Source organism: Tepidibacter sp. (assembly GCF_025210165.1).
Classification (GTDB): Bacteria; Bacillota; Clostridia; order Peptostreptococcales; family Peptostreptococcaceae; genus Tepidibacter_A.
The window spans coordinates 1-57,671 of record NZ_JAOASI010000013.1 but is presented as its reverse complement, the minus strand read 5'-3'; the positions used below and the strand labels follow the sequence as shown (position 1 = coordinate 57,671).

The following is a 57,671-nucleotide window of genomic DNA, read 5'->3' as shown; positions in this document are numbered from 1 at the left end:
AGTTGGTGGATATTTGCTTTGCTAGCTTTAATATCTATAGTTTTATTTATAAAAACTGACTATTATATTGGTTTGAATATATATATTTCTTGGATAATTATAATATCTACTATAGGTATTTCTTTTGCGATGAGAAAATTTATTAGATATAATAAATTAGATGATTATCATGAAAAATTTATTATGTATAAACATAATAAAAAAAGTAAAAAAATAAAAAATATAGAAAATATAATAATGATAATATCTCTTTTAGTTATAAAATGTTGATAAGTTATAGGAGGTAATTATGAAAAAAATAATATCGCTGATTCTATTAACTATAATTATATTTATGACAGGATGCTCAACTGAGAAAAATAAAGCTATAAAAGAAGAATTAAAAATAGAAAAAAAAGAAAAAATTGTAAATAATGAAGAAACTAAAAAAGATGAAGAAGATAATAATATATCTTATTTTAAACAACATGAAGTAGTAGACAATAAAGAAGCAAAAGCTGATTTTATTCTTGAAGCATATGATAGGGATGAAAATATTATTTGGGACAAAAAATGGAAAAATTTATATATTACAGAATTAGAGTTAGCTTCAAAACCTATAATAAAAAATGAGTTTGTATATATAGAAGTTTATGGTGATTTATATTCAATAGATTTAAAAACTGGGAAAGAAATATGGATTAGTAAAGGAATAGGGGCAAGTTCGAAATCTTATATAGATAAGGACAGAATATATATAACTGGTTATTATGGACCTTTTTTAACATGTATTGAACGTAAAACTGGTAAACAAATATGGCAATATGATAATGGTGATATGTTTTGGTCAACATCTGTGTCAAAAATTGATGATAAAATAGTTGTTGAATATGACAGTGCTGAAGGGGCTAAAAAGGCTTTATTCAGTGAAGGGGGAGTATTTATAGGGGAAGAAAAGGGATATTAAATAATAAGGATTTATGGAGATGATAATTTGATATATCTATTAAAAAATCTTATAAACAATCTAGGATATGTTGTATTAATAGCGTTTATGATATCCAAGATAAAAAGCTTTAAAAAGATAATACAAAAAGATGCGTTTACTCATATAGATCTTTTTATACTATCTGTTATATTTGGTACATTTGGTATACTTGGAACTTATATAGGTACAGATGTTAGGGGAGCTATAGCCAACACTAGGATTATTGGTGTTATGGCAGGAGGAATACTTTGTGGTCCTTTTGTTGGTATATTATCAGGTATAATAGCAGGAATGCATAGATATTTAATAGATATCGGAGGCATTACAGCGTTTCCTTGTTTTATAAGTACAGTTATTGGAGGTTTTTTATCAGGTATTATATACAACAAAGCTACTGATAAGAAGAGATGGATATATGGTATTTTAGGTGGAATACTAATTGAAAGTATAAGTATGGGATTAATACTTTTGCTTTCAAGACCATTTGCAGTAGCACTTTTGATAGTTAAGAAAATATATATACCAATGACCTTAGTCAATGGAATAGGTATAGGAATTGTAATAATAATTACAGAAAATATATTTGAGGAAAAAGAAGAGATAGCTGCAAGACAAGCAAAATTAGCTCTTGAGATAGCTAACAAAACTCTCCCTTATTTCAGAAATATAAACAATGATTCTTTAAAAAAAATATGTACAGTTATAAAAGATAGTGTTGGAGCTAGTGCTGTATCTATAACTGATAAAAAGTATATATTAGCTCATGTGGGAGATGGAGAGGACCATCATATAGATGGTGAGAAGGTATTAACTCGTGCAACTGAAAGGGTAATAGAAACTGGAGAAATAATAATATTTAAATCTCATAGGGAAATAGATTGCTCGAATGAGAATTGTCCATTAAAATCTGCTATAATAATGCCATTAAAGGATAGGGAATCTGTTGTTGGTACATTAAAAATATATTATAATAAAGAAAATTCTGTAAGTTTTAAGGATGAAACTTTAGCAATAGGACTTTCTCAGATGATATCTACTCAGCTTGAAATAGCTAAAATAGAAAGGCTTAAGGAAATGGCAAACAAGGCTGAAATAAAGGCTCTTCAAGCTCAGATAAATCCTCACTTTCTATTTAATGCATTAAATACTATAGTTTCATTTATAAGAATAAATCCAAATCGTGCAAGAGAGCTTATAATAAACTTATCTACCTATCTTAGATATAACCTAGAAATAGGTGAATCTTGTGTTGATATAAATAAAGAATTAGATCAAGTTAAGGCGTATGTAGAAATTGAAAAAGCTAGATTTGGTGATAAATTAAATGTAGTGTATGACATTGATGAGAGTATACAAATAAAGGTTCCAAGTCTTATAATACAGCCTTTGGTTGAAAATTCTATAAAGCATGGAATACTAAAGGGAACAGGTAGAGGATGTGTAAGAGTAAAGGTTCAAAAATATTATGAAGATGTAGAAATATCAATAGAAGATAATGGAATTGGAATAGATGAGGACATAATAAAAAATATATATAAAAGAAATATGAAAGAAAACAAAATTGGGCTTTCAAATGTACACAATAGATTAAGACTTATATATGGAAAAGGACTTGATATAAAAAAACTTGATAAAGGAACAAAGATAAGCTTTATAATATATCGTGAAGGAAAGAGGAAATAGAATGAAATGTATAATAGTAGATGATGAATCTCCTTCAAGAGAGGAGCTTAAATACTTTATAAATAACTTTAGTTCAATAGAGATAGTACAAGAATTTGATGATTCATTAGACGCTTTAAAATTCATAGAAAGTAATGATATAGATGTTATATTTCTTGATATAAACATGCCAAAGCTAGATGGTGTTTGTTTAGCAAGAGTTATACATAAGTTTAATAAAGATTTTAAAATAGTTTTTATAACAGCATATAAAGAACATGCTATAGAGGCTTTTGAACTAGAGGCGTTTGATTATATACTAAAGCCTTATTCTGAAGAAAGAATACTTACCACATTAAAAAAGATAGAGAGATTAGAGACTTGCGAAGAAAAAAAATGTATATATGATAGAATAACTCTTTTTAAGGGAGAAAAAATGATAGTAGTAAATATTGAAGATATATATTATTGTACATCCTCGGAACGTTATACTTTAGTGTTTACTAAGGATGAAGAATACAGTGTTAATATGAGTATATCAGAGTTTTACAATAAAATATCTAATTATAATTTTTTTAAAAGTCATAGATCCTATATAATGAATATAGACAAGATAGAAGAGATAATACCTTGGTTTAACAATACATACAATGTTAAATTAAGAGGTTTGAATGTTGAAATTCCAGTTAGCAGAAAAAATATAAAGGAGTTTAAGCACATAATGGGCATATAAATGCACTTTATGTGCTTTTTTTTGCATTTCGTGTTCATTATAAAAATTTTAACTAATTATTTATTATAATTTAGTTAATATTAATTAAATTTCAAGGAGGGGATATCATGAAAACGTTTTTTTCAGCAATCATGCTTTTGATTTTAGGATATTTTGTATATGGTAAACTTGTAGAAAATATACTTGGAATTGATGATTCACAAGCTACACCAGCTATTGAAATGGAAGATGGTGTGGATTACATACCTATGAGTTGGCCTAGAATCTTTCTTATTCAGTTTCTAAATATTGCAGGACTTGGACCTATATTTGGAGCAGTAGCAGGAGCATTATGGGGACCAGTAGCATTTTTATGGATTGTATTTGGATGTATATTCGCAGGAGCAACACATGATTTCTTATCAGGATATTTATCTATGAAGCACAAGGGTACTAGTGCATCAGAAATAGTAGGTATCTACTTAGGGGAAACTATTAAGCAAATAATGAGAGTATTTACAGTAGTACTATTAATATTAGTTGGAGTAGTATTTGTTACAGGACCAGCTGGACTTTTAGCTAATCTAACTTCATTTGACAAAGGATTTTGGGTTATAGCAATAATAGCATATTATATATTAGCAACTGTACTTCCGGTTGATAAATTAATAGGAAAAATATATCCAATATTTGGAGCATCTCTTCTTACGATGGCTGTAGGTATAGCTGGAGGGTTAGTTGTAAAAGGATATAATATACCAGAAATAACTGTTGCAAATTTACACCCTAAGGGAACTTCTATATTCCCATTTTTATTTATAACTATAGCATGCGGTGCTATTTCAGGATTCCATGCTACACAATCTCCTCTTATGGCTAGATGTGTTAGAAAACAAAGCGAAGCTAGAAGAATCTTCTATGGATCAATGATAGCAGAAGGAATAATAGCTTTAATATGGGCAGCTGCTGCTATGACTTTCTTCGGAGGAACTCAAGGACTTGCAGCTGTGCTTGCTAATGGAGGACCGGCAGTTGCAGTTAATGAGATATCAACTTCTTTACTTGGAAAATTTGGAGGATTACTGGCACTATTAGGAGTTGTTGCATGTCCTATAACATCGGGAGATACTGCGTTTAGAAGTGCAAGGCTTACTATAGCTGATTCAATGAAATATAAGCAAGATAGTTTAGTTAAGAGATTTTCAATAGCATTACCGTTATTTGCTGTAGGTATAGCACTTACATTTATGGACTTCAATAAAATCTGGAGATACTTCTCTTGGGCTAATCAAACTTTAGCTATGATGATGTTATGGGCAGGGGCTGCTTACTTAGCTAAAGAAGATAAAAATCACTGGATTGCAAGTATACCAGCTACATTTATGACTTTTGTAACAACAGCATATATAATACAAGCACCAGAAGGATTAAAGCAACCTGCAAGTATTGCAAATCCTATAGGAATAATATTGGGGGTTATAATATTTGGATTATTTATCGCTAAGAAGAATAAGAATAAAGATAAAATAGTTGCTTAATAAATGTATTAAAATGAAACATGTGTATTGTTTTAATACATAAAGAAAAAGCTATCGAGATGATAATTGTATCAATATGATGCAAAAAGGTATGATTGAATTCAATCATACCTTTTTTATAACGAATAGGAAATTATATTCATATTTAAATTGTGGATAAGTATAATTTACGTTACGAATTTCAAAAAAGTCTACATTAAAAAATTTTCAATAGGAAACTATAGCATTTTTGTTTTGTAGATAACTGATTGAAAAAGCTACACTTGAGATTATTTTTGAGCAACGGAGCCTGTAAGGATCGTTGGCAATATGAGTAACCGAGTTAGCGAGTAGACGAATTTTTTTATTATAAATGTTTAATATTAATAAATAAAGGGTATTAAATATGAGAATAAATGGCAAAAGAACGAAAAAATAGATTCTAATAAACTTAATTGGTATAGATATTGCTTTAAAAAATAATATTAATTAAGAGAGGGGGGGATTTATATGGAGCATTCATCTATTTCATATATATCTTTGTTGATAATAATTTTACTTGCTACATTTGTACCTATATTGATAACAAAAATTAAATTTATACCAATACCTATAGTGGTTGGAGAAATAGTATCTGGAATGATTATAGGTAAGAGTGGCTTTAACCTAATTCAAGAAAGTTCACAGCTCGAGTTCTTATATACATTTGGATTTGCATTTTTAATGTTTTTATCAGGTCTTGAGATTGATTTCAATTTAATGAAGCCTACTAATAAAAGCTCAGAGTCTAAATGGTATAAAAAACCGTTATTAGTATCTATGATTCTATTTTTTATAACCTTGATTTTATCATTTGGTATAGCTTATATGTTTAAAATATTTGGACTTGTATCTAATGTAGCTCTTATGAGCTTAATACTTAGTACTACGTCTTTGGGTATAGTAGTACCTATATTAAAAGAAAAAAATATAATAAATTCAGAATATGGTCAAACAATACTTCTTACTGCTTTAATATCTGACTTTGTAACTATGGTTCTAATAACATTCTTTGTAACGTTCTATACATCAAAGGCAACTTATGAGGTTTTGTTAATATTATTGTTATTTGTTGCATTCTTTGTTTTTTATAGAATGGGTCTTAAATTTGTAGTAGATAACAAGATAGTAAAAGAATTAGCTAATACTACATCTCAAATAAAGGTTAGAGGAGCATTTGCTTTAATACTTATATTTATAGCTCTAGCTCAAAGCCTTGGTACAGAAATTATTTTAGGTACATTTTTAGCAGGACTTATAGTTGCACTACTAGATGAAAAGGATAAATCAGATTTATATGTTAAGCTTGATGCTATAGGATATGGATTTTTTGTACCTATATTTTTTATAATGGTAGGAGTTAATTTTGATATTAAGTCAGTTATTAATAATTCAAAGGCAATGTACCTTGTACCAGCTTTATTAGTAGCTGTTTATGCAGTGAAAATAATACCATCTTTACTGTTGAAGTTTAATTTTTCTATGAAAAAGAGTATGGCAGCTGGATTTTTATTATCATCAAGATTAAGCCTAATTATAGCTGCAAGTGCTATTGGGTTAAAGCTTGGACTTATAAAAGAGGAGACTAACGGAGCGATTATCTTAGTTGCTATAATAACATGCACATTCTCTCCCCTTGTATTTAATCAAATGATGCCTAAAGTAGATATAAAAAACAAAAAAAATATATTTATAATAGGTATTAATGATAAAAGTATGTTACTTGCTAGAAGACTTAAGAAATTTGATATGAATTTAACCTTTATAACATATAATAAATCTCAGTTTGATAAAATAAGTGTTACTGGAGAAAAGGTATATTTGGGAGATGCAACCGATATTAAGTGGCTTGAGGAAATAGGAATGAGAGATGCTGATACTGTTGTTGTTGCAAAGAGTATAGAAGATATCAATACTAAGATATGTGAAATATGTAAGGTGAAATTTGGAATAGAACATATAATACTTTTAACTAATAGTCAATCAACACCTAAAGGAGAGTCTTTATATGGAGCTATGAGTGTATCGCCAGAATTTGCAACTGCTTTTATGGCTGAACATTTTATAATACATCCAAAGGCATTCTCCTTATTATTTGAGGAAGATGACTTTATGATAGAAGAAGTATATCTTCAGAATCAAGAATATTTCTTAAAACCATTAAACAAGGTAGTTTTGCCAGGGGATTGCTTGATTTTATCTATAATGAGGGGATCTGAAAAAATAATACCACACGGATATAATATACTTCAGCCAGGAGACCTTATAATGGTTGTTGGAGAAAGTCATAATGTAAAAAAGGCAAAAAATATGCTTGGAAGTATTAAAGAAAACAGTTATTTATAATAAATAATTGTTTTCTTTCTTCTATAGGAACTATAACATTTTGTTTTGTAAATAATTAATATATTTACTTTTAAAATTTATAGTGATATAATAAATAGAGGGATTTTAACTCTAAACATTTCGTAATTAGAATTTACAAATCTTTATGAAATTCTTGTCTAGATATAGTATCTAAATTCAATTAATCAAAATAAATATACATAACTGAGATGTATAGTCTATGTGGCAGTATTTACACGTATATATAGCACTTTAAATTTGGAATATTAATAATATATTTATAAATAAATTATTTAAACTAAAAATCATCAGAATAGAAACAACTTCTGCTTCTATGTAAAAATGTTACAATATTGTCATTTTTAATATTTAAAAATAAACAAAGTAATACAAGGAGGTTTTAAATGGAAAATAATAAAAGAGAGATTTCATTAAAAAGAGCTGAAGAGTTAAAAGGTAGAATAGAGGATTATTTAGAAGCTAAAAAAAGTATATCTAAAGGATTAGAAAATGAAGAAAAGCTAATTGAGAGAAAGAATAAAATTCGATCTGTTCTTGGAGGAACTGAGGAAGATTGGAATAACTATAAATGGCAATTATCTAATAGAATCGGGGATGTAGATACTTTATCTAAAATATTAGATTTAACAGATGAAGAAATAAATAAAATACAAGAGGTTGGAAAGCAATTTAGATGGGCTGTATCTCCATATTATTTAAGCTTAATAGATCCTAAGGATAAATTCGATCCTGTAAAACTTATGTCTATACCTGAATTTATAGAAATTCAAGATAATGTAGATGATTTAGATCCTATGGGAGAAGAATTTACAAATCCTGCTGGAAGTATAACTAGAAGATATCCTGATAGACTTATAATAAATGTAACTAATGAATGTGCTATGTATTGTAGACACTGTCAAAGAAGAAGAAATATAGGTCAATGTGACGAAGCTAAGTCTAAAAAAGTTATACAAGAATCAATAGATTATATAAGAAAAAATGAAGAAATAAGAGATGTATTAATAACAGGAGGAGATCCTCTTACGTTAAATGATGATTATCTAGAGTGGATAATAAGTAGCTTAAGATCTATTCCTCATGTTGATTATATAAGACTTGGAAGCAGAACATTAGTTACTATGCCTCAAAGAATCACAGATGAATTTTGTAATATGGTTAAAAAGTACCATCCTATATTTATAAATACACATTTTAATCATCCTATGGAAATTACACAAGAGAGTAAAGCTGCATGTGAAAAGCTTGCAAATTCAGGAGTACCTCTTGGAAATCAGGCTGTATTATTAAATGGTATAAATAACGATAAATTTGTTATGAGATGCTTAAATCATGAATTGTTAAAGTGTAGAGTAAGACCATATTATATATTCCATGCAAAGCATGTTAAAGGAACTACACATTTTAATACTTCTATAGATGATGGAATTGAAATCATGGAGTATTTAAGAGGATATACATCTGGATTAGCTGTTCCAACTTATATAGTTAATGCTCCAAAAGGAAAAGGTAAAACTCCTATACTTCCTCAATATTTAATTTCAAGAGGAAAAGATTTTGTAATGATAAGAACTTGGGAAGGTGAAATTGTTAAGTATGAAAATCATCCTTCTGTAGATATAAAAGAAGTAATAAAATAGTTTTTGACAATAATATTTTATTATGATATTATATGACTTGTCGAAAAATTAAATAATGAGTAAGTCGGATAGTTGCGTGTGTAAACACGAGGAAAGTCCGAGCTCCGTAGAGCAGGGTGCTGGGTAATACCCAGTGAAGGTGACTTTAAGGACAGTGCAACAGAAATAAACCGCCATAATTTATTATGGTAAGGATGGAAAGGTGAGGTAAGAGCTCACCAGCAACTAGGTGACTAGTTGGCTATGTAAACCCCACCTGGAGCAAGACCAAGTAGGAACTTAAAAAGGGGGCTGCTCGTTCCCGTTCCGTAGGTAGGTCGCTTGAGCTTATTGGTAACAATAAGCCTAGATAGATAACTATTCAATACAGAACTCGGCTTATAGATTTGCTCATTTTAAATAAAGACTCAGCTTTGGTTGGGTCTTTTTTAGTGCTTAAGCGAAAAATGGCACTCATTTTAATACCGCTGATTAGTCAACATTTTAATAAAACTAAGACTTATACTTATTGAATATACTAAAACTTCATCAACTCCCTACGGTCAGACAATGAAGTTTCTTAACGTATATTCAAACGTCTAAATCTAAGTTTTATAGTAAAATGTTAACAAAAAATCAGCTAACATTAAAATGAGCGCCATTTTTAGTTTGGTTATATAAAAAAAGCAAAAATGAATATCATTTGAGTACCTGTTTTTGTAAAATTTATTTGTAGTTTGGAATAATTTGTAGTTATAATATAGATATCAAGGTAAAAAGGAGGAGAACTATGTGTATTGTCATAATTGTGGAAAAAAAATAGTTCCTGAAGTTTACAAATTTTGTCCAAATTGTGGTGTGAACTTGGGTAAAGATAGTTCTAAAAGTCAATCTATCAAAAGTGGTCACAATAGTGTAAATATTGGAGGAAATGGGGATAACCATAGGTATCACATTGACAGTATAAATTATAATGTAGATAATCAGCAAAAACATATTAAATATAATATGGATAAGATTAAAAAAATACCGCTAGATATTAAAAAAGCATCTATGTTTAGTGGTTTTGTAGGACTAATAGGTTTTATTGGGAGTATAGTATCTATTGTAAGTTTCTTTAAAGGCGGAATCTTATTAAGAAGTAATACATGGATACAATATGTGATACCATTGTCTATGCTATTAGGATTTGGATTATTATATATACTGGGAACTCTTAAAAACCAAGGGTTTAAGGGAGTGAATACTTTTTTAGGTGATTTTTTACTTTTATTAGATGAAGAAAGAAAGTTTTTTTTAATAAAAGCTTATTCCGACTGTCCTATATGCAATGGAAGAGTTAATGTAATGAAACTAAAAAATAATGAAAGATATATTGGGGTTTGTAACAAAAACTCTGATCATGCATTTAGTTTTGATTACACAAATTTTACAGGTAGACCAATTGCTGTAGAAGAATTTGAATTCGACATTTCTTAAAATTCAAGATATATAATAAAAAATTTAAATATAGGGTGAGAATGTGGAAAGATGGATTACAATACTGATTATCGTATGTATTTGTGTTATTGGTGTTATAAAAATACTATTTAGATACAGAAATATATCAATAAACAAAGACTTTACAATTGACTATATTAACAAATATAGAGAACTTGGAAATGGACTATTTAAAGGACAAATGAATGAAGAAGTTTATGAATGGCTAAGCTTGAAATCTTCAAAAATGCAAAATATAATGGGAAGCTATGGGATAGCTAGTTTATTTCAACCACCATTTTCTAAGATAGCATATAAAAATTATCATATTGTCTATAATGGGCTATCTGAAATAAGAAAACAATTTTCTCTGTCACAACCTATGGTTGGCTTTGGTGGGAGTCTTACTTATCAAAACTTATATGATAAGAATGATAGATGATTGCCTTATTGCTTATATGGGAGCATTAGAAGATAAAGAGCAGGTTATTATTTCTCAACTTAAGAATCCGACAGTATGGTTGAGGGAGGGGATTAGATTTTTTGTAGTGTTTCCTATATCTTTTATTTATTGGTCTGGGCTAATAAAATATCATACATATAATAGACTTGCTGATAATTTCTTTGTAAAAATAATTACCATGCTAGTAGCATTAATTGGATTGATTAGTTCTATAATTACCATTATATTAGGCTATGAACCTTTGATAGGAATGTATACGAAAATTAAGAGTGTATTTTAAAGTATTTTTATACTGCTTTTGCATAAAGATTAAACATTGATGCAAATGTATTACTTGAATTATATTGTATGGAAAGAGATACTAAGATATTCAAGTAATAATAACGGAGATATATTATTTATAACAAATGATGAAAAACCTGATTGGTGGGAAATGGAGAATGACAAATTAATTGGACCTAGAAAAGAATTGATTGAGGAATTTAAAAGGTATAATAGCAATAAAAGTATTCATTTCTTAACATTAAGGGATTTTTACTCCGTAACCTCAAAATACTATAATGTGCTTTCGTATATAACAGAATTAGAATTAAATGCTGAAAGATATGTTGAGGAACAACTTATAAAGGAGATAGACGAAGAGATTACAGATACTATAACTCATCATGAGTATGATTATGAAAATTATATAGATTATCCATGCAATGATTATGATGTGTCGTATGTAGATTATGAAGTTAAGGACATAGATTTTGAAGTTATTGAAAAAGAGGCAGTGTATTATGACTATTTAAAAGGATAAACTTGTATTTGTATAAACGCTAGATAAAAATTTTGATCGTATTGGATGATATTTTTAAGTAGAGAAAAGGACTCTTTGTTTAGAGTCCTTTTGATACTAGAGAATCTATTGAAAAGGACTCTAAATGTTACGTAAGGAGTGATAAATTGAAGTGGATTGGGACAAATGCAGATATTTATAAAATTGATAGTGGTAAAATCATTAAAATAGAAAATAACAACGACTTAGGTATTTTATTGAAGTTATATGCTGAGAAATTTCAATTATCGGCATATAAACTTACTGAGTATTTACTTAAATCAGCTAGTATAAGTAAATTGGATAATTACTTTTTCGCTGTTGCTTATTTGTTTAGACACAGTATCGAGTTGATTTTAAAAGCAATTGCATTTAAGTATATTAGCAATATAGAAGACAGAAGTGAGTTTCTTAAAAGAACAAAGCATAATTTACACAATTTATTACTTGAAATAAGGCCATATATTGAATCAGATATTAGAGTAGATGAAGATTCATTTTGCTGGTTATTAGAGCTATTCCGTGATATTAATGATATTGATAGAGAATCGGACTCATTTAGGTATCCATTTGGAATTTCAACTAAAAAGGATTGGCTTGGCAATAAAATATATTCAATACATCCCGTTTTTACAGAACAAACACATATAGATTTGGTTAAGTTTGGAAATAAGATGCTTATAGCATACAAAATATTGGATTCGCTATATAAGGATACTTATGGTGAATATAAGAGGGATGAAGAACTAAAACCAATTTTTCTTGAAGAAGGCGGAAGTTATTATGGGCAAAGTGTTGTTGGATATAAGTATAATTTTAAAGAGTATTATCCATATGTCAAAGCATACACTAATTCAGCAAAATATCTTTACGAATTAATTAGCAATGATGATACCTTAAAAGACTTTTTATTTATTCCAATGTGTTATTTATATCGTAATGCGGTTGAAATATCATTAAAGGAAACTTTATTTGAAGAATGTTCGTTTGAATTACAAGAAGCATTAAAACTAATGAATAAGAAAAAACATAAAGTTTTAGGGCTATGGAATTTAATCAAGGATGAAATTGAAGAACATGCTAATCCACCCAAAGGAGATAAGACTGCAGAAAATGCATTTAAGTATATTCATCAACTTAATAGTATTGATGGAGGTGCAGATTTATTTCGCTATCCATTTAGCAAAAATTTGAATGTATATTTTAAGAAGAAACATAAGTTTGATGTTGATAATGTGAATGATTTTTTCGAAGAATTACTTTCCTTTTTAAGTGGAATTAATGGAATGATGTCAGCACACAATGAGATAATGGCTGAGATTAAAGCAGAATGGGAAGGAGAGATGAGAGCAGAAATGAGTAGTAATTATTATGATTACTATTAGATCATTATATACACTTTGTATATATTTTTCTATATAGTATATTATAACTACTATAACACAAAAAATGTTTACAAAAATATTACATTTATATATTCCTGTGTGTATAGCTTATATGGAAAAACTAGAACTTCATAAATGCCTAAAAATTAAGAATTGATATAAAAATCAGCTATCTAGGATATAAGATAGCTGATTACTATATCAATTTACAATTAATTTACTTTTCTGTTTAACATATATTCTAAAGCAAATATCCTCAATTAAAGAATATACACTACTAGTTATAAAATATATACCAATAGCTACTGGAGTCTTAGCTGTTAATATAAAACTCATTATAACTGTAGAGATAGCCATTTGCTTACTAAATGCAATTTGAGAACTTACTTTAAAATATGGAATAAAGCTTATTAAACTTGGAGCTAACATAGTTAAAGTATAGATACAAGGTATTATAAATAAATTATCTGATACATTTAAACTACTAATCCATGGAATCAATATACTTGCTGAACTTTGTGGCATATTTAAAAATGTATTATATAGTGAATAAATTACAGGCATCTGTATTAAAAGTGTTGAACATCCTAACATACTTTTCATACTTTCGGCTAAATGTTTTTGTAGTTGTTCCTCAAGCTCTTTAGTATTGTCTTTATACTTTTCTTTTATATGATTAATCTTTTCTGCTAAATCTTGTTGTTTTCTCATAGCAAACCTTTGCTTTAAAGATAGTGGCATTAAAACCAGTTTCACCACTAAGGTTATAAATACTATTGCAATTCCTAAATCTCCTGTAAAACTGAATAATATATTTAATAAATCTTGTAATATACTTGAAATGAAATCCATTTTATTTTCTCCTTTAACTTTTAAATTTAGATTTATAAAAAGGCTCATTTCAAATTAGAACAAACTACAATATCTCCAAATATCATATTTTTGAAAACTAAAATACTGTCTTAGTTCTAATATTTCAGAATACTTAAATCTATTTAAAAATATATTTTTTGTTAAAATATATTCGATTTGGTAAGATGCACGTTTTTCACAAAAGTAAACTAGACATCCAATTGTTGATAATAAGAAGGCTATATAGATTAATATATATAGTATATTATTTAAATCTAACTTCATTACTTCACCTCGTTGAGAATTTTATATAATTATTAATATAATTATAGTATACTAAGTTCTATATGTAAAGAACTGTAAATTGAAATCTATACTTTTATTTTTTCTCTAAATTTATTAAAGTGACCTAACCTCACCACATCCCCCCTTAAATCATACCTTAATACTAAGATGATTTAGAGGGGGGATTTTTATGTCTAAGAAAAAGTATAGGATAATGACCTTTGACGGGGGAGGTATAAGAGGAGTGCTTAGTGCTAATATACTTAAAAGACTTGAAAAAGAAAATAAACAACTAATCAAAAATACAGATTTATTTGCTGGTACATCAACTGGTGCTTTTATAGCCTTAGGTCTTGCCTATGGATTATCTGTAAAAGAAATATTGAACTTATACTCTATGACTAACTGTAAATATATATTTTCTCCCAAATACAACGAATTTTTTAGACCAAAGTACAATAATAAGCATTTGAAGGAAGTTCTTATGAGAGTATTTCCTAAAAAACTTAAGCTAAAAGATTTAAAAAAGAAAGTGTTAATACCAAGTTTTCAAGTTATAACTAAGGATAACGGTAGCTGGAGACCTAAGTTTTATACTAACTTTGAAGCTATGGGAACAGATAATGAGTATGTAATAGATGTAGCCTTATATAGTAGTTCAGCCCCTATATATTTTCCATCTTATAAAAAACATATAGATGGAGGTGTTATTGCAAACAATCCAAGTTTAGCTTCGATTTGTGTTGCTAAGGATATAGATGGAGCAAATAAAAAGCTTGAAGATATGAGACTTTTGTCTATTGGAACGGGATTTACTCCAGAAAATATAAAAGTAGATACAAGAAAGTGGGGAGCTATTGAATGGGGACTTGGACAAAATCCTCCATATCCACTACTTAGTATATTGTTTGATGGGAATATGGAGGCTGATAATTATTATAGCAGTGGATTGTTAATGGATAATTTTTTAAGAGTAAATCCTGAACTTTCAAAATCTATTGCTTTAGATAGTTGTAAACAAATACCTTATCTTGTTAATGTGGCAGATACTTATGATATAAAATTTGCAAATGATTGGATTAAGGATAGCTGGTTGTAGTATAATTTATTTAAACAAATTATACTAAGGAGTGCTGTATGGACAAAAAATCAAGCTTTACTAAAGAAAAATTAGTATTTAAATTTAAAAAGATGCATAAACAATTAACTCAGGTATATATAAGAATTTTAAATACTAAATATAAAAGTTGTGATAAATCTTTGGCGTTTAGACAGGCTTATATTTTTATTAATAAGGTTTTTTTAATTAGAATATTTCAAAATAATGGTTTTAAACTTGAAGAAAATTATAATGAAAATAAATTTATTATAGGTAATAGACTTAATGAAATATTAAAAATTTATCTTAAAAATACAGAAAACTATGAAGATTTAAATTTATTTTGTGAAGAGATAAATTTAAGTGAAGCTCAATTGAGTGAAGATGAAATATATATTATGTACAATACAATAGATAAAATAAAATCTAATGTAGACTATTTGCAGAGAATAGATAATACCATACTTGGAGATTTATATGAAGTTTTTATGGATGAGGAGATTAGAAAGTCTCTTGGTCAGTTTTATACCCCAAGTTTTATAATAGATTATATTCTAAATAAGACTATTGCAGATGAAGATATAGTGAAAAAACCCTTTATAAAAATTTTAGATCCTGCATGTGGGAGTGGGCATTTTGTTATAAAGGCATATGATATGTTAAAAAAGAAGTTTATTGAAAATTTAAGTATTCTTAAAGAGGTATATAAGGATGAGATATATATTATAAAAAACGGTGAAAAAGATATAAAGCTTAGGGGTATAGATTATTGGAAAAAGGAAAATATTCATTATCATTTGTTAAGAAATTGTATATATGGGTCTGATGTTGATAAGTTTGCTATAGACATTACTATTGTAAATTTAATTATAAAAGATACAAAAAACTTCAGTTGTAATATTAATATTATAAATTCAGATAGTTTGGTAAAGTGGGAATATGATAAGTACATTAAAGAAAGAGAATTTTGGAGTAATAAATACGATTATGTTATAGGAAATCCTCCATATGTTGGTAGTAAGAAGTTAGATAGTCATTATAAAAAATGGCTAATTGATGAGTACAGAGATGTATTCAAGGATAAATCTGATTTGTATTATTGCTTTTATAAGAGGATATTAGATGTTTTAGATGTTGATGGAAAGGCTTGTATAATAACTCCTAGATACTTTATAGAAAGTCCAAGTGGTAAATTACTTAGAGGGTATCTTAAAAGAAATTCGAGTATAATAGAAATAGTAGATTTTTACGGAAATCAAGTATTTAAGGGTGTAGGGGTGGCTAGTGCAATATTTACATTTAAGAAAAAGTTGGATACGGATAATATAAATGTGTATAAGCTTAAAAATGATAATTTAAATTTAGGTAATAATATAAGCCTTGAGATTATGTTAAATGATAAATGTTTTGAAAAATTCAATTTGAAAAAGTGTGATCTTGATGATGAAAGATGGATTATTATATCTGATAATAAATTAGATATTTATAATAAAATAAACGAAAATTTAGAGTATAAATTAAAAGATATAGCTCAAAGCTTTCAAGGCATAATAACTGGATGTGACAAGGCTTTTGTTTTAAGTGGAAAGGATGTTGAAGATAATAATATAGAAAAGCGTATACTTAGAAAATGGATTAAAAATAAAAATATAAGTAGATACTTTATTGAAGATAATGATTTGTTTATAATATATTCGGATTTTATTGAAGATGAATCTAAATATAAAAATGCTTTAAATTATATAGCAAAATATAAGGAAAAGTTAATGAATAGAAGAGAGTGTAGAAAAAATATAAGAAAATGGTACGAACTTCAATGGGGTAGAGATTATAAGTACTTTGAAAAAGATAAGATAATGTATCCTTACAAGGCTTCGCATAATAAATTTTCAATTGATAGAAATGGATATTATTGTAGTGCGGATGTATATTCTTTTTATATAAAAGATATGTATGAGGAAATCTTCTCTTTAGAATATATAGTGACTTTACTTAATTCAAGGGTATATGAATTTTATTTCAAAATGTTTGCAAAAAAAATAAGTACTCATATATATGATTATTATCCTAATTCTATAATGGATTTGGGTATATTTAAGAATTCAAAATATAAAGAAATAGAAGATATAGGTAAAAAGATAATGTCTTTAAAATTAGATATAGATATAATAAAGAACAACAAAAGCTATGACAAAAAAGATACAGATATAATAGAGTTAAAACAAGAAATATATAGATTAGAGTTAGAGGTAGATTATATTATAATAGACTCATTTAACTTAACTAAAGAGAATTTAGGTATAATATATGATGATTTAAATTTAAAAAATATATGAAATAGTATTAATATATAATAGTCTCCTTCATAAATATATATAGAAGGAGGGATTTCATGTTTAAAATAAATGTTAGTGAAGAAGATAAGATGCTGTTAATAAATGTGGGTGGTAATATATCTAAGGAAGAAATAAATGAATTTTTTATAGAGTATAAAGAGAATATAAAAGAAATAAAAGCATCAAGATACAATCTAGTTGTACAGCCACATGAGATTGAAACAAGCGAAGAAAATAGTATAAAAAGTATATTTAAAAAATTTATGAAAAGTGGATTTAAAAGAATATATATATTGGATAAAATAGGAATAAAAGAAAGTTTGAGATTGAGTAAACTAGAAAAAAAGTTTTTTTATAGTAAGGTTACTATAGTAAATTCTATGAGTGATATAAAATAAGTTGAAAACGTAATGTTTTCAACTTATTTTTTTTGATTTCCATGAATATTTTTAATACCGTTTTTATCTATAACTATTTCTTGATTATAAGCGGCTTTTGAGAATATTTTTTCTGCCTGTGCAATAGGAATACCCTTTAATATCATATTTTCAGGCTTGGCTTCTCCAACCTTATCTATATATAGTTTGTATAAGTAATTAATTGCTTGAGGTAAAAATCCTAACATTCTAGCTGCTACAGTATCACAAGCAACGGGGTCTGTTCCTGCTATTGTAAGACCATCTGTACCCACTGCTTTTCCTTCGCTTGGGCCATTTCCTATCATAGTCTTATCAAGACTGATGATACTTAAATCTATAGGTATTTTCTTAGACATTGCAACTATAAATCCATGCAAATCTTCATGTATACCTAATTTTTTCTTTGGAAATCCATGAACACCAGCTGGAGGCCAACTAAGCATTATGTTTTTTATACTAGCACTCATGGTAGCTTCCTCATGTTGCTTAAGCTGGGTAAATGATATTAATACATCAACTTCGTCTATCAGCTCGTTTATTTTAGTATTTGGAATTATATTATGGTCTAAATCTATTGTTGTATATGGTCCATAGTTTAGATCTACAAACTCTACATTTTCATCTTTAATTACTTTATCGTAACCTACGAATTTCATTACATCTAAGGTTTCATCTCCTCCAGAACCTGTTGCTATGTATATTTTTGAAGGATTATAACCTTTTACATACTGAATTAATGATTTTAAAGTATCTGGACCTATTACTGTACCTGTTGATGGTTGTTTAGATTTAACCCAGTTAGGAGTTATAACCACTGTATCATCATTTTTTATCATATCTCCTATAGGAAGCATATCCAGTGCATCTTTTAATGAGTCCTTTTCACTCTTTGACTGAGTTATAGCAACTATACTATCTTTTATTTTTCTATTAATTCTCATAAAAAACCTCCTTATAAAATTAGAATATCCAAGAAATTTATATAAATACATATGGATATACAAGTAATGCCAATATAGTCCTAAAAATGAGGATTATATAGTGATTAAAAATAATTAAATAAATACATAATAAAGAAGTAGAAATAAGTAATATAGAAAGGCGTTGTTAAATTTATGAATGAAAAAGTGGTGTTGACGGGAAATCAGGCTATAGCTAGAGGATTTTATGAGGCAGGTGGATTAGTAGCATCTAGTTATCCAGGATCTCCTACGGTTGGGATTATAGAGAATATAAAAAACTACAAAGAAGTGTACAGTGAATTTTCAACTAATGAAAAAGTTGCATTAGAAGTAGCTATGGGAGCATCTTTTGGAGGAGTTAGATCTCTTTGTAGTATGAAGCATGTAGGTGTTAATATTGCAGCAGACCCTTTAATGACATTTACACAAACTACAATAAATGGAGGTTTCATATTGATTACCGGTGATGATCCTGGAATGCATTCTTCTCAAAATGAACAGGATAATAGAGTTTTCGGTAAATTTGCAAATATGGCAATATTAGATCCTAGTGATTCGCAAGAGGCTAAAGACTTCACTAAAATAGGACTTGAGCTAAGTGAAAATTATAATATACCTTTTATGCTTAGAATAACAAGTAGATTATGTCATAACAGGAGTATAGTAAATTTAGGGGAAAGAGAAGAAATTGATAATAAGTCTTTTGAAAAAGATGCCTATAAATATTGTATGCTTCCACCGTATACAGATAAAGCTCAATATTTTATGAAGGAAAGACTTCAAAAACTAGAGGATCTTGCTTATAATACAGATTTAAATAAATTAGAAGAAAAAGAAGGAACAGATACAATTATAATAACCTCAGGTCTTGTATATCAACATCTAAAAGAAATAGATTTGAATGCTTCTATATATAAATTAGGTATGGTTTATCCAATATCTATTAAAAAAATAAAAGAATTAAGTCAAAAATATAAAAACATAATAATTTTAGAAGAAATGATGCCTTTTATAGAGAACGAATTGAAAATAAATGGTATTGATTGTAAAGGAAAACAGTATTTTTCATTTACTGGAGAAATTCAAATTGAAGATGTAGAAAAAGGACTTGCAAAAGCAGGATTAATAGAAAAAAGAAAATTTAATGAACAACAAAGATTAGAAGTTCCATCAAGAAGTCCTCAATTTTGTTCAGGTTGTCCTCACAGACCTATTTATGACATACTAAAAAAAGCAAAAGTGAATGTTATTGGGGATATAGGTTGTTATTCTATGGGTGTTTTATATCCTTTTGAAGTTCACGATATAAATATAAGTATGGGATCTGGTGTAAGTATATTAAAAGGAATGAGGAAAGCATGGGATTTATCAGGAAATAAAAAGCCATTAGTTGCAATGATTGGAGATGGAACGTTTTTTCACTCAGGTGTCAATGGATTTATCAATTTAATGCATAAATTAGATGAAAATGCAAATATGACGATCATAGTTTTGGATAATAAGACTACTGCTATGACAGGTGGACAGCCCAATGCAAGCTCTGACAATGAAATGGATATAAGTATAGAAGAACTTCTCAAAACTATAGGATTTGAAAGAATCAAAGTATTAAATCAGTACAACTATAAAAAAGCAAAAGATGTTATTGATGAAGAAATAAAGCATGAAGGATTATCCATAATAGTTGCTACGGGACCATGTGCGCTTCAATATAGAATGAGACATCCTCATTTTTATGTAGATCCTGATATATGTATTAGCTGTAGAAATTGTATCAAAACCAATTGTCCGCCGTTATTAATGAAGAAGTATGAGGGACACGAAAAGTTAAAATCATCTATAGATCCGGATATGTGTGTTGGATGTTCTATTTGTGCTCAAGTATGTCCTGTTAATGCGATTAAAAGCTCTAGAACAGATAATGATTTAAAGAATAAAGAGTAAAGGATGATGGATATGGATAGAAAAAATATATTAATAACAGGTGTTGGGGGTCAGGGCTTAGTTATAGCAACCAAAATAATAAGTGAAGCTGCTTTAGAAGCAGGATATGATGTAAAAACTAATGATGTTATAGGTTTATCTCAAAGAGGTGGTAAGGTGTATGGAAGTGTTAAAATAGATAGTAAAGTATATTCGCCTAATATTCCTCATGGAGAGTGCGATATATTGCTTGCTATGGAACCTATGGAGGGATATAGATATTCTCACATGATAAAAGATGATGGATTAGCTATTGTAAACACATATAGAATACCATCAACTAGTATTCAGCAAGAGGTAGAGGAATATCCGGAAGGAATATTAGATAATTTAAAACAAAAGTATAATGTAGTTGATATAGATGTAATAAAAGTAGGAAAAGAAGTTGGAAATACTAAAGTGGGAAATACTGTTTTAATAGGAATTATGGCAAAAAAATTAGATATAAAAAAAGAAACTTGGGAGAAAGTAATTCAAAGAAATGTTCCTAAAAAATTTATAGAACATAACATAAAAGCTTTTAATATTGGATATGATTATAAATAAAAAATTCCCTAGAAAAATTTCTAGGGGATTTTTAATTATATATATTCTTTGCTATAATCAATTTAAGGGGGAGATTAACTTGAATAGAATAAAAAAATTATTACCAGGTTTATTGTTTGTATTTTTAATATCAATAATATCTATATTTATAAATAATAAAATAAAACACATAATGAACTTAGAGTCACTGACAATAGGAATTATAATCGGAATTATATATAATAATACTTTTAAGACTAGAGAAGTATTGAAGCCTGGAATTAACTTCTCGCTTAAAACTTTACTAAAGTTGGGTATAGTTATACTTGGATTTAAGCTTAATTTTAGATCGCTTATAGAACTGGGTCCGAAGGTTGTAATGATGATTATATTATATGTTCCCTTTGTTTTAATATTATCCTACTTACTGGGTAAAGTGTTTAAAATTAATAATAAGGTAGCTGTTTTGCTTGGGGTAGGATCTAGCATTTGTGGAGCTTCAGCAGTTGTTGCAATGAGTAGTTGTATAAATGCTGAAGAAGATGATTCAATTGTAGCGGTATCTATAATAAACTTTCTGGGGGCAATAGGTGTACTTGTATATTCTACTATATCAATAACTTCTAGTATGAGTAATTTAGAATATGGTATTTGGTCTGGTATATCTCTTCAAGGAGTAGCACATGCTATTGCAGCAGCTTTTGCAAGGGGAAATCAATCTGGAGAAATAGGTACATTGGTAAAAATGGGAAGAGTAGTTATGCTAGTTCCAATTTCATTAGTTCTTAGCTATATATTTAATAAAGAAGATAAAGAGAGTAAGGTCAAATTTCCAATGTATATACTATATTTTGTATTAGCTGGAATAATAAGCTCTTTGAATATACTACCTTTAGAGTGGATAAAAGTATTATCTAAATTAAGTTCTGTGTTTATACTAATGGCAATGATTGGTATGGGTCTTAATGTAGATATTAAGAGTATAAAAGATAAAGGAATGAAGGCACTTATAGTGGGAATATTATTATTTTCAGTAATATCTATGACTATGTATTTTGTATCTATATATTGTATAGTATAATAAGATTATAACTTATCTGAATAAAGAGAAATTTAATTCAGCGGGAGTATTTACTCTAACTGAATCTTCATAAAATACAGTAGTAAAAAGGCGGGAGATATAAAAACATGAAAAGGCAGATTGTTGTAAACGTAGATGAATTAAAAATAGGTATGATTCTTGAAAAGGATATTATAAGTAGCAATGGAATATGTTTATTATCAGAAGGATTTGAATTTGATGATATAGAGAAAATAAAAAATATGCTTTTTATTCATGATGTACATAAAGTGAATGTTCTTGTTGAAGAAGGAATGGACGATACTTATACAAAAGAATATTTTGAAGTCTATGATTTTAAACAAGATATGAGGGAACTACTCTATAACTTAAAAATGGGTTTTTCTTCTATAGAATATGGTGAGGGTATAAAGAAAGATGATTTTGAAAAAACAATAGAAAATGCAATCAAAGCATGTGATCGAAAACTTAATTTATTTAAGTTGATAAATAAATTAAAAGATATGGATGACTATATATATATGCATTCTATGACTGTTACTTTAACAAGTTATCAAATAGGAAAATGGATTGGTCTAAGTGAGTATGAATTAAAAGAACTTACTCTTGCTGCAATACTGAGTGATTTAGGAAAAATAAAAATATCTAAGGATATAATTGGTAAATCAGAAAAACTAACAAAAGAAGAATATGAAGAAATAAAAAAACACTGTACTTTAGGATACAAGATGGTTAAAGAAATTCCTGACATAAGTGATAAAATTAAAAAAGCTGTATTTGAGCACCATGAAAAAATAGATGGGAGTGGATATCCGATTGGAAAAAAAGGAGAACAAATATGCACATATGCTAAGATAATAGCAATAGCTGATGTTTATAGTGCTCTTACATCTAACAGACCTTATAGAGATAAGCATACTCCTTTTGATGCTATAAAAATACTTGAAGAAAAGTTTTTATCTAAATTAGATACAGAAATTTTATATTTGTTCTTGAAAAAAATAGCTGGAGAATATTTAGGAAATAAGGTTGTTTTAGATAATGGGAAAATTGGAAAAATAATATTTATACCAAATCAGAATATATGTAGGCCTTTAGTTGAAATAGAAGACACTGATGAAATAATAGATTTGAGTAACAGTAAAAATTCTAAAGTATATATAAAGGAATTCATATAATATAACTAGGGAAAACGTCCTTATATAAGAATTTAGTGGTTATGCAGGCATTAACCAAAGTGTTTTATGGATATGTACGTACAATTTTGTTAAGAATATTCATAATCGCTTGTTGATGTCTTTTTATGCTTAAGGAATTATATCATTTTTTGTTTTGTGGATAACATATTAAAAAAGCTATACTTGCAACTATTTTTGAGCAACGGAGTCCGTAGGGATCGTTGGCGACATGAGTCACCGCGATAGCGAGTAGACGAATTTTTTATGTGAAGGAGAGGTTAAAATGATTAAAGGAATGAATGCATCACCTGGTATTGCTTTGGGGAAAGCGTTAGTATTAGAGCATAATGAAATAATTATAGAAAAGAAAACTATAGAGAATATAGAGTTAGAACAGAAAAAACTAATGGATGCAATAGACAAATCAAAAGAAGAATTGATTAAGATTAAGGAAAGGGCTTTAGTTGAGTTAGGAGCAGAAAAAGCTGAAATATTTGAAGCACATCTATTAGTTCTTCAAGATCCAGAACTTGTAGATTCTACTTTAAGTAAAATAAAAGATGAAAAAGTAAATGCTGATTATGCATTGAATGAAATAAAGAGTATGTTTGTTTCTATGTTTGAATCTATGGATAATGAATATATGAAAGAAAGAGCAGCGGATATAAAGGATGTAGCTAATAGAGTTTTACGACATATATTAAATATAAAATTCATAGATTTATCAGCTCTTGAAGATGAAGTTGTATTAATTGCTAATGACTTAACACCATCTGATACTGCAACTATGAATAAGAAAAATATTATAGGATTTTTAACTAATATAGGCGGAAGGACTTCTCATACAGCTATAATGGCTAGAACATTAGAAATACCAGCGGTTGTAGGACTTAAAAATATAACTAAGGCTGTTAAAGATGGAGATTATGTAATATTTAATGGGGAAACAGGTGAAGTTATAGTAAATCCAGATGAAAATACTATAAATGAATATAGAACTTTAAAAGAAAAGTTTGAGAAAGAAAAAAAAGAATTAGAGTCTTTAAAAGGACAAGAAAGTAAAACATTAGATTCAAGACATGTAGAGTTAGCGGGTAATATAGGAACTCCAAATGATGTACAAGGCCTTATAAACAACGGTGCAGAAGGTGTTGGACTTTATAGAACTGAATTTTTATACATGGATAGATCAGATTTTCCAACAGAAGATGAGCAATATGAATCTTATAAGGCTGTTCTTGAGAGTATGAATCCAAAACCTATAGTTATAAGAACTCTTGATATAGGTGGAGACAAAGAGCTTTCGTATCTTCAAATGGATAAGGAAATGAATCCTTTCTTGGGATATAGAGCTATAAGATTATGTCTTGATAGACAAGATATATTCAAAACTCAATTAAGAGCTCTTTTAAGAGCTAGTGTAAGTGGAAACTTAAGAATAATGTTCCCTATGATATCTAGTCTTGAAGAATTACTTTTGGCAAAAGAAATACTTGAGAGTGTTAAATGTGATTTAGATAAAGAAGGTATATCTTACAGCAAGAATATAGAAGTTGGTATGATGATAGAAGTTCCATCAGCTGCATTAATATCAGATATACTTGCAAAGCATGTTGATTTCTTTAGTATAGGAACTAATGATTTAATACAATACACTACTGCAGTAGACAGAATGAATGAAAAAATACAAAATCTATATAATCAATTTAATCCTGCTGTTTTAAGACTTATCAAAATGGTTATAGACAATGGTCATAAAGAAGGTAAATGGGTAGGTATGTGTGGAGAAGCAGCAGGAGATAAGAGAATGATTCCAATATTACTTGGAATGGGACTTGATGAATTCAGTATGAGTCCAATATCTATACTTTCAGCTAGAAAGCTTATAAATTCATTAAAATATGAAGAAATGAAAGAAGTAGCCGAAAAAGTAGTATCTATGGGTACTTCTAAAGAAATAGAAGAATATATGGAAAATAATTTTGCTTAAATAACAAAAACCTTATGTCGATATAGTCATAAGGTTTTTGTATTAAGAATTTAAATAAAGACTGTGGTGGTGTTTTGATGAGTAAATATGTATACACTGGGTCATCTAATTGTGGTAAAACGACTAAGTTGATAAATATATATAAAGAATTTATAAAAAATAATATTAATGAAAATAAAATAATTGTATTTATAAACTCTAAATCTCAAAAAAGATTTTGGAAAGATATAGATACTAGTACATTTTATAAAATAATTAGAAATCATATAGTTTTATTTTGGCCTTTAGTACAAAAGAATATTAAAATAAAAAAGAATACTCCAAAGTTTTTAGATATGGAGATAAGTGAGTATCTTCTAAATAAACTTGTAGATAAATATAGAGAAGGAGGAAGGTTTTTAGATATAAATATACCTAACTCGGTTTTGTCATCCGATATACTTAATAATATATCTAAAATATCTCTAAATTGCATAGAATTTGATGAAGTAGATAAGTATTTAGTTAACTTTTTAGATATAGAAGATATACTTGTAAAAGAGAATATTTTATCTATGAAGGATATAATAAATGTATTTGTTAGAAAAAACATAAATGAAGGTGTTTTGAATTTTAGCTTAGCATCATATCTTTTCAATAAATATATAATAGATGACCCTTTATATGAGGAGTATATAAAAAATAATATAGATTATTTTATTGTGGATGATGTTCAAGAAAAGTCATTTCTTGAACTTAAATTTATAAATAAGGTAATGAATATAGTAAAGGAAACTCATATAGCTTATAATTCTGATGGAGCTATAACAAAGATACTTGGGGCTGACGAGGAAACTTTCAAACAGGTAATACTTCCTAAATGTAAAAGCATAGATATAGGTACATCGAATTTTATAAATATAGAGAATATAGAATTTAAAAATTCTAATATGAGAAGTGAGATGATACTTAAAATATCTGAAGACATTCAAAAACTATTAACAAATGGGTATAAAGAAGAGGATATAGATATAATAGGGCCATTTGTAGATTCTATATTTGAGAATAGAATAAAAAAAGAGATGGATAAAAATGGTGTTAATATAAATATTATGACTAGAAGTGGATCTCTTACTGATAATCCATATATAAATAGCTTAGTTACTATAACACTTTTAGTAAATAGTTCTTGGAAAATGAGTCCTAATAAAGATTCTATATGTAAAATGGTATCATTTATATTGGATACAGATATGATAAGGTCTAGGTACATAACTAATAACATAACTCAAAAAGAACCTTATGAACTTCCAGGAATTGAAGAGTTAATATCTATTGATATAGATAAAGAGTATATAAATAAATATGAAATTTTAAGAAATTGGATATACGAAAATACAAATAGTGAACTTGATATGGATAAGTTTTTGAAAAAAATGTTTTTGGATATACTGCTACCTCTTAATGTAAATGCAGAAAATTTAAGTACATGTAATTATTTAATAAATCTGGCTAAATCATTTATAGACTATGCTGATGAGAATGAAAAGTTTAAAAATAATAAAAATAAATTATTTATAGATATGATTTCAAAGGGTATAAGGGTTTCTGATACAAGAGATGATATAGAGTCAAATGGAATAAAGGTCTGGTCATCTTATTCGTATTTGTTAAGCTCTAAAAAAAGCAAAATACAAATATGGACAGATTCAAATTCAGATGTATGGCATCAAATAGGAATAAAAAAATATCACAATTCATTTATCTTTTTAAGAGAAAATAAAGGTGAAAAATGGAATTTTGATAATGAACAATTATATAGATATAAGCAGACTAAAAGTGTAGTTGACAGATTACTTAGAAAAGCTTCGGATAAAGTATATATATATAGTAGTGAATTTAACTCTAATGGATATGAACAAACGGGTGAGTTAAATAAATATATAAAGGCAGATTCTTAAAGGAGATAAATTATGAAGTGGAGAGAAGGTCAAATACAAGTGATGCAGTATAAAGGAGGTACGCTTGCTGTACCATCTGTTCCAGGTGCTGGAAAAACTACAGTTATAACATCAAAAACAGCAGAACTTATAGAGCAGGACTTAAATAAAGATGGTAAAATTCTTATAGTTACCTTTACTAATAGTGCTGTATCAAATTTTAAAACAAAGCTAAAGACTTTATTAGAAGATAAAGGTCTTGATAGTAAGAACGGATGGGAATGTAAGACTCTTCATTCTTTAGCTAATTCTATAATAAGAGAAAGCCCAAAGGATGCAGGACTTGACGATGATTTTGAAGTTATAGATGATATTGAGGCTAATGATATAATTAGAAAACATTCATTTGAATTTTATAAAACTTATAAGCATATATATTCTAAATATTTAAATATAAGAAATAACAGTTCTCAGGAATATATACAAAAAATCGAAAAAAAGTGGAGTGATAAATTTATATCTGTAGCTAAAAACATAATAAGTTATTTAAAGTCAAAAGGAATAACGTATAATGAAGCTCAGAATATATTAAGAAACAATCCTAAAATGGATGATCTTTTAAAGATAATAGTCAATATATATATTTTCTATGAAAAAGACTTAATAAAAAAAGGAAAATTAGATTATGATGATATAATTATTAGGGCTTTAAGGGTACTGCAAAATAAAGAAGATATATTAAATAAATTTCAACAAAAATATACATATATATTTGAAGATGAGGCACAAGATTCATCTCCTGCTCAAGAAAAAATATTAGCATTATTATCTAAAGATAACAAGAATTTAGTTAGAGTTGGAGATCCTAATCAAGCTATAATGTCAACGTTTACAAATTCTGATTATAGACTATTTAGAAGATTTTGTGAAAGAGAAGATGTAGATAAAATAGTTATACCAGTATCTAGTAGAAATACAAAAAATATATTGAACCTTGCAAATTACTTAGTAAAATGGAGCAATGAAAATGGGATGGAGCTAAATAAAGATGAAGTTTTAGTAAAGCAGTATATAAAGCCTGTTGATGAGGATGATCCATTTCAGAATCCAGTTGTAGATGATATCGGTATATATACAAAAACTTGCCAAAATGAAGATATAGAGATGAAGGATGTTGTTTGTAATATAAAAAATATTGTAAAAAAATATCCAGATAAAACAATAGCACTGCTTCTTAGATATAATTATAAGATAGATAAATATATCAATTTGTTTGAAAAAGAAGATATACCATATCAAGTTATAGATAAATATAGAGGAGAGGCAGCTCTTGTGATTGAGAAAATAGGAAAAATAGTAAGTTTTATATCAAATCCTGACAAAGAAAATTTATTTAAAGTTATAGATATTATTTATGATGAAGAACTTACCGAAATGCAAAAAAGTGAGATAGATAAATATAATATAGAAGATATATTTTTTCCAATAGGAAATAAGTCTATACAAAAGATGGATATAGGAACAGAGCTAGATGAACTATTTAAAGGTTTTAGAAATTTATTTGAATACTCTATACAAAAGATAGATAAGTTCTTAGTTCAAATAGGAGAAGAGTTTAAATTTAACTTACAAGAACTTGCAATACTAGATTATATATCGAGCATATGTAATAAAATGTTTTTTGAAAACAGTAATTTCACATTAGAACATTTAGCCCATGAACTTTTGAAGAATAAAAATTCATTTAATTATTTTGCATCTATGGTATTTGAAGAGCAAGGATATGAGCCACAAAAGGGAAATGTTACTATAACTACTTGTCATAAGGCTAAAGGACTTGAATGGGATATAGTGGTTATACCTCATATGACAATATCTGATTATCCTGGTAAATTCAATGATAAGTTTATAGGAGAACTGTATTATTTAAAAGAAGAATATAAAAATATAGAAACTTTATATAAATCGGAAATAGATTATTTAATAGAAAATAAAGAAACTAAAAATATCACCAGAAAGATGAAGAGTGATATACTATCTGAAACTTTAAAACTTGTTTATGTAGCCTTTACTAGAGCAAAAGAGAGGTTATATGTATATACAAATGGGAAAGAATCGAATCATTCTATATACTTTAATGTAACGCAACGTTTTATAGAAGGGAGAAGGTAAACATGAGTGATTTGAAAGATATACAATTTAGTCAATCTAGCATAGATACCTACGATACATGTAGGCTTAAATTTAAAAAAATATATATTGATAATATAAAGTGGAGTAATGATAATCCGAATTTTGGTAGCCAGTTTCATCTATTAGCCCAAAGGTATTATATAGGAATAGATGAAGAATTGGAGGAAGGAAGAGCGGATTATATACTTTTTAACAATTTAAAAAAGTTCTTAAAAAGAGAAAAAGGTATGTATCCTGAGTATAATATAAAATACAAAGACGAGGAAATATCACTAATAGCAAAAGTAGACCTTATAAAAATAGAAAAACAAAAGATAACTATATATGATTGGAAAACTAGTAAAAGTAAGTTTGATAAGTCAAAGTTGGAAAAATCATATCAAACTAAAATATATTTACATAATATAGCTGAAAAATTCGATGTGAATCCTGAAGATATAAGTCTTATATACTATAATCCAAGGTTTGATAATTCTATAAAAATAGATTATAGCCATAGTGAACATAAATACAATAAAATAGAGCTTAAAAACAAGATAGTTAGTATAATAAATGAGAAAAACTTTGATGAAAGAATAGGTAAACACTGCTCATTCTGTCAATTTAATTCTATTTGTAACCAACAGTTTATAAGTGTAGATTCTCTTTAATAGTGTCTATAAAATCTTTTATTATTCTAGCTGTTATACCCCATATAACATAGTTTTTATATTCATATATTAATGTATCGTATACACCTTCTTTAAATTTATAATTTTGACCGTTTGGGATTAAGTCGTAAGGAAAATCACTACAAGGATGTATTTGTATAGTATGCTTATAAGACTTAGGAGTTGTATTAATAAAAAAATCTAAAGGAACTAAAAAAGTATGGTCTACCTCAGAAATATTTATATTAATATTATTGTAATTGTCTATTGTACCTAAAAATGGGTGTATAAGCATGTTAAATGGAGTTACAAGTATATTTAAAGGTGTTATTATAGAAATATTATTTTTGCTTAATCCTAGTTCTTCACATGTTTCTCTTATAACTGTTCTTTCTAGAGTTATATCAGATGTATCAAACTTTCCACCTGGGAATGAAATTTCAGATGGACTGGTATTTAAATTTTTTGATCGAACTTCAAATAAAATAAAAGTATCTGAATCTTTTTGAATTAAAGGTATTAAAACAGAGGCTTTTGATAGTCTTTTATAGTTATTTATCTGAGGTTTAAATTTGAAAAAGCTACTAGTAATTTTTTCTATCATAAAATTCTCCTTTAAATATTTATTTAATGAATATATACTATAATTATAATATATATTTAATATATAATGTTAAATAAGTTATAAAAAAGTCTTTCTTGTAAAAAAATTACATACAAATAAATATTTAAAAGGATGATATATTATGAAAAAATTTAAGTATGCTTTGTCGTTTTTTAAAAGAATAGGACTTGTATCTGATTTTTTAAAGGATAGCTGTGTTTCTAAGCTTAAAAAATTAAAGCTTATTATGCTATTGGTATTTGGTTTTATATATTTTATATCTCCACTAGATTTAATTCCGGAGGTTATATTAGGTTTTGGTATTATTGATGATGGGGTAGTGATTCTTTATTTACTTACAGAAATAAATAAAGAATTGGATAAATATGAACTAAAATCAAAAAATATTAAGCATAGATATCATAGTGAATATGGTAGTGTTATAGATAATATAGAGTACGATATAAAAGATAAAAGCTAAGAATATCCTTAGCTTTTATCTTTTTTTGAAAATAAACACGAATATTTAAAAACATAAATCTAAAAAAATTCACATTTTATTAGAAGTGTGATATAATTTGATAGAATAAACAAACGGGAGTGATTAAAGTGTATAAAATTACGGACATTCTTATAAGTGAGGAAGAAATAGCAAAAAAAGTTTATGAACTTGCTAAAAATATAGAAAATGACTATAAAGGTGAAGAAGTAGTATTCGTTGGAATATTAAAAGGTGCTTGTGTATTTATATCAGATATTATAAGAAAGATAAAATTAGATGTAAAATTAGATTTTATGGCTGTATCAAGCTATGGAATGTCTACTGAAAGTTCTGGCGTTGTAAGAATTTTAAAAGATTTAGATAGTAATATAGAAGGTAAAAATGTAATTGTAGTAGAGGATATAATAGATACTGGTCTTACTCTTAGTTATTTACGTGAAAATCTAATGGCTCGAAATGTAAAATCGTTAAAAATATGTACTTTACTTGATAAGCCCGAAAGAAGAAAGTGTGATATTCCAGTTGATTATGTAGGATTTAAAATACCTGATAAATTCATAGTGGGATATGGAATAGATTGTGCAGAGAAGTTTAGAAATTTACCTTATATAGCTATTGTTGGAAAAGAAGATTAATGCAAAAGAACTCCTTCTTGTCTTAATTTGTATTTTAATTATTGACATAAAGGAGTTTTTTTAATTCTTAAGATAATTGATTGACATTATATTATCTTATGACAAGAATATATAGCCCTTTTTTTTAACAGTTTTTATATATTTTTCACTGGAATTATCTTCTATTTTTTTTCTTAGATTACTTACGTGAACCATTACAGTTCTTATATCTCCTAAACTTTTACATTTCCATACGTTCTCATATATTTCAGAGTAGCTTAATATTTTGTCAGGATTATTAATCATAAATAAGAGGATATTAAATTCTATAGGCGATAAAGAAATCTCTTTATTTTTATTAATAACAGTATATTTTTCTACATCAATAGTCAAATCTTTAATAGATAATTTTTTATTATTAAGTGTGTTTATATTTTGGTCATATATTACCCTTCTTAAATTAGATTTAACACGTGCTACTAATTCCTTCGGATTAAAGGGCTTTCTTATGTAGTCATCTCCACCCAAATTTAATGCATTAATTATATAATCTTCATCATCAATACAACTGATAAAGATAATAGGACAATATATATATTGTCTAATTTTTTGACAAAGAAAAGTTCCATCAAAGTCAGGTAGCATAATATCTAATATAATTAAATGAAAGTATTCATTATTAATCTTTTTTAATGCTTCATTACAATTACTGGCAGTATTTACATTATATCCAGAATTTCTAAGGTAAAGAGTAATGACTTCAGTTATATCAGGGTCATCATCAACGACTAGTATATTATATTCATCCATTATATTTGTTACTAAATCGTAACTTCAATCCCACCTTTCTTTTACAAAAATATGTATATAGTGTATTTTAACATTTGTGAATCTATAAAAAAAGAAAAATATACAAATAAAAGGAAAAATGTCTAATAAAAACTAAAATTGTTATTATATAATGAATATATATTGAAAATAAATTTTTGCATTAAGCAAAGTTAGTCATTGATGAAATTAAAAGGGGGGTAGAAATGAAGAAATTTTTTATGATCATTATCATAGGATTCTTAATTTTAACTAGTATATCATTCTTAATTCTAATAGGAGTTTCAATTGATAAATATAAAGATATGAAAGAAGTTTATATAAGAAATGATACAATCAATCTGAAAAAAGAAATTTTTACATACAAAGAATTAAAATGGATAGAGAAATTTAAAGACCAAAATATATATGTAGGGATAGCGGAGGATTACATTCCTGTAGAATATATTGATAACAATGGAAATCCAAAGGGTATTGGTGTGGAAATTATTAAGAGAGTCAATCAAGTAACAGGATTAAAATTTAAAATACATAAAGATAGTTTAAAAGAAACATGGGATACAATGTTAAAAAATGTTTTTGAAAAAAAGATAGACATTCTTCCTGCTGTATCATTTACAAAAGAAAGGTCTAAATATTTAGATTATTCAACTTGTTATATAGAAATGAGTCAAGTAATTCTTGGACATAAAGATAACTCAAAGTTGTTTAATGATATTAGACAACTTCAAGGAAAAACTTGCGTTGGACCTAAAGGTTATTGGTTTTTAGACATTATTTCAAAAGAAAATCCTAGTACCAAAATCATTGAAGTAGAAAGCATGGAAAAAGCTTTAGAATATATTTCAAGTAAAAAAGCGGATTATACTATAACTGACATTCCTGTATTTACTTATTATAAAGAACAAGGAGCCTATGATAATATAAAAATAATTGGTGAATTAAAACAAAAGAATCAAGTATTTATTGGTGTAAGAAAAGATTTTGGTGAATTAATCCCGATTATCAATAAAGTTATAAATAATACAAATTATAATGAGTTGTATGAAAAGGCATTTATCATGCCTAAAAATAGTCATAGAGAAAAAAAGCTTATATTTACAATAGTAATACTTAGCACAATATTATTATTGGTAATCTACTATTTATACAAAACTTTTGCAAATTTAGCTAAAGCAAAAGAAGAAGCAGAAGCAGCTAATAAGGATAAAACAAAACTTATGACTAATATATCACATGATTTAAGAACCGCTATTACAGTAATCATAGGATATACTCAGGCTATTATAGATGGAGAAGCAAGAAAAGAAGATAAAGAAAAGTACATAAAGAGGGTACATGGAAAAACGAAATATTTAAATGATATTGTCAATGATTTCTTTTTTATATCTAGATTGGAAGATTACAAAATCGTACTTAATAAAGAAGAAGTCAATATCAATAATTTCCTTAAAAATATACTAAAGGATATAGAGTTAAAAGCTGAATCTAAAAATATTCAACTTTTGTTAGAGCTAGATGAAAAAGCGAAAATTAACAAAAAAATAGATAGATTAAAACTATATAGAGCTATTGAAAATATAATAATTAATGCAATTAAATATAGTAAAGAAGAAGGTTATATAAAGATTGCTACTGAATGTATAAAAAATGAAAAAATAAAAATATCCATAAAAGATAATGGTGTTGGTATACATAAAGAAGACATATTATATATTTTTGAGAGGTATTATAAAGGGAAAAATGCAAAAAGAGAATCAATAGGATTAGGTCTATATATTACAAAGGAAATTGTTGATAAGCATAATGGTAAAGTATGGGTTGAAAGTGAATTGAATAAAGGAACTATCTTTTATATATTAATCTAGGGATGGGAGAAACTCATCCCTTTTAAAATCTTTAAGATTTCTTTAAATTGGATTGTGGTAAATTATGATAAAATCATCAATAAAGAAACAAAAACTTATTTTACATGACAAATAATGGCAAAAAAATATAGACATATTTACTATAGAAAGAACTAAAACCATAAAGAATAAGGAAGGAGAAGTTTATTGGAAAGAGAGATTATTGAAAAACAAAAACAGCAGATTCAAGCGGAGAATCAAAAACTAATGAAGTACATATCAGCTATAAGAGAAGATAAGAAGAAGAAAACAGGTTTTTTAAGTAAACTATTTAGAAAAGGAGTGGAATAGAATGAACTTAGTAGAGATTGAAAAAGAAATTATTAGAGTTAAAGAAAAAATATACAATATAAAGAAAAAAGAATTAAATGAAGAAAATGGTTTAGAATTAGTAACTTTAGATAAAGCATTAGATAGTTTAATAAAATATTATGTTCTTAGAAATATTTCATAACACTGAAATAGAGTAATCTCACTATATATTGCGAATTAGATGAATTTTCTATAGATTTTTTTTATAGTAAAAATTCACATATTAATAAATTTTATATTTACTGGTTATTGTTACAAAATAAGTTAATATATTAAGGTATGTATTAATAAAACTTATTTTTGGAGGAGATAATATGGCGGATTATACAAAAATGTGGCAAGAATTAAATATTGATATTGAAAAGCATGATGGACTTTGTGAAGTACTTCCGATGTTTTATGAAGATGTATATCTTTCTCAAGAAAATAGACCAGAAAATATGAATTATTACAACTTTGTAATATCAGAAGTTCACGGACTTAGAATAAAAGAACTTCAAGATTCAAAGAAGGAAGATAAAAAAGTTGTGGGATCATTTTGTGTGTTTGTTCCAGATGAGATAACATTAGCCCTAGATTGTGTGCCTGTAGGAATTTGTTCTGGATCTCAATTTTGGGTTCCAGATGGTGAAAAAGTAATGCCAAGAAATACATGTCCTCTTATTAAAGCTTCAATGGGTGCAAAGCTTAGTAGAACATGTCCATATTTCCAATCATGTGATATGGTAGTTGGAGAAACTACATGTGATGGAAAGAAGAAAGCGTGGGAAATACTAGGAGATTATATGGATGTACACGTTATGGACTTACCACAAATGAAAAGAGAAAAAGATAGACTTCATTGGATAGATGAAATGAATATATATAAAGATGTTTTAGAAGATAAAACTGGAAACAAGCTTAACTTTGAAAATTTAAAAGAAAAAATAGAAGTTGTAAATAAAAAGAGAGAAGTTTTAAAAAGATTATATGATCTTAGAAAATGTGATCCAGTTCCTATAAGTGGAAAAGATGCTCTTTTAGTATCTCAAATTGCTTTTTATGATGATATAGATAGATTTATAGAGCAGACTAACAATTTATGTGATGAGTTAGACGATAGAGTGAAAAAAGATGAAGGTGTATTTGAAAAGGATACTCCAAGAATTATGATTACAGGAACACCTATGTCTATTCCGAATTGGAAGATGCATCATATAATAGAGACAAGTGGTGCTGTGGTAGTTTGTGAGGAAACTTGTACTGGAACTAGATATTTTGAAAACCAAGTTAACGAGAATGCTCAAAGTATGGATGAGCAATTTGAAAATTTAGCTAATAGATATCTTGGAATAAACTGTGCATGCTTTACTCCTAATGAAGGTAGAGTAGAGGATATATTAAGATACATAGAAGAATACAAAGTAGATGCAGTTGTATATAATTCACTACAGTTTTGTTCTACTTATTCAATTGAATATAAGAGTATAGAAAAAGCATTAAAAGAAAAGGGAATACCTGTTATCATGATAGAAAGTGATTATAGTGAAGAGGATACAGGTCAAATAAAAACAAGAGTTGAAGCTTTAGTTGAAATTGTTAAAGAAAAGAAAGGTGTTACAGCTTGATAAAATATTATATTCTATTTGATTCTTATAATGACGGATTTTGTTTTGAAAAAGTTCTTAAAAAAGACAAAATAAAATACACGATAGTGCCAACACCCAGAATTATAAGTAAGTGCTGTGGAATGTCTATAATGTTAAAAGAAGAAGTTTTATCTTGTGTACACAATTTAGTTAATAAAAATAAGTTAAAGAATGAAGGCTTGTATAGAATAAATAAAGAAGTAAAAACATGTGAAAAATTATGGTGATTTAAGGAGTGCTTAAGTTGTATACAATAGGAATAGATATTGGCTCAGTTGCTACTAAAATAGTTCTTATGAATGATAAAAAGATTATTCAATATAAAGTATGTCCTAGTGGATGGAGTCCAAAAGAAACTTGTGAGAAGTTAGTTGAGGATATAATTTGTAATAATAATTTAGATAGAAAAGATATAAAAAGTATTGTAGCAACGGGTTATGGAAGAGTTGCACTAGATTTTGTTGATAAGAAAATAACTGAAATTACATGCCATGCTAAGGGAGCTAAGTTTTTAAATGAGAAAACTAGTGCAATAATAGATATAGGAGGACAAGATAGTAAGGCTATTGAATTGGATGATGATGGAAGGGTTTTAAACTTTATAATGAATGATAAGTGTGCAGCGGGTACTGGTAGGTTTTTAGAAGTTATATGTACTGCTATGGCTATAGATGTAAAAGAATTGTCTGAAATAGCTTATAATGGAACTCCTATAAAAATAAATAGTATGTGCACTGTGTTTGCTGAATCAGAAATAATAAGTTTAAAATCTAAGGGAGTTAAAAAAGAGGATATAGCAGCAGGTCTTATTCATTCTATAGTAGATAAAGTGAGTTCTCTTACATCTAAAATCAACTTGAATGAAGAAGTATTCTTTTCAGGTGGATTATGTAATAATGAATATTTAAAAGATGTACTTAAATCTAGATTAAACAAAAAAATAAATACCGATAATCGTGCTCAATTTACAGGTGCAATCGGTGCTGCTCTTTTAGGGTAATAAGATAAGGATAAGATTTAATCTTGTCCTTATTTTATTTTTCGGTTATTATTTTAAATGTAATTAAGATAAATAACTGAGGAGGAATTTTGATTGATAGATAAAAAAGTAGTAGTAATTGGTGGAGGAGCAGCTGGAATGATTGCAGCATCTATTGCTGGTAAAAGAGGTCTAGATGTTATTTTGATTGAAAAAAATAGTATCATGGGAAAGAAACTTTTAATAACGGGAAAAGGAAGATGCAATATAACTAATGATTGTGATGTGGAAGAGTTAATAGAGAATGTTCCTGTAAATGGGAAATTTTTATATAGTGCTTTTTATACATTTACGAATATGGATGTTATAGATTTATTTAATAAATTAGGTGTTAAAACTAAGGTAGAGAGAGGAAATAGAGTATTCCCAGCTTCAGATAAATCTTCAGATGTGGTTGAAGCTCTAAAAAAATATATGAAACAAAATAATGTAAAAATTTTAAAAGGAGAAGTTGACAAGGTTGAATCAAAGGATGGACTTGCAAAAGGTGTAATAATGAAAAATGGAAAAATTATAGAGTGTGATAGAGTTATAGTTGCAACTGGAGGAGCGTCTTATCCTCAAACAGGATCAACTGGAGATGGATATAAATTTGCAAGACAAAATGGACATAATATAAATAAAATAAAGCCATCTTTAGTCCCGCTTGAGACTAAAGAAAAATGGGTAAAAAATTTGCAGGGATTAACGCTTAGAAATATATCTATGAAAGTTTTAAATAAAAATAATAAAAAGGTATATGATGATTTTGGAGAACTTAATTTTAACAGTTATGGAATATCAGGACCTGTTATATTATCTGCAAGTTGTTATATAAAAGATATGGATAAAAATGATTATAAGGTAATAATAGATTTAAAACCAGCTTTATCTAACGAAAAACTTGATAATAGGATACAAAGGGATTTTAATAAGTATTCAACTAAAACTTTTGAAGAATCTTTAAAGGATCTACTACCTCAAAAGATGATTCCTACTATAATAGAATTAACAGAGATAGATTCTGAAAAAATAGTAAATCAAATATCAAAAGAAGAGCGTAAAAAATTAATTGATACTTTGAAAAACATGACTTTAAATATAAAGAAATATAGACCTGTAAAGGATGCTATAGTTACATCTGGAGGAGTAAAGATAAATGAAATCAATCCAAGCACTATGGAATCTAAATTAATTAAAGGATTGTATTTTGCGGGTGAAGTTATTGATGTAGATGCTTATACAGGTGGGTTTAATCTTCAAATAGCTTTTTCTACAGGATACCTTGCTGGACTTAATTGTTAAAATAATATAGATAAACTGAGGGGTGATTGTATGAAAGCAGAGATAATTTGTGTTGGGACAGAAATATTGTTAGGAGATATAGTTAATACTAATGCACAATTTTTAGCCAAAGAACTAGCTGATTTAGGCATTTACGTTTATTATCAAACTGTTGTGGGGGATAATACCGATAGGTTAAAAGAAGCTCTTAAAATAGCTTTTACAAGGGCAAATCTTGTTATTACTACGGGTGGGCTGGGACCTACTAAGGATGATTTGACGAAAGAAGTATGTGCTGAATTTTTTAATAAAAAACTTGAAATAAATGAAGATAGTATGGATTATATAAAAGAGTATTTTAAATCTCAAAATAAGAAAATGGTTAAATCTAATGAGAAACAGGCCTTTTTTCCTAAAGATAGCATTATATTAAAAAATGATTGTGGAACAGCACCAGGTTGTATAATTAAGGATAATGATAAAACAGTTATATTGTTTCCTGGTCCCCCAAGAGAGATGACTCATATGTTTAAAAACTATGCAAAGCCATATCTTCAGAAATATCAAAAAAATATTTTAGAATCTAAAACTTTAAGAATATGTGGAATGGGAGAAAGTAGTGTAGAGGAAAAAATAAAAGATTTAATTGAAAGTCAGATTAATCCAACAATAGCGCCTTATGCAAAGAACTCAGAGGTAACTCTTAGAATAACAGCTAGAGCTTCATCTAAAAAAGAAGCTAAAGAGTTGATTGAACCAATAAAAAATGAAATTTATTCAAGGTTATCTCCATTTATTTATGGAGAAGATGATACTTGCCTTGAATTTGAAGTTGCTAAAATGATTATAAATAAAAATTTGACGATAGCTACTGCTGAATCTTGTACAGGAGGACTTATAGCATCAAAGTTTATAAATTATCCAGGAATATCGTCTGTATTTAATGAAGGTATGGTTACTTACAGCAATGAATCAAAGATGAAAAGACTTGGAGTTAAAAAGGAAACACTTGAAAAATATGGGGCTGTAAGTGAACAAACTGCTGCTGAGATGGCTATTGGAATAGCCAAAAACACAAAATCTAATATAGGTATTTCTGTAACAGGAATAGCAGGTCCAAGTGGTGGAAGTGATCAAAAACCTGTGGGTCTTGTATATATAGGTATTTGTATAAACGGAGTTACAAAGGTCAAACAATTAAATTTAAAAGGAGATAGAAATAGAATACGAAATAGAACTTCTATTGAAGCTTTAAATTTCTTAAGATTAGAATGTTTAAATATATAATATTCTCCATAAAAAGTATGGATTTACAAAATGTACTATACATGAAATTTTAAATTCTTCACAAAATACTAATAAGCAACAAATAAAAAATAAAGTGAGGGATTTAATATGGCTAACAATAATTATAATAACAAAGCAGTTCCAGAAGCTAAACAAGCTTTAAATCAAATGAAACTTGAAACAGCTAATGAATTAGGATTATCTAATTATGAAAGTATGGATAAAGGAAACCTAACAGCTAGACAAAATGGTTATGTAGGTGGAAATATGACTAAGAAATTAGTTGAAATGGCTGAGCAACAAATGAGTGGACAACAACCTAAATAATTAGTTTGAAAAATAAAAGCGAAGAATTAATTCTTCGCTTTTACAATATAAAATCTTCTAATTTACCTAAATTTTTTATAAGTATAGTATTTCTATTAAACTCTATTAATTCTTCTTCTCTCATTTTTATAAGCTCTCTAGATAAAGATGGTCTAGTTACAGCGAATTGCTCTGACATCTCTTGTCTTGAATGAGGTATATTTATTAATAGCTTTTTTTGTTTTGAATATTCATCTAAGACATAGCTCGCAATCTTTTCCCTTATAGTTTGATAGGATAATGTTTTTACTTTTTTATTTAGCATAAGTATTTTATTAGATAATAGTGACATAAAGTTTTTTAGTATATCTGGATTTATTGTGCAAATCTTTAAAATATCTTCTTTTGACATGAACATAATTTTTGTAGAAGTTATTGGTATTAAGGTTGCAGGGTATGAATTCTTTTGAGAGAAAACTATAACTTCTCCAAATATATCACCTGATGACAATGTTGAAATTGTAAGAGTCTTACCAGAGGGGTAGATTTTTTGAATCTCCACATTACCAGATAGTAAAATACCTATACTAGTTAAAGAATCTCCTTCTATTGCTATTAACTCGTTTTTATTGAATGATTTTATTTTGTAGTTAATGTTGGATAGCATATCATTTAAATTAATATCTCCTATATTTTTGAACAATACACTAGATTTTAAAATCTTTTCTAAATCAAACATAACTTATCTCCTTAACTTTAAATTATGTATTAAATAATAATATAACTAAACTTAGAAATCAATATAGAATATTTTAAAGCATTTTAGTAAACAATAGAATTAAGGCATATTCAAAAAATAAACTAGTCATCTTACTCGTCTTTTTGATTCTTTTCGTCGTTACTCAATCACTTATATACAGTGATTATGCTCATGATTGAGTGCCTAGAAAATAATCAAAATTACTTCGTAACTTGACTTATTTATTTTTTTTCATATACCTAAAATGATTTAAGGAGTGATTTAAATGGAACAAAATGTGAATTTTGAAGCGGTTAAGGAGCAGTTTAAGAATGCTTCATTAGACGAACAAATAAGAATATACACAACTACATCAGGTCTTACAGTTGAGCAGTTTAAAGAGTTACTTAAATATTTTCCTATACAGCATTTAGAAAAATTAGAAAAAGCTATGGCTTAGAATGAAAAAAATTATATATTATTTATGTGGAGGTTTAATATTTTTTCTTATACTCTTAATAAGTATTGAATTTTATTCTTTAAATTCCTTCTTTTACTTTATCCAATATGATAAAAATCATGTTTATCAAAACATTACATATTCAAAAGAAGATGTAAGGAATATAACTTATAATTTGATAGACTATTTGAAGTATGATGTGAATTTAGATTATAAAGATGTTTTTTCAAATAAAGAAAAAAGACATATGAAGGATGTAAAGTATATATTTCAAAAAGGAATCTTGATAAAAAGGTTATTTGAAATAGTAATTTGTGGGATAATCTATATAAATAGAAAAGATATTAAGAATATGCTAAAAAGTTTTAACAAAAGCATTTTAACAACATGTATATTTTTTATCCTATTATGCTCTATAATATCTTTAAATTACTATAAGTGCTTTACATTATTTCATAAAATATTTTTTAATAACGATGACTGGTTATTAAATCCAAAAGAGAGTGTAATAATAAATCTATTGCCACTTGAATTTTTTCAAAGCATAAGTGTATATATTTTTATAACTGCCCTAACATTAACTTTTATCCTAATATATATTAATTTCTTTTTGATTAAAAGAAAAAAGCTAGAGCCAAAGCTCTAGCTTTTTTTCTTGCTTTAAGTGTGATAATATAAGATTTCAAGATAAAACAAAAAAAGCATCATGTACTTGCTGTGGATATATAGAACTATTCAGTTAAAGAGGGATAACGAGTGAGTAAAGATATTGTAAAAAAACACAAATTTACTTCTGTAACAGACTATAAATACTTAGAGTGCTATTTTGAAGAAATGTCGACTAAAGGATATATGTTAATTGAAGCTAAAAAAGGCAAGTTTACATTTGAAAAATGTGAACCTAAAGAGTTAGATTTTAATGTGAACTTATTTTATCCAGACACAGTATTTGATTATCCAGATGAAGAAAAATCAATGGATTTTAGAAAACTCTGTGAAAATAATGGGTGGACATACTGTACTAGCAACCAATTGTATCAGATATTTTATAAAAATAAGAATGATGCTGCTAAAGCAATACATAAAGACAGTAATGAAGAATACAAAATGATAAAGAATGTTTTTATGAAAACTGAATTTATATCCATGATGTTAATGATGCTTATTATATTTGTTAATATAAATCCATCTATAGGCTTTGACTATGAAAATCTCTTTAGCAATTCTGGTATGATTTCAATTATAACACCTATTTTTCTAATATTAATAAATTTATCGGTATATTTGCCTCAAGCTATATGGTTTATTAGAAATAAAACTAGAGTACATAAAGGTGAAAAACTATGGTTTGCTTCAGCAAAGGCGGTTTTTATTAATAGTATAATTACCTGGACTTTAATAGCTATATATTTTATATATATCATATATGCTTCTATTGATATATTTGATAATGGTATATTATTATCAATGATAGCATTTCTACCAGTTATAATAGGTTTGATATTAGGTGGATATTTAAAAAAGAAAATAAGAAGTAAGAAGAGAACTAGAAAAAAGAATATTATTTTATTTGTTAGTATTTTGGTATTAGCTATAGGTATTATAGTAGGTTTTACAATTTTATTTATGACCGTATCACTTTATGATTCAGATTTTAACAAGGATGTAGAAATACCAAGTAATATATCTGTTTTAAAGTTATCTGATTTTAAAGTAGCTTCAAATAAATTAGATATCTATGCAGATAAAGACTCTAGTATTTTAGTTCCAATCAGTCTTGAATATAGCGAAAATTTATATGGAAAGTACAAACCTAATCAAATAAATCATATTGAAACTCGCTATATTCAATGTAGGAATAACGATATTGCTAATTATATATTTGAGGAATATGTAAAAGATAAAGAAAAGAAATATAAAAGATATAATGAGGAATGTATGGATAATCAAATCAGTAAGATAGATAATAAAATATGGAATGTAGAAAAGGGATATTATCTTAATAATGAAAAGTCTAGTATAATAATTAAGAAAGATAATATCATATATGTTTTAGATGGAGATTTAGTTTTTTCAAGAAAAGATATTATCAGTATATGTAAAGAAAAATTAGACTTATAAATATATATAAAGGGATGTCTTTAATAAAAACATGGGCATTCCTATTATTATGCCTATAAGAACTATATTTGTTACTATTTTGAGATATAGAGTTATAAAGCTTGTTGGTATTATGGAGGTATACAAAATTAAAAAGTATAAAATTTTTATAAATGGAAAGAATAAAATAAAAAATAAGAGGTGATTTTATGCTAAATAATTTTGTAGGCTTAATATATAAAGAATTGATAAAGGGTAAAATAAAAGATTTAAAAAAAGTAAATAAATACAGTATTAATAAAAAAGAGGATATAGATATAATAAAAAAGATAGATAGTTTACTCGCTAAAATAGCTAAGTATATCTTAAACATATTTGTATTTTTGATTATGGTTAAGATAAATATATATGTAAGCACAGTGTTTTTAATAGGATTTATATTTTATAAAAAAATTATAACGCATAATTTTAAGGAGAATATGAAAAATAAAACATTTTCATTAAAGAGAGTATTTGATGAAGTGATAAAAGAAAATTCAAAATTAAAAATAAAAACAGTTATGGTTATGTTTATACTTATGCAGTTTTCAGACTACACTAAACTTTATATGGGTATAATTATCACTCTTTTAGTATTTACTATAAATGACATATATAGTAACATAAAAAATATGAACGAAAACACTTTTCAACAGAAACTTTCTAAATAGCTTTGGCATAAAGTGAAACTTAATATTAGATAGAGATTTTACTTAAGTTCTTATATCCAGACTTATAAGAGTATGGAATCTTAGAACTTTTAGCTTTCGGATAAATGGCTTGAAGTGGGGGGACAAATTATGAAAAATGATAGATATAGAGTATATAATATATTAGAAATATCCAAACTAGTTACTGCATCTATGAACTTTTTTGAAATAAAAGACGAGGTTGTATCTAAAATGTTAAATGTGATACATCCTAGAAAAGCATGTATAAATTTATTTTATAAAAATAATTACAAATATTCATACTTAGTGTGTTCTGCTACTCTAGATTATATACCTGAATTATTTTCAAATACAGATGAAGATAAAATTAAAATAGACTTCAATGAATACCCTAAATACATTCATGAAGCTATATTTGAAAAAAAAATAGTCTGGGTAAAAAATATATTTAAAGACGATAGAGCAATAATGGAAAGAGATATGGCAACAAAAGAAGGATATATAGGAAGAATAGTGTTTCCTCTTATAGCAAATAATAATGTAATTGGATTTATAACTTGTTACCTAACAGAAGATGACGATCTTTCACAAGAAGATATAAACTTTATATTTTCTGTTTCTTCGTTAATAAGTCTTTCAATAGAAATAACAAAGGAAAATTATAAAATAGATACGTTGATAAAAAAATTAAGAGAAGCTATAAACTATATAAGCAAGGCAACAAAAGAGCTGTACGCAAATAAATCGGTAGATAACTTTCTTTCTTTAATTAGTAGACAAATGTGTAAACTTACACTTAGTGAGAGTTCAATAGTAATACTTAATGACAATAACAATAAAACACAGTCGTTTAATCAATATGGAAATGAAAGTATAAATATACACAAAGCACTAGGGTGTGTTATAAGAAATGACAAAGACATAGATAATAATGGAAAATATTATAATCCTAAAAATTTAAAAAAGCATATAGATGATGATAATATAAAATCTTTAATATACTATAGATTGAAGGTTGAAAATGAAACCGTAGGATATATAGCAGCTGTAAACAGTAAAAAATATACTAATGATGATATTAAAATACTCAATATATTTTCATCTCAAACAGTGCTTGCTATTCAAATGTATAATAATTCTAAGAAGATATTTGAACATGATTTGTTGGAAAAAGAGCTGGAGATTGTATCAAAACAGCAAAAACTTATGATGAATGATACTCAGATTAAATTTTCGGATTCAAAAGAAATAGTATATTTTCATGAACCCTCAAAATATATAGGTGGAGATTTTTGTAAAATAATAAGAATAGATGAGAGTAAGATATGCATATTTATAGCAGATGTTATGGGGCATGGAATAATGTCTAATTATTTTGTAGCTATGATAAAAGGAGTGCTTCAGACTTTAGTATATGAAAAAGAATCAGCTGGAAGCATATTGACGAAGATGAATTCTATATTATATGATGATTTTGATAAGGTCAATGCATTTGCTACAGCTAGAATAGGAATATTCGATTCTAAAACTGGAAAAGCAGTAATAGCAAATGCTGGTCATCATAACTATATAGGAATCAAGAAAAACAATGGAATAATCGTAGAAGATATAGGTTTTGATAAAGGTATGCCAATTGGTGTATTAAAAGATATGGTATACAATGAATATTCTTATAATATAAATGAGTATGAACTTATATGTATGTATACTGATGGTATAATAGAAGCATCTAATCAATATAAAGAAGAATTTGGGTTAGATAGGTTGAAGAAATTAATAAAGAATAATTATACTAATACGACCTCAAATATATATGATAAACTTAAAATAGAATTAAAAAACTTTACAGAAAAAGATAGCTTAGAAGATGACCTACTAATTCTATTTGTAAAGAATAGGTTAGGTTAATAAATGGGGGGATAATGGGTGAAGTTTTTAGTTATAAATGCAAGTCCTAGAAAAGGAAAAAACTGTTTTATTATAGCGAAATATGTAACTGATATACTTTACGATAATGATATAGATTATGAAATGATAAATATATGGGATATGGATATCGAATACTGTAATGCATGTGGTTACTGTGATAAAACTGGGGTTTGTCACAAAACAGATGATATGAGTCACATGTATAAAAAGTTTGATAAATCTGATGGTACAATATTAATATCACCTGTTTATTTTGATAGTGTTCCTGCAAAGCTTAAAAGCTTAATAGATAGAACACAAGCTTTTTTTGCAAGTAAATATGTATTAAACAGACCGTCTATAGATAGAAATAAAAAAAGATTGGGAATGTTTATACATATAGGGGGAAGTAAACCTTATAAAACTCAATTTATGGGAGGTCAAATAACAGTTGATTTTTTATTCAAGAGTATAAATACAAAATTGATACACAATTATTATATATCTAATACAGATGATACGGATTTAAAAAGCAGAGATTTATATAAGAAAGATATAAAAAAATTAATTATAGATTTAAAGAACAAGGGCTAGTTATAACTAGCCCTTGTTTGAGGAAGGGGGAAGGAATATGCTTAGATATTTAACTAGTGGGGAATCTCATGGACAAGCATTGATTACTATAATAGAAGGGATTCCGTCTAATCTAAAAATAAATCTAGATAATGTAAATAAAGAATTAGTGAGAAGACAACAAGGATATGGTAGAGGAGATAGAATGAAGATAGAAAAGGATAAAGTAAATATTCTATCTGGTATGAGAGGTAGTGTTACTATAGGATCTCCTATAGCTATTGAAATAAAAAATAAGGATTATGAAAACTGGAAAGAATATATGAATCCCATTGAAGAAATAAATAAAGAGACTAAAAGGGTTTCAAAGGTAAGACCAGGACATGCTGATATGATTGGAAGTTTAAAATACGATTTTGAAGATGTTAGAAACGTTTTAGAAAGAGCAAGTGCAAGAGAAACAGCGGTGAGAGTTGCAGTAGGTTCTATTTGTAAGGAATTTTTGTCAAAATTCGATATAGATTTTACATCTCATGTAATACAAATGGGGAAGAATAAAATAAATAAATCGTTTAAATTTGATTATATAAAAAAAGAATCTGAAATATCTCAGGTAAGATGTGTAGATAAGGCGTATGAAGAATTATTTATAAATGAAATAAAAAAAGCAAAAGAAGAAGGAGATAGTCTAGGAGGAGTATTTGAGGTTAGAATAAAAAATGTAATTCCTGGACTTGGCTCTTATGTTCATTATGATAAAAAGCTGGATTCTCAGTTAAGTGCACATATTATGTCTATACAAGCTATAAAAGGGGTGGAGTTTGGAATTGGATTTGAGATGGGAAGTTTAAAGGGATCTCAAGTACATGATGAAATATATTATTCAAAAGAAAGAGGTATATATAGAAATACTAATAGATTAGGTGGTATAGAAGGTGGAATGAGTACAGGTGAGGAAATAGTGATAAGAGGTGTTATGAAGCCAATACCTACTTTGTATAAGCCGCTTAATAGCATAGATATAAATACTCTTGAAAATTATAAGGCATCAATAGAAAGATCGGATAATTGTGCCTTACCTGCTGCTTGTGTTGTTGCTGAAAATATATGTGCATTCGTTATTGTAAAGTTTTTTATGGAAAAGTTTGGACAAGATAATATGGAGGATATAATCAAAAATTATCAAAACTATTTAGAAAGGTTGTCTGATAGAGGATGGAAAATGGATACAAGGTCTATATAAAAAAAAATTTTAGTGAAATAGATATAAAAAAAGACTATGATAAAGTTTTGATTATAACGGATGAAAATGTAGAAAAGTTGTATATGTATGATTTTACACGAAATTTAAACTTTAAAAATTTAATAGTGTATACTATAAATCCAGGAGAAGATTCTAAAAGTCTAAAGGTGTATGAAGATATATTTAGGTTTTGTATAGAAAGTGAATTGAGCAGAAAATCGTTGATTATAGGACTAGGTGGTGGTGTTGTAGGAGATTTAAGTGGATTTGTAGCGTCTACTTATATGAGAGGGATAGATATTATACATTGTCCTACAACACTATTATCTCAGGTAGATAGTTCTATTGGAGGAAAGACTGGTATAAATTTAGAAAACTATAAAAATATAATAGGGAGTTTTTATAGACCAAAGTTTATACATATAAATATTAATACACTTAAAACATTAGATTGTAGTGAATTTTTAAGTGGACTTTCAGAAGTTATTAAGTATGCACTTATATGTGATTATGAATTTTTAGACTACCTTTTAAAAAATAAAGATAAGATATTAAATTTAGACGAGGAATGTTTAATCTACATAGTAAAAAAATGTTCGAATATAAAAATTGATATTGTTAAAAAAGATGAAAAAGAGTCTGGTATTAGAAAAATACTTAATTTAGGTCATACATTTGGTCATGGTATTGAAAAGTTAGGCGGATTTAGTCATGGTTTTGCTGTTGCAATAGGAACTCATATGGCATTTAGACTAGCTTATAAAAAAGGATATATATATAAAAGTTATTATGATAGAGTGTTGAATGTTTATAAATCTTATAATATACCCATAACTTTTAAAGGTATAGATTCTATTGATATACTAGAAATTATGAAAAAAGATAAGAAAAATAGTTTTTCAAAAATAAATTTAGTACTGCCAGCTGGTCATTCAGATGTTGATGTGGTAAATAATATAGATGAGAAGGAGATACTTTGTGTAATAGAGGAGGTAAAAAATGAGTTCTAATGGTTTGAAATTAAGAGGAGAAGTAAATATTCCAGGAGATAAATCTATATCACATAGGGCTATAATGTTATCATCAATATCTAATGGAAAGAATATAATTAAAAATTTTTTAAATGGAGAAGATTGTTTAAGTACTATAGACTGTTTTAAAAAAATGGGGACAAAAGTAGAAAAATGCAGAAAAAATGAAGTGATCATACATGGAATGGGACTTAGAAAATTAAAAAAACCAATCCAAAACTTAGATGTAGGAAATTCTGGAACAACAATAAGGCTTATCATGGGTATATTAGCAGGTCAAAATTTTGAATCAACTTTAATAGGTGATAATTCTATAGCTAAAAGACCTATGAAAAGAGTAACAGATCCATTAAGACTTATGGGAGCTAATATATATGGTAATGAAGATGCTAATTTTACTCCTATAACTGTAAATGGCGGAAATTTAAATGGGATAGAGTATAATATGCCTATAGCTTCAGCTCAAGTTAAGTCTTCTATAATACTTGCATCTTTATACGCAAATTCACCTACTAAGATAATAGAAAAGAATAAAAGCCGAAATCACACAGAGATTATGCTAAAGTCTTTTGGAGCAGATATAGATATAAGTGGTAAAGAAATATATGTAAAGCCTGTTCAAAACTTATATTCTGAAGATATATATATTCCTGGAGATATTTCATCTGCTGCATTTTTTATAGCTGGGGCTAGTATAATAGAAGGATCAGAGATTTTAGTAAGGAATGTAGGTCTTAATGAAACGAGAACTGGGATTTTAGATGTATTAAAAAATATGAGTGGAAATTTTGAAATATTGAATAAAAAATATGTTTGTGGAGAGTTGATGGGTGATATATTAGTTAAGCACTCTAACTTAAATTCTACTACAATAGATTCAAAGTTAATACCAAGACTTATAGATGAAATACCTATAATAGCTGTTATGGCAACTCAGGCAGAAGGAACAACTATTATAAAAAATGCAAAGGAGCTTAAGGTTAAAGAATCGAATAGAATAAGTAGTGTTGTTTCTAATCTTAAGAAAATGGGAGCAGATATTGAAGAAATGGATGATGGAATGGTTATAAAAGGACCTACAAAACTTAGTGGTTGTAATATAGAGAGCTTTTCAGACCATAGAATAGCTATGGCATTTTCAATAGCTTCACTAGTAGCATCTGGAGATACGAATATAGATAATACCAGATGTGTAGAAATATCTTTTCCGGGTTTTTATGATATATTAAAAGAAATAACTTGCTAAAAATTTGATTTTTTATATTAAAAAAAGTATAATATTCCTTGAAAAAATAATTTAGGAGGTTAGTGAAATGAAATTACCTATAGCATTATCAAATAGACATATACATTTGGGACAAAAAGATATAGAGGTATTATTTGGAGATGGAGCAAAACTAACTCACTTTAAAGACCTTTCTCAACCAGGACAATGTGCATGTGAGGAAAAAGTAGACGTGGTAGGACCAAAGGGAGAAATTAAAGGAGTTAGAGTATTAGGACCTGCAAGAGGAGAAACTCAACTTGAGATATCTTTAAGTGATGGATTCAAATTAGGAGTAAAAGCGCCTATAAAGGATTCAGGAGATCTTGAAGGAACTCCAGGAGTAAAAATAGTAGGACCAAAAGGTGAAGTAGAGCTTGAAAGAGGAGTTATAGTAGCTTCAAGACATATACATATGCATACTGATGATGCTGAAAAGTTCAATGTAGAAGATAATCAAAAGGTTAAGATAAGAACTTCAGGTCAAAGAGCGGTAGTATTTGAAAATGTATTAGTAAGAGTAAGTCCAAAATTTGCTCTTGAAATGCACGTTGATGTAGAAGAAGGAAATGCAGCTGGAGTTAGAAATGGAGATTTAGTAGAATTAATTAATGAATAAAAAAAATATATATAAGTATAATAAAAAGGTAGCTTTTAATAAAGCTACCTTTTTACAATGTAGGAAACTATAATAATTTTATATAATATCAAAAATTGTTTAAAAATCAGTATAATTAAGGGGAAAATAAAAAATTAGAATTTCAAGTGTATTTAAACTTTAATTATACCTAAAAAGAATTTGAAATTACTGAAAAATTAGAAAAAATAAATTTTATTAACAAAATTATACCATATTGACTTGATTTTCATAAAAATATGAACTATTATGTAATTAAAGAAATTAAATTTTATAAAAATACAGAAAGTTTAATCATGTGATTTTGATTTGATTTTCTAAATCATGCGATGATTGACAGAATGTATATTGTATACTATACTCAAAGTAATAAATTTTAAAAAAATAAGGAGGATTTACTATCATGGCAAAGCAAATGAAAACTATGGATGGTAATACTGCTGCTGCATATGTATCATATGCATTTACTGATGTTGCAGCTATTTACCCAATTACACCATCATCTCCTATGGCAGAGCATGTTGATGAATGGTCAGCTAATGGAATGAAGAATATATTTGATCAAAAGGTGCAAGTTGTAGAACTTCAATCTGAGGGAGGAGCATCAGGTGCGGTTCATGGGTCATTAGCAGCTGGAGCATTAACTACAACATTTACAGCTTCTCAAGGACTTCTTTTAATGATACCAAATATGTATAAAATAGCAGGAGAACTTCTTCCAGGAGTATTCCATGTAAGTGCTCGTGCAGTAGCAAGTCATGCACTTTCTATATTTGGAGATCATTCAGATGTAATGGCAGCAAGACAAACTGGATTTGCTTTCTTAGCATCAGGTTCAGTTCAAGAAGTTATAGATCTTGGAGGAGTTGCTCACTTAGCATCTATAAAATCAAGAGTACCATTTGTACATTTCTTCGATGGATTCAGAACATCTCACGAAATTCAAAAAGTTGAACTTATAGATCATGCAGACTTTGCAAGACTTGTAGATAAAGAAGCTGTTAAAGAATTTAGAAATAGAGCTTTAAATCCAGAGCATCCTGTAACTAGAGGTACAGCACAAAATCCAGATATTTTCTTCCAAGCAAGAGAAGCATCTAATACATATTATGAAAAAGTACCTGGAATAGTTGCTGAATACATGAAAGAAATCAGCGAAATAACTGGTAGAGAATACAAGCCATTTAACTATTATGGAGCTGAAGATGCGGAAAACGTAATCATAGCAATGGGTTCTGTAACAGATACAATAGAAGAAACTATAGATTACTTATTAGCTAAAGGTGAAAAAGTAGGATTAATAAAAGTTCGTTTATACAGACCGTTCTCAGCTGAGTACTTCTTTAATGTTCTTCCAAAGTCAGTTAAGAAAATAGCTGTACTTGATAGAACAAAAGAGCCAGGAGCATTAGGAGAGCCTTTATATCAAGATGTTCGTACTTTATTCTACGGAAAAGAAAATGCACCTATAATAGTTGGTGGACGTTACGGACTTGGTTCAAAAGATGCTACACCTTCTCAAATTAAGGCTGTATATGAAAACTTAAATAAAGAAGAAATAAAGAATAACTTTACTTTAGGAATTATAGATGATGTAACTAATACATCTTTAGAAGTAACAGAAAACATAAATACAGCTCCAGAAGGAACTATAAGATGTAAGTTCTGGGGACTTGGTTCAGACGGTACTGTTGGAGCTAACAAGAGTGCTATAAAAATCATAGGAGATAAAACTGATCTTTACGCTCAAGGATATTTTTCTTATGATTCTAAAAAATCTGGTGGTATAACTATTTCTCACTTAAGATTTGGTAAAAAGCCAATAAAATCTACTTATTTAATAAATGAAGCAGACTTTATAGCATGTCATAATCAATCTTATGTAGAGCAATATGATTTATTAAAAGGACTTAAAAAAGGCGGATCTTTCGTTCTTAACTGTAAGTGGGGAGCAAAAGAGCTTGATGAAAAATTACCAGCTTCAATGAAGAAATATATAGCTGATAATCAAATCAATTTCTATACAATCAATGCTACTGATATAGCAGCTGAAATAGGACTTGGAAACAGAATAAATATGATAATGCAATCAGCGTTCTTTAAATTAGCTGAAGTTATCGAATTAGACAAGGCTGTTGAGTACTTAAAAGACTCTATAGTTAAGTCTTATGGTAAAAAAGGTGAAAAAGTAATTAACATGAACTACGAAGCTGTAGATAAGGGATTAGATGCTCTTGTTAAAATTGAAGTTCCTGCTTCTTGGTCAAGTGCTGTACAACCAGAAGTTGCAATAGGTGAATCTAAGGAAGTTCCAAAATTTGTAGAAAAAATATTAAACCCAATCAACAAGCAAGAAGGAGATTCTCTTCCAGTAAGTACTTTTATTGGTATGGAAGATGGAACATTCGAAAATGGATCTGCTGCATATGAAAAGCGTGGAATAGCTGTTAATGTACCTGAGTGGCAAATAGATAAATGTATCCAATGTAACCAATGTTCATTCGTATGTCCTCATGCTGCAATAAGACCAGTGTTATTAACTGACGAAGAACTTAAGAATGCACCAGAAGGATTCGCAGCTAAGAAAGCTGTAGGTAAGGGTCTTGAAGGTCTTCACTATAGAATGCAAGTAACTACTATGGACTGTACTGGATGTGGAAACTGTGCTGACATCTGTCCATCTAAAGAAAAATCATTAATAATGAAGCCTCTTGAAACACAAATAGAAGTAGAAGTTCCAAACTGGGATTACGCTATGACTGTATCACCAAAAGAAGATTTAGTAAGTCCAAACAATGTTAAGGGAAGTCAATTTAAGCAACCACTTCTTGAATTCTCAGGAGCTTGTGCTGGTTGTGGAGAAACTCCTTACGCTAAGGTTATAACTCAATTATTTGGAGATAGAATGATAATAGCTAATGCAACAGGTTGTTCATCAATCTGGGGAGGATCAGCTCCATCTACTCCATACTGTACAAACCATGAAGGTAAAGGACCAGCTTGGGCTAACTCATTATTCGAAGATAATGCTGAATACGGATTTGGTATGGCAGTAGCTGTTAAGCAAATGAGAAATAAATTAACTGACTTAATGAACGAAATAGTAGGACTTGATATAGCTGATGAATATAAAGAAGTATTTACTGAGTGGTTAAACTCTCAAGAAGATGCTGAACTTTCTAAAGCATCAAGTGCTAAGGTTCTTGATTTATTAAAATCAAACAATATAGCAGATGAAAAAGCTAAAGGAATATTAGCTGAAATAGAAGATATTAAAGATTATCTAATCAAGAAGTCTATGTGGATCATAGGTGGAGACGGTTGGGCTTATGACATTGGTTATGGTGGACTTGATCATGTCTTAGCTTCAGGAGAAAATGTAAATGTTCTTGTATTTGATACAGAGATTTACTCAAATACTGGAGGTCAATCTTCAAAAGCTACTCCAACAGGAGCAGTTGCTAAGTTTGCAGCTTCTGGTAAGAAGGTTAAGAAGAAAGATCTTGGTATGATCGCTGCAACTTACGGATACGTATACGTAGCTCAAGTTGCTATGGGAGCAGATAAGAATCAATTCATGAAGGCTTTAATAGAAGCTGAAAAGTATGATGGACCATCTCTAATCATAGCTTATTCTCCATGTATAAGTCATGGTATCAAAGAAGGAATGGGACGTACTCAAGCTAATACTAAGCAAGCTGTTGAATGTGGATACTGGCATTTATACAGATACAACCCAACATTAAAAGAAGAAGGAAAGAATCCATTTACATTAGATTCTAAAGAGCCAAAGGCAAGCTTTAGAGACTTCATATTAGGACAGGTAAGATATACATCTTTACAAAAGGCTTTCCCTGAAATAGCTGACGAGTTATTTGTTAAAGCTGAAGAAGATTCTAAGGAAAGATATGAAACTTACAAAAAAATGGCTGAACAAGCTTAATAAATAATAGAAAAGAGAAGCGAAAGCTTCTCTTTTTTTGCGGAAATTTCTGTTTAAAGCGAAAATTGAGATTATTGAAATACCGCAACTTAAGTCAATATATTAACAAAAAAGTAGCTAACATTACAATAATCTCAATTTTAGTTATATTCAAAAGATAGAAAAATACACAAAATAATGCATGGTTTTCATGTATAATAAATATATAGAAGTATTAGTCAATAATATAGAGGGAGGAATAAATATGAAACTTTGGACTAGACAACATAAAGGAATTTTAGAGGATTTAGAGAAAAATGGAGTATATCGTGTTAAAGAAGAATATATAAAGCAAAAGCTTGATACTATTACTCCATTTTATCTTAAAATTTATAAATGGTATGCTACAGAAGGTTCTAAAATTGTAAAAAAGCCAAAAGATGTTGATTATCCTATATGGCTCTCTACTACTAATGATTTAATGCTTCAACCAACAGAAGATACAGTAGTTCTTGAACTTGAAGTTGATAAAGAAAATGTAATTATTACGGATCAAGAGAAATGGGGGTATGTAGTTAATTATTGGTATGTTCCCCTTGATAGAGAAGATGAGAGAAATCATAATGAAGAACTTAAAAAGTATGGAATATCAGATGAATCAGAACTTTTTATGACTGACAAAGGAAATTTTTATCCGCTATTAAGAGATAAAACAAAGAAAAGCTGGAGTAGGCTATTTGATGATAGTATTAGACTCTGTGATTTAACACAAGCTACATTGTGGGAAATAAAAAAAGAGTGGATAGTTAATATTGTTCATTATAAAGATGAATAGAAATTAGTAGGAGATGATGATATGAACATATGGACTTGTCAGAAAAAAATAGTTCTAGATACTATAATAAATGATGGAGTGTATTATGTTAAAAGAGAGTATATAACTAACAAATATCAAGATGTATCAAAAATTTTTTTAACTGCTTATGATTGGTTCGTATCAAATGCAGAAGTTGTAGCAAAAAAACCAGAAAAAGCAGGTTTTCCTATATGGACATGGACTGATTTAAGGTATGTTGAGCATTATGAAGATTCAGTTATTTTAGAATTAGAGGTAGAAGAGGATAAATGTATAACATTTGATAGTGGAAAATGGAACAGAATATTAAATCTTTCTTATATACCTAAAGACAAAAATGATAAAGATAAGTTTATAAAAGAATTGGAAAGGTATAATATAACAGATGATAGTGAAGCCTATATGAGTAATTTTTATCCTCAATTAAAATCTAAGATTAGAAAGAGTTGGGATAGATTATTTGACGAAGATATAAAAATTTCAGGGATTAATCAGGTTGCTCTTTGGGAGGTAAGAAAAGAGTGGATAGTTGATATTAATGCATAATTGTAAAATATAATGTATTAAGACATAATCATACGATTTGACGTATTAAATTATATAAGTGTTTTTTAAAAATGAATAGTACAATATTTACAAAATATGTTTTTTAGCTAAAATGTAAATGATAATTTATGGAAGAGAACAAATAGAGAGTATGAAATGTATATGGGGTGGTATAGTGGATGAGAATTTGAAATATTGGTTCAAGGGATTTGAAAATGCAATAGTACATATTGAACAACAGGAAAGAGAATTACTTTTTTGTGAATGTAGCAAGAACTGTGTAAATAGAGGAGTACTAAATTTATATAAAAATCTATATGATAAAGTAAATGGAGATATGGATTCATTTTTTGAAGAAATGAATGGTATAGAAAATGTAAAGAGTGAAATAGTTGAATCAAGAAAGAAATATTACGTGTTTTTTAAAAATGTACCTGTAGCTTACATAACGAAGGCTATGTCAACAGCCCATTTTTATGTGAGTGTTCCAGGCAGAGTGTTATCTATGTTTTTAATTCGATTATGCTAAATAAGAATTTTGATGTGGAAATTTGTTCTACGATTTTACGTGGTGGAAATGAATGCAAGTTATCTATAACAATGAATGACTGAAGCTTATGAACAAATTTTGTTAATTTAAATTCTTATTTATTAATGAGGTATAGTAATATTAATAATTTTTATTTCACAATATTCTTAAGTTATGCAGCAACATACTAAAAGCAAGTTCACCCTCAATGTGGACTTGCTTTTATTGTATATATGAAAACCACCTGCTATGCGGGTGGTTCTAAAAAGCTTCCAGCGGTGAGTAGAAAAGAAAAAACTCCTTTGTTAGAATAGTATTTAGGTTTGCCGACCAAATACAAAACAAAGGAGAATGCCCAAAT

53 protein-coding genes and 1 other RNA gene (1 of these 54 running past the window's edge) are annotated in these 57,671 nt (G+C 27.7%); 49 read left to right on the top strand and 5 right to left on the bottom strand.

Features of this window, described 5'->3' with window-relative positions; translation table 11 throughout:
- The 13 genes from N4A48_RS01995 to N4A48_RS01935 all read left to right on the top strand — a co-directional run.
- A protein-coding gene (locus N4A48_RS01995) for a hypothetical protein (protein ID WP_293664001.1) crosses the window boundary here: on the top strand, nt 1-270 show its 3' portion. 204 nt of this gene lie to the left of the window's left edge; only the last 270 of its 474 coding nucleotides appear in the window; its start codon lies off the left edge, out of view; its stop codon occupies nt 268-270.
- A gap of 19 nt (nt 271-289) precedes the next feature.
- Nucleotides 290-946, top strand: a complete 657-nt coding sequence (locus N4A48_RS01990) for an outer membrane protein assembly factor BamB family protein (protein WP_293664000.1) — start codon at nt 290-292, stop codon at nt 944-946.
- A gap of 27 nt (nt 947-973) precedes the next feature.
- A complete protein-coding gene (locus tag N4A48_RS01985) occupies nt 974-2,650 on the top strand; it encodes a sensor histidine kinase (protein ID WP_293663999.1) in 1,677 nt (558 codons plus the stop codon).
- A gap of 1 nt (nt 2,651) precedes the next feature.
- Nucleotides 2,652-3,362: a LytR/AlgR family response regulator transcription factor gene (locus tag N4A48_RS01980; protein WP_293663998.1), complete on the top strand. Its 711-nt coding sequence runs from the start codon at nt 2,652-2,654 to the stop codon at nt 3,360-3,362.
- A gap of 107 nt (nt 3,363-3,469) precedes the next feature.
- Nucleotides 3,470-4,879, top strand: coding sequence for a carbon starvation CstA family protein (locus tag N4A48_RS01975; RefSeq protein WP_293663997.1), 1,410 nt, complete (start codon nt 3,470-3,472; stop codon nt 4,877-4,879).
- 489 nt (nt 4,880-5,368) lie between these two features.
- Nucleotides 5,369-7,243 carry a monovalent cation:proton antiporter family protein gene (locus tag N4A48_RS01970; protein WP_293663996.1) on the top strand — a complete coding sequence of 625 codons (1,875 nt, stop codon included), beginning with the start codon at nt 5,369-5,371 and terminating at the stop codon, nt 7,241-7,243.
- A gap of 404 nt (nt 7,244-7,647) precedes the next feature.
- Nucleotides 7,648-8,904 (top strand): glutamate 2,3-aminomutase, encoded by a 1,257-nt coding sequence (gene eam, locus N4A48_RS01965; RefSeq protein ID WP_293663995.1) that lies wholly within the window; start codon nt 7,648-7,650, stop codon nt 8,902-8,904.
- Nucleotides 8,905-8,960: 56 nt separating this feature from the next.
- An RNA gene (gene rnpB / locus N4A48_RS01960) (RNase P RNA component class A) lies at nt 8,961-9,301 on the top strand.
- Nucleotides 9,302-9,675: 374 nt separating this feature from the next.
- Nucleotides 9,676-10,362 (top strand): zinc ribbon domain-containing protein, encoded by a 687-nt coding sequence (locus N4A48_RS01955; protein WP_293663994.1) that lies wholly within the window; start codon nt 9,676-9,678, stop codon nt 10,360-10,362.
- Between the two features lie 43 nt (nt 10,363-10,405).
- Nucleotides 10,406-10,804 carry a hypothetical protein gene (locus N4A48_RS01950; protein WP_293663993.1) on the top strand — a complete coding sequence of 133 codons (399 nt, stop codon included), beginning with the start codon at nt 10,406-10,408 and terminating at the stop codon, nt 10,802-10,804.
- On the top strand, nt 10,785-11,105 hold the full coding sequence (locus N4A48_RS01945) for a hypothetical protein (RefSeq protein ID WP_293663992.1): 321 nt from the start codon (nt 10,785-10,787) through the stop codon (nt 11,103-11,105). Before N4A48_RS01950 ends, N4A48_RS01945 begins: the two co-directional genes overlap by 20 nt.
- A 54-nt stretch (nt 11,106-11,159) precedes the next feature.
- Entirely contained in the window at nt 11,160-11,627 is a 468-nt protein-coding gene (locus N4A48_RS01940) for a PIN-like domain-containing protein (RefSeq protein WP_293663991.1), read from the top strand.
- Nucleotides 11,628-11,773: 146 nt separating this feature from the next.
- Nucleotides 11,774-13,030: a hypothetical protein gene (locus N4A48_RS01935; RefSeq protein ID WP_293663990.1), complete on the top strand. Its 1,257-nt coding sequence runs from the start codon at nt 11,774-11,776 to the stop codon at nt 13,028-13,030.
- Nucleotides 13,031-13,231: 201 nt separating this feature from the next.
- On the opposite strand, the gene N4A48_RS01930 is transcribed toward N4A48_RS01935, so the two are convergent.
- Complete coding sequence (locus N4A48_RS01930) at nt 13,232-13,882, bottom strand: YidC/Oxa1 family membrane protein insertase (RefSeq protein WP_293663989.1); 651 nt, start codon at nt 13,880-13,882, stop codon at nt 13,232-13,234.
- A gap of 475 nt (nt 13,883-14,357) precedes the next feature.
- Here N4A48_RS01930 and N4A48_RS01925 point away from each other — a divergent pair, with 475 nt between their 5' ends.
- The 3 genes from N4A48_RS01925 to N4A48_RS01915 are packed head-to-tail and all read left to right on the top strand — an operon-like array spanning nt 14,358 to nt 18,000.
- Entirely contained in the window at nt 14,358-15,266 is a 909-nt protein-coding gene (locus N4A48_RS01925) for a patatin-like phospholipase family protein (RefSeq protein ID WP_293663988.1), read from the top strand.
- Nucleotides 15,267-15,304: 38 nt separating this feature from the next.
- Entirely contained in the window at nt 15,305-17,602 is a 2,298-nt protein-coding gene (locus N4A48_RS01920; protein ID WP_293663987.1) for an Eco57I restriction-modification methylase domain-containing protein, read from the top strand.
- A 56-nt stretch (nt 17,603-17,658) separates the two neighbouring features.
- The gene (locus N4A48_RS01915) at nt 17,659-18,000 is read left to right on the top strand and encodes a hypothetical protein (protein ID WP_293663986.1); all 342 of its coding nucleotides are present in this window, start codon (nt 17,659-17,661) and stop codon (nt 17,998-18,000) included.
- A gap of 23 nt (nt 18,001-18,023) precedes the next feature.
- Here the strand turns inward: N4A48_RS01915 and N4A48_RS01910 are convergent, their stop codons facing one another.
- A complete protein-coding gene (locus tag N4A48_RS01910; RefSeq protein ID WP_293663985.1) occupies nt 18,024-18,962 on the bottom strand; it encodes a DUF362 domain-containing protein in 939 nt (312 codons plus the stop codon).
- Nucleotides 18,963-19,136: 174 nt separating this feature from the next.
- Between N4A48_RS01910 and N4A48_RS01905 the strand changes: the two genes are divergently transcribed.
- From N4A48_RS01905 to N4A48_RS01870, 8 genes are all read left to right on the top strand, one after another.
- On the top strand, nt 19,137-20,927 hold the full coding sequence (locus tag N4A48_RS01905) for a thiamine pyrophosphate-dependent enzyme (protein WP_293663984.1): 1,791 nt from the start codon (nt 19,137-19,139) through the stop codon (nt 20,925-20,927).
- Between the two features lie 12 nt (nt 20,928-20,939).
- A complete protein-coding gene (locus N4A48_RS01900; RefSeq protein WP_293663983.1) occupies nt 20,940-21,512 on the top strand; it encodes an indolepyruvate oxidoreductase subunit beta in 573 nt (190 codons plus the stop codon).
- Nucleotides 21,513-21,591: 79 nt separating this feature from the next.
- On the top strand, nt 21,592-22,572 hold the full coding sequence (locus N4A48_RS01895) for a YeiH family protein (protein WP_293663982.1): 981 nt from the start codon (nt 21,592-21,594) through the stop codon (nt 22,570-22,572).
- 107 nt (nt 22,573-22,679) lie between these two features.
- Nucleotides 22,680-23,750: an HD-GYP domain-containing protein gene (locus N4A48_RS01890; protein WP_293663981.1), complete on the top strand. Its 1,071-nt coding sequence runs from the start codon at nt 22,680-22,682 to the stop codon at nt 23,748-23,750.
- 283 nt (nt 23,751-24,033) lie between these two features.
- A complete protein-coding gene (gene ptsP / locus N4A48_RS01885; RefSeq protein WP_293663980.1) occupies nt 24,034-25,740 on the top strand; it encodes a phosphoenolpyruvate--protein phosphotransferase in 1,707 nt (568 codons plus the stop codon).
- Between the two features lie 77 nt (nt 25,741-25,817).
- Nucleotides 25,818-27,680 carry a hypothetical protein gene (locus N4A48_RS01880; protein ID WP_293663979.1) on the top strand — a complete coding sequence of 621 codons (1,863 nt, stop codon included), beginning with the start codon at nt 25,818-25,820 and terminating at the stop codon, nt 27,678-27,680.
- Between the two features lie 12 nt (nt 27,681-27,692).
- Complete coding sequence (locus tag N4A48_RS01875) at nt 27,693-29,831, top strand: ATP-dependent helicase (RefSeq protein WP_293663978.1); 2,139 nt, start codon at nt 27,693-27,695, stop codon at nt 29,829-29,831.
- Nucleotides 29,832-29,833: 2 nt separating this feature from the next.
- Nucleotides 29,834-30,502, top strand: coding sequence for a PD-(D/E)XK nuclease family protein (locus tag N4A48_RS01870; protein WP_293663977.1), 669 nt, complete (start codon nt 29,834-29,836; stop codon nt 30,500-30,502).
- On the opposite strand, the gene N4A48_RS01865 is transcribed toward N4A48_RS01870, so the two are convergent.
- Nucleotides 30,480-31,106, bottom strand: a complete 627-nt coding sequence (locus tag N4A48_RS01865) for an NUDIX hydrolase (protein WP_293663976.1) — start codon at nt 31,104-31,106, stop codon at nt 30,480-30,482. The genes N4A48_RS01870 and N4A48_RS01865 overlap by 23 nt on opposite strands.
- A gap of 142 nt (nt 31,107-31,248) precedes the next feature.
- Between N4A48_RS01865 and N4A48_RS01860 the strand changes: the two genes are divergently transcribed.
- Both N4A48_RS01860 and hpt read left to right on the top strand, forming a co-directional pair.
- The gene (locus N4A48_RS01860) at nt 31,249-31,587 is read left to right on the top strand and encodes a YkvA family protein (protein ID WP_293663975.1); all 339 of its coding nucleotides are present in this window, start codon (nt 31,249-31,251) and stop codon (nt 31,585-31,587) included.
- Nucleotides 31,588-31,715: 128 nt separating this feature from the next.
- Nucleotides 31,716-32,243: a hypoxanthine phosphoribosyltransferase gene (gene hpt, locus N4A48_RS01855; protein WP_293663974.1), complete on the top strand. Its 528-nt coding sequence runs from the start codon at nt 31,716-31,718 to the stop codon at nt 32,241-32,243.
- A gap of 96 nt (nt 32,244-32,339) precedes the next feature.
- Here the strand turns inward: hpt and N4A48_RS01850 are convergent, their stop codons facing one another.
- Nucleotides 32,340-33,032 carry a response regulator transcription factor gene (locus tag N4A48_RS01850; RefSeq protein ID WP_293663973.1) on the bottom strand — a complete coding sequence of 231 codons (693 nt, stop codon included), beginning with the start codon at nt 33,030-33,032 and terminating at the stop codon, nt 32,340-32,342.
- A 224-nt stretch (nt 33,033-33,256) separates the two neighbouring features.
- Between N4A48_RS01850 and N4A48_RS01845 the strand changes: the two genes are divergently transcribed.
- The 9 genes from N4A48_RS01845 to N4A48_RS01805 all read left to right on the top strand — a co-directional run bounded on the left by N4A48_RS01845 (nt 33,257) and on the right by N4A48_RS01805 (nt 40,813).
- The gene (locus N4A48_RS01845; protein WP_293663972.1) at nt 33,257-34,918 is read left to right on the top strand and encodes an ATP-binding protein; all 1,662 of its coding nucleotides are present in this window, start codon (nt 33,257-33,259) and stop codon (nt 34,916-34,918) included.
- A 186-nt stretch (nt 34,919-35,104) separates the two neighbouring features.
- Nucleotides 35,105-35,248, top strand: a complete 144-nt coding sequence (locus N4A48_RS01840) for a hypothetical protein (RefSeq protein WP_293663971.1) — start codon at nt 35,105-35,107, stop codon at nt 35,246-35,248.
- A gap of 1 nt (nt 35,249) precedes the next feature.
- Nucleotides 35,250-35,411, top strand: a complete 162-nt coding sequence (locus N4A48_RS01835) for a hypothetical protein (protein WP_293663970.1) — start codon at nt 35,250-35,252, stop codon at nt 35,409-35,411.
- A 172-nt stretch (nt 35,412-35,583) separates the two neighbouring features.
- The gene (locus tag N4A48_RS01830) at nt 35,584-36,876 is read left to right on the top strand and encodes a double-cubane-cluster-containing anaerobic reductase (RefSeq protein WP_293663969.1); all 1,293 of its coding nucleotides are present in this window, start codon (nt 35,584-35,586) and stop codon (nt 36,874-36,876) included.
- On the top strand, nt 36,873-37,124 hold the full coding sequence (locus N4A48_RS01825; protein ID WP_293663968.1) for a DUF3343 domain-containing protein: 252 nt from the start codon (nt 36,873-36,875) through the stop codon (nt 37,122-37,124). Before N4A48_RS01830 ends, N4A48_RS01825 begins: the two co-directional genes overlap by 4 nt.
- Before the next feature lie 8 nt (nt 37,125-37,132).
- Nucleotides 37,133-37,897 (top strand): acyl-CoA dehydratase activase, encoded by a 765-nt coding sequence (locus N4A48_RS01820; RefSeq protein WP_334303766.1) that lies wholly within the window; start codon nt 37,133-37,135, stop codon nt 37,895-37,897.
- Nucleotides 37,898-37,990: 93 nt separating this feature from the next.
- On the top strand, nt 37,991-39,220 hold the full coding sequence (locus tag N4A48_RS01815; protein ID WP_330665030.1) for an NAD(P)/FAD-dependent oxidoreductase: 1,230 nt from the start codon (nt 37,991-37,993) through the stop codon (nt 39,218-39,220).
- A 30-nt stretch (nt 39,221-39,250) separates the two neighbouring features.
- Entirely contained in the window at nt 39,251-40,486 is a 1,236-nt protein-coding gene (locus N4A48_RS01810) for a competence/damage-inducible protein A (protein ID WP_293663966.1), read from the top strand.
- A gap of 108 nt (nt 40,487-40,594) precedes the next feature.
- On the top strand, nt 40,595-40,813 hold the full coding sequence (locus N4A48_RS01805) for an alpha/beta-type small acid-soluble spore protein (RefSeq protein WP_293663965.1): 219 nt from the start codon (nt 40,595-40,597) through the stop codon (nt 40,811-40,813).
- 40 nt (nt 40,814-40,853) lie between these two features.
- Here the strand turns inward: N4A48_RS01805 and N4A48_RS01800 are convergent, their stop codons facing one another.
- The gene (locus N4A48_RS01800) at nt 40,854-41,531 is read right to left on the bottom strand and encodes a Crp/Fnr family transcriptional regulator (RefSeq protein ID WP_293663964.1); all 678 of its coding nucleotides are present in this window, start codon (nt 41,529-41,531) and stop codon (nt 40,854-40,856) included.
- Between the two features lie 286 nt (nt 41,532-41,817).
- On the opposite strand from N4A48_RS01800, the gene N4A48_RS01795 reads away from it, so the two are divergent.
- The 14 genes from N4A48_RS01795 to N4A48_RS01735 all read left to right on the top strand — a co-directional run bounded on the left by N4A48_RS01795 (nt 41,818) and on the right by N4A48_RS01735 (nt 57,310).
- Nucleotides 41,818-41,991, top strand: a complete 174-nt coding sequence (locus tag N4A48_RS01795) for a hypothetical protein (protein WP_293663963.1) — start codon at nt 41,818-41,820, stop codon at nt 41,989-41,991.
- Between the two features lies 1 nt (nt 41,992).
- Nucleotides 41,993-42,637 carry a TIGR01906 family membrane protein gene (locus N4A48_RS15035; RefSeq protein ID WP_443081740.1) on the top strand — a complete coding sequence of 215 codons (645 nt, stop codon included), beginning with the start codon at nt 41,993-41,995 and terminating at the stop codon, nt 42,635-42,637.
- Nucleotides 42,638-42,747: 110 nt separating this feature from the next.
- The gene (locus N4A48_RS01790; RefSeq protein WP_293663962.1) at nt 42,748-44,112 is read left to right on the top strand and encodes a DUF2812 domain-containing protein; all 1,365 of its coding nucleotides are present in this window, start codon (nt 42,748-42,750) and stop codon (nt 44,110-44,112) included.
- 188 nt (nt 44,113-44,300) lie between these two features.
- Nucleotides 44,301-44,801, top strand: a complete 501-nt coding sequence (locus tag N4A48_RS01785) for a hypothetical protein (RefSeq protein WP_293663961.1) — start codon at nt 44,301-44,303, stop codon at nt 44,799-44,801.
- A 129-nt stretch (nt 44,802-44,930) separates the two neighbouring features.
- Nucleotides 44,931-46,709, top strand: a complete 1,779-nt coding sequence (locus tag N4A48_RS01780) for a GAF domain-containing SpoIIE family protein phosphatase (protein ID WP_293663960.1) — start codon at nt 44,931-44,933, stop codon at nt 46,707-46,709.
- Nucleotides 46,710-46,727: 18 nt separating this feature from the next.
- Complete coding sequence (locus N4A48_RS01775; RefSeq protein WP_293663959.1) at nt 46,728-47,303, top strand: flavodoxin family protein; 576 nt, start codon at nt 46,728-46,730, stop codon at nt 47,301-47,303.
- A 37-nt stretch (nt 47,304-47,340) separates the two neighbouring features.
- On the top strand, nt 47,341-48,525 hold the full coding sequence (gene aroC / locus N4A48_RS01770) for a chorismate synthase (RefSeq protein ID WP_293663958.1): 1,185 nt from the start codon (nt 47,341-47,343) through the stop codon (nt 48,523-48,525).
- On the top strand, nt 48,498-49,535 hold the full coding sequence (aroB, locus tag N4A48_RS01765; protein ID WP_293663957.1) for a 3-dehydroquinate synthase: 1,038 nt from the start codon (nt 48,498-48,500) through the stop codon (nt 49,533-49,535). The genes aroC and aroB overlap by 28 nt, the downstream gene beginning before the upstream one ends.
- Nucleotides 49,525-50,802 (top strand): 3-phosphoshikimate 1-carboxyvinyltransferase, encoded by a 1,278-nt coding sequence (aroA, locus tag N4A48_RS01760; protein WP_293663956.1) that lies wholly within the window; start codon nt 49,525-49,527, stop codon nt 50,800-50,802. Before aroB ends, aroA begins: the two co-directional genes overlap by 11 nt.
- A 67-nt stretch (nt 50,803-50,869) precedes the next feature.
- The gene (gene pduL, locus N4A48_RS01755) at nt 50,870-51,439 is read left to right on the top strand and encodes a phosphate propanoyltransferase (protein ID WP_293663955.1); all 570 of its coding nucleotides are present in this window, start codon (nt 50,870-50,872) and stop codon (nt 51,437-51,439) included.
- 421 nt (nt 51,440-51,860) lie between these two features.
- Nucleotides 51,861-55,400: a pyruvate:ferredoxin (flavodoxin) oxidoreductase gene (gene nifJ, locus N4A48_RS01750; protein WP_293663954.1), complete on the top strand. Its 3,540-nt coding sequence runs from the start codon at nt 51,861-51,863 to the stop codon at nt 55,398-55,400.
- Nucleotides 55,401-55,644: 244 nt separating this feature from the next.
- Complete coding sequence (locus N4A48_RS01745; protein ID WP_293663953.1) at nt 55,645-56,214, top strand: DUF3841 domain-containing protein; 570 nt, start codon at nt 55,645-55,647, stop codon at nt 56,212-56,214.
- A 21-nt stretch (nt 56,215-56,235) separates the two neighbouring features.
- Nucleotides 56,236-56,781 (top strand): DUF3841 domain-containing protein, encoded by a 546-nt coding sequence (locus N4A48_RS01740; protein ID WP_293663952.1) that lies wholly within the window; start codon nt 56,236-56,238, stop codon nt 56,779-56,781.
- A gap of 151 nt (nt 56,782-56,932) precedes the next feature.
- Nucleotides 56,933-57,310 (top strand): hypothetical protein, encoded by a 378-nt coding sequence (locus tag N4A48_RS01735; protein WP_293663951.1) that lies wholly within the window; start codon nt 56,933-56,935, stop codon nt 57,308-57,310.
- The last annotated feature ends 361 nt before the right edge of the window (nt 57,311-57,671 follow it).

What these genes read in the sequence shown, in the direction of transcription:
- N4A48_RS01835 (WP_293663970.1), top strand. Translation starts at nt 35,250, where the DNA reads ATGAACTTAGTAGAGATTGAAAAAGAAATTATTAGAGTTAAAGAAAAA.
- N4A48_RS01805 (WP_293663965.1), top strand. Translation starts at nt 40,595, where the DNA reads ATGGCTAACAATAATTATAATAACAAAGCAGTTCCAGAAGCTAAACAA.
- N4A48_RS01780 (WP_293663960.1), top strand. Translation starts at nt 44,931, where the DNA reads ATGAAAAATGATAGATATAGAGTATATAATATATTAGAAATATCCAAA.
- N4A48_RS01810 (WP_293663966.1), top strand. Translation starts at nt 39,251, where the DNA reads ATGAAAGCAGAGATAATTTGTGTTGGGACAGAAATATTGTTAGGAGAT.
- N4A48_RS01850 (WP_293663973.1), bottom strand. Translation starts at nt 33,032, where the DNA reads ATGGATGAATATAATATACTAGTCGTTGATGATGACCCTGATATAACT.
- N4A48_RS01865 (WP_293663976.1), bottom strand. Translation starts at nt 31,106, where the DNA reads ATGATAGAAAAAATTACTAGTAGCTTTTTCAAATTTAAACCTCAGATA.
- pduL (WP_293663955.1), top strand. Translation starts at nt 50,870, where the DNA reads ATGAAATTACCTATAGCATTATCAAATAGACATATACATTTGGGACAA.
- N4A48_RS01945 (WP_293663992.1), top strand. Translation starts at nt 10,785, where the DNA reads ATGATAAGAATGATAGATGATTGCCTTATTGCTTATATGGGAGCATTA.
- ptsP (WP_293663980.1), top strand. Translation starts at nt 24,034, where the DNA reads ATGATTAAAGGAATGAATGCATCACCTGGTATTGCTTTGGGGAAAGCG.
- N4A48_RS01785 (WP_293663961.1), top strand. Translation starts at nt 44,301, where the DNA reads ATGCTAAATAATTTTGTAGGCTTAATATATAAAGAATTGATAAAGGGT.
- N4A48_RS01800 (WP_293663964.1), bottom strand. Translation starts at nt 41,531, where the DNA reads ATGTTTGATTTAGAAAAGATTTTAAAATCTAGTGTATTGTTCAAAAAT.
- N4A48_RS01880 (WP_293663979.1), top strand. Translation starts at nt 25,818, where the DNA reads ATGAGTAAATATGTATACACTGGGTCATCTAATTGTGGTAAAACGACT.
- N4A48_RS01925 (WP_293663988.1), top strand. Translation starts at nt 14,358, where the DNA reads ATGTCTAAGAAAAAGTATAGGATAATGACCTTTGACGGGGGAGGTATA.
- N4A48_RS01860 (WP_293663975.1), top strand. Translation starts at nt 31,249, where the DNA reads ATGAAAAAATTTAAGTATGCTTTGTCGTTTTTTAAAAGAATAGGACTT.
- N4A48_RS01830 (WP_293663969.1), top strand. Translation starts at nt 35,584, where the DNA reads ATGGCGGATTATACAAAAATGTGGCAAGAATTAAATATTGATATTGAA.
- N4A48_RS01990 (WP_293664000.1), top strand. Translation starts at nt 290, where the DNA reads ATGAAAAAAATAATATCGCTGATTCTATTAACTATAATTATATTTATG.
- N4A48_RS01740 (WP_293663952.1), top strand. Translation starts at nt 56,236, where the DNA reads ATGAACATATGGACTTGTCAGAAAAAAATAGTTCTAGATACTATAATA.
- N4A48_RS01735 (WP_293663951.1), top strand. Translation starts at nt 56,933, where the DNA reads ATGAAATGTATATGGGGTGGTATAGTGGATGAGAATTTGAAATATTGG.
- N4A48_RS01975 (WP_293663997.1), top strand. Translation starts at nt 3,470, where the DNA reads ATGAAAACGTTTTTTTCAGCAATCATGCTTTTGATTTTAGGATATTTT.
- N4A48_RS01875 (WP_293663978.1), top strand. Translation starts at nt 27,693, where the DNA reads ATGAAGTGGAGAGAAGGTCAAATACAAGTGATGCAGTATAAAGGAGGT.
- N4A48_RS01910 (WP_293663985.1), bottom strand. Translation starts at nt 18,962, where the DNA reads ATGAGAATTAATAGAAAAATAAAAGATAGTATAGTTGCTATAACTCAG.
- nifJ (WP_293663954.1), top strand. Translation starts at nt 51,861, where the DNA reads ATGGCAAAGCAAATGAAAACTATGGATGGTAATACTGCTGCTGCATAT.
- N4A48_RS01970 (WP_293663996.1), top strand. Translation starts at nt 5,369, where the DNA reads ATGGAGCATTCATCTATTTCATATATATCTTTGTTGATAATAATTTTA.
- N4A48_RS01920 (WP_293663987.1), top strand. Translation starts at nt 15,305, where the DNA reads ATGGACAAAAAATCAAGCTTTACTAAAGAAAAATTAGTATTTAAATTT.
- N4A48_RS01930 (WP_293663989.1), bottom strand. Translation starts at nt 13,882, where the DNA reads ATGGATTTCATTTCAAGTATATTACAAGATTTATTAAATATATTATTC.
- aroC (WP_293663958.1), top strand. Translation starts at nt 47,341, where the DNA reads ATGCTTAGATATTTAACTAGTGGGGAATCTCATGGACAAGCATTGATT.
- N4A48_RS01900 (WP_293663983.1), top strand. Translation starts at nt 20,940, where the DNA reads ATGGATAGAAAAAATATATTAATAACAGGTGTTGGGGGTCAGGGCTTA.
- N4A48_RS01915 (WP_293663986.1), top strand. Translation starts at nt 17,659, where the DNA reads ATGTTTAAAATAAATGTTAGTGAAGAAGATAAGATGCTGTTAATAAAT.
- N4A48_RS01905 (WP_293663984.1), top strand. Translation starts at nt 19,137, where the DNA reads ATGAATGAAAAAGTGGTGTTGACGGGAAATCAGGCTATAGCTAGAGGA.
- N4A48_RS15035 (WP_443081740.1), top strand. Translation starts at nt 41,993, where the DNA reads ATGAAAAAAATTATATATTATTTATGTGGAGGTTTAATATTTTTTCTT.
- aroB (WP_293663957.1), top strand. Translation starts at nt 48,498, where the DNA reads ATGGAAAATGGATACAAGGTCTATATAAAAAAAAATTTTAGTGAAATA.
- eam (WP_293663995.1), top strand. Translation starts at nt 7,648, where the DNA reads ATGGAAAATAATAAAAGAGAGATTTCATTAAAAAGAGCTGAAGAGTTA.
- N4A48_RS01980 (WP_293663998.1), top strand. Translation starts at nt 2,652, where the DNA reads ATGAAATGTATAATAGTAGATGATGAATCTCCTTCAAGAGAGGAGCTT.
- N4A48_RS01795 (WP_293663963.1), top strand. Translation starts at nt 41,818, where the DNA reads ATGGAACAAAATGTGAATTTTGAAGCGGTTAAGGAGCAGTTTAAGAAT.
- aroA (WP_293663956.1), top strand. Translation starts at nt 49,525, where the DNA reads ATGAGTTCTAATGGTTTGAAATTAAGAGGAGAAGTAAATATTCCAGGA.
- N4A48_RS01870 (WP_293663977.1), top strand. Translation starts at nt 29,834, where the DNA reads ATGAGTGATTTGAAAGATATACAATTTAGTCAATCTAGCATAGATACC.
- N4A48_RS01845 (WP_293663972.1), top strand. Translation starts at nt 33,257, where the DNA reads ATGAAGAAATTTTTTATGATCATTATCATAGGATTCTTAATTTTAACT.
- N4A48_RS01890 (WP_293663981.1), top strand. Translation starts at nt 22,680, where the DNA reads ATGAAAAGGCAGATTGTTGTAAACGTAGATGAATTAAAAATAGGTATG.
- N4A48_RS01745 (WP_293663953.1), top strand. Translation starts at nt 55,645, where the DNA reads ATGAAACTTTGGACTAGACAACATAAAGGAATTTTAGAGGATTTAGAG.